At 69.4% G+C, this 57,671-nt stretch carries 53 protein-coding genes, 1 tRNA gene and 1 pseudogene (1 of these 55 running past the window's edge); 28 read left to right on the top strand and 27 right to left on the bottom strand.

Features of this window, described 5'->3' with window-relative positions; genetic code table 11:
- The 13 genes from ABZ818_RS07520 to ABZ818_RS07460 all read right to left on the bottom strand — a co-directional run.
- Positions 1-765 carry the 5' portion of a site-specific integrase gene (locus ABZ818_RS07520; protein WP_361411936.1) on the bottom strand. The gene continues 501 nt to the left of window position 1, outside the view, so 765 of the gene's 1,266 nt are visible here — the first part of the coding sequence; the start codon lies at positions 763-765; the stop codon falls past the left edge of the window.
- Positions 766-846: 81 nt separating this feature from the next.
- Positions 847-1,119 carry a helix-turn-helix domain-containing protein gene (locus ABZ818_RS07515; RefSeq protein WP_361411934.1) on the bottom strand — a complete coding sequence of 91 codons (273 nt, stop codon included), beginning with the start codon at positions 1,117-1,119 and terminating at the stop codon, positions 847-849.
- A 26-nt stretch (positions 1,120-1,145) separates the two neighbouring features.
- Positions 1,146-2,606, bottom strand: coding sequence for a phage/plasmid primase, P4 family (locus tag ABZ818_RS07510; protein ID WP_361411932.1), 1,461 nt, complete (start codon positions 2,604-2,606; stop codon positions 1,146-1,148).
- Positions 2,603-2,881, bottom strand: coding sequence for a hypothetical protein (locus ABZ818_RS07505; RefSeq protein ID WP_361411930.1), 279 nt, complete (start codon positions 2,879-2,881; stop codon positions 2,603-2,605). Before ABZ818_RS07505 ends, ABZ818_RS07510 begins: the two co-directional genes overlap by 4 nt.
- A 74-nt stretch (positions 2,882-2,955) precedes the next feature.
- On the bottom strand, positions 2,956-3,855 hold the full coding sequence (locus tag ABZ818_RS07500) for a bifunctional DNA primase/polymerase (RefSeq protein WP_361411928.1): 900 nt from the start codon (positions 3,853-3,855) through the stop codon (positions 2,956-2,958).
- Positions 3,856-3,938: 83 nt separating this feature from the next.
- Positions 3,939-4,121: a hypothetical protein gene (locus ABZ818_RS07495; RefSeq protein ID WP_361411926.1), complete on the bottom strand. Its 183-nt coding sequence runs from the start codon at positions 4,119-4,121 to the stop codon at positions 3,939-3,941.
- A gap of 8 nt (positions 4,122-4,129) precedes the next feature.
- Entirely contained in the window at positions 4,130-4,591 is a 462-nt protein-coding gene (locus ABZ818_RS07490) for a hypothetical protein (RefSeq protein ID WP_361411924.1), read from the bottom strand.
- A gap of 211 nt (positions 4,592-4,802) precedes the next feature.
- The gene (locus tag ABZ818_RS07485) at positions 4,803-6,911 is read right to left on the bottom strand and encodes a hypothetical protein (RefSeq protein WP_361411922.1); all 2,109 of its coding nucleotides are present in this window, start codon (positions 6,909-6,911) and stop codon (positions 4,803-4,805) included.
- 2 nt (positions 6,912-6,913) lie between these two features.
- A complete protein-coding gene (locus ABZ818_RS07480) occupies positions 6,914-8,467 on the bottom strand; it encodes a hypothetical protein (RefSeq protein ID WP_361411920.1) in 1,554 nt (517 codons plus the stop codon).
- 75 nt (positions 8,468-8,542) lie between these two features.
- Complete coding sequence (locus tag ABZ818_RS07475; protein ID WP_361411918.1) at positions 8,543-8,881, bottom strand: RRQRL motif-containing zinc-binding protein; 339 nt, start codon at positions 8,879-8,881, stop codon at positions 8,543-8,545.
- A complete protein-coding gene (locus ABZ818_RS07470; protein ID WP_361411916.1) occupies positions 8,878-9,882 on the bottom strand; it encodes a DUF2637 domain-containing protein in 1,005 nt (334 codons plus the stop codon). Before ABZ818_RS07470 ends, ABZ818_RS07475 begins: the two co-directional genes overlap by 4 nt.
- Positions 9,879-10,154, bottom strand: coding sequence for a DUF6303 family protein (locus ABZ818_RS07465; protein ID WP_361411914.1), 276 nt, complete (start codon positions 10,152-10,154; stop codon positions 9,879-9,881). Before ABZ818_RS07465 ends, ABZ818_RS07470 begins: the two co-directional genes overlap by 4 nt.
- Positions 10,154-10,417, bottom strand: a complete 264-nt coding sequence (locus ABZ818_RS07460; protein WP_361411912.1) for a DUF6284 family protein — start codon at positions 10,415-10,417, stop codon at positions 10,154-10,156. The genes ABZ818_RS07465 and ABZ818_RS07460 overlap by 1 nt, the downstream gene beginning before the upstream one ends.
- A gap of 475 nt (positions 10,418-10,892) precedes the next feature.
- On the opposite strand from ABZ818_RS07460, the gene ABZ818_RS07455 reads away from it, so the two are divergent.
- The 10 genes from ABZ818_RS07455 (at position 10,893) to ABZ818_RS07410 (ending at position 22,819) form a co-directional block, all read left to right on the top strand.
- Positions 10,893-11,738 (top strand): sigma factor-like helix-turn-helix DNA-binding protein, encoded by an 846-nt coding sequence (locus tag ABZ818_RS07455; protein ID WP_361411910.1) that lies wholly within the window; start codon positions 10,893-10,895, stop codon positions 11,736-11,738.
- A 170-nt stretch (positions 11,739-11,908) separates the two neighbouring features.
- Entirely contained in the window at positions 11,909-12,547 is a 639-nt protein-coding gene (locus ABZ818_RS07450) for a hypothetical protein (protein ID WP_361411908.1), read from the top strand.
- Positions 12,493-12,870 (top strand): GNAT family N-acetyltransferase, encoded by a 378-nt coding sequence (locus ABZ818_RS07445; protein WP_361411906.1) that lies wholly within the window; start codon positions 12,493-12,495, stop codon positions 12,868-12,870. Before ABZ818_RS07450 ends, ABZ818_RS07445 begins: the two co-directional genes overlap by 55 nt.
- A 346-nt stretch (positions 12,871-13,216) precedes the next feature.
- On the top strand, positions 13,217-15,004 hold the full coding sequence (locus ABZ818_RS07440; protein WP_361411904.1) for an N-6 DNA methylase: 1,788 nt from the start codon (positions 13,217-13,219) through the stop codon (positions 15,002-15,004).
- Positions 15,005-15,046: 42 nt separating this feature from the next.
- Positions 15,047-17,413, top strand: a complete 2,367-nt coding sequence (locus tag ABZ818_RS07435; RefSeq protein ID WP_361411902.1) for a sensor histidine kinase — start codon at positions 15,047-15,049, stop codon at positions 17,411-17,413.
- A complete protein-coding gene (locus ABZ818_RS07430) occupies positions 17,410-18,534 on the top strand; it encodes a hypothetical protein (protein WP_361411900.1) in 1,125 nt (374 codons plus the stop codon). Before ABZ818_RS07435 ends, ABZ818_RS07430 begins: the two co-directional genes overlap by 4 nt.
- A gap of 1,612 nt (positions 18,535-20,146) precedes the next feature.
- Complete coding sequence (locus ABZ818_RS07425; RefSeq protein WP_361411898.1) at positions 20,147-20,527, top strand: hypothetical protein; 381 nt, start codon at positions 20,147-20,149, stop codon at positions 20,525-20,527.
- 1,187 nt (positions 20,528-21,714) lie between these two features.
- A complete protein-coding gene (locus ABZ818_RS07420) occupies positions 21,715-22,011 on the top strand; it encodes a LuxR C-terminal-related transcriptional regulator (protein WP_361412080.1) in 297 nt (98 codons plus the stop codon).
- Between the two features lie 89 nt (positions 22,012-22,100).
- Positions 22,101-22,601, top strand: a complete 501-nt coding sequence (locus ABZ818_RS07415; protein ID WP_361411896.1) for a hypothetical protein — start codon at positions 22,101-22,103, stop codon at positions 22,599-22,601.
- A gap of 68 nt (positions 22,602-22,669) precedes the next feature.
- On the top strand, positions 22,670-22,819 hold the full coding sequence (locus ABZ818_RS07410; RefSeq protein WP_361411894.1) for a transposase: 150 nt from the start codon (positions 22,670-22,672) through the stop codon (positions 22,817-22,819).
- A gap of 169 nt (positions 22,820-22,988) precedes the next feature.
- Here ABZ818_RS07410 and ABZ818_RS07405 read toward each other — a convergent pair whose 3' ends face one another.
- Positions 22,989-24,737 carry a phospholipid carrier-dependent glycosyltransferase gene (locus tag ABZ818_RS07405; RefSeq protein ID WP_361411892.1) on the bottom strand — a complete coding sequence of 583 codons (1,749 nt, stop codon included), beginning with the start codon at positions 24,735-24,737 and terminating at the stop codon, positions 22,989-22,991.
- 97 nt (positions 24,738-24,834) lie between these two features.
- Between ABZ818_RS07405 and rsmI the strand changes: the two genes are divergently transcribed.
- The 6 genes from rsmI to ABZ818_RS07375 all read left to right on the top strand — a co-directional run bounded on the left by rsmI (position 24,835) and on the right by ABZ818_RS07375 (position 30,787).
- Positions 24,835-25,683: a 16S rRNA (cytidine(1402)-2'-O)-methyltransferase gene (rsmI, locus tag ABZ818_RS07400; RefSeq protein ID WP_361411890.1), complete on the top strand. Its 849-nt coding sequence runs from the start codon at positions 24,835-24,837 to the stop codon at positions 25,681-25,683.
- 243 nt (positions 25,684-25,926) lie between these two features.
- Complete coding sequence (locus tag ABZ818_RS07395; protein WP_361411888.1) at positions 25,927-26,376, top strand: hypothetical protein; 450 nt, start codon at positions 25,927-25,929, stop codon at positions 26,374-26,376.
- A 58-nt stretch (positions 26,377-26,434) separates the two neighbouring features.
- Positions 26,435-27,313 (top strand): TatD family hydrolase, encoded by an 879-nt coding sequence (locus ABZ818_RS07390; protein WP_361411886.1) that lies wholly within the window; start codon positions 26,435-26,437, stop codon positions 27,311-27,313.
- 53 nt (positions 27,314-27,366) lie between these two features.
- Entirely contained in the window at positions 27,367-28,905 is a 1,539-nt protein-coding gene (locus ABZ818_RS07385) for a ubiquitin-like domain-containing protein (RefSeq protein ID WP_361411884.1), read from the top strand.
- A gap of 122 nt (positions 28,906-29,027) precedes the next feature.
- Complete coding sequence (rsmA, locus tag ABZ818_RS07380) at positions 29,028-29,897, top strand: 16S rRNA (adenine(1518)-N(6)/adenine(1519)-N(6))-dimethyltransferase RsmA (protein WP_361411882.1); 870 nt, start codon at positions 29,028-29,030, stop codon at positions 29,895-29,897.
- On the top strand, positions 29,894-30,787 hold the full coding sequence (locus tag ABZ818_RS07375) for a 4-(cytidine 5'-diphospho)-2-C-methyl-D-erythritol kinase (RefSeq protein WP_361411880.1): 894 nt from the start codon (positions 29,894-29,896) through the stop codon (positions 30,785-30,787). The genes rsmA and ABZ818_RS07375 overlap by 4 nt, the downstream gene beginning before the upstream one ends.
- Before the next feature lie 9 nt (positions 30,788-30,796).
- On the opposite strand, the gene ABZ818_RS07370 is transcribed toward ABZ818_RS07375, so the two are convergent.
- A complete protein-coding gene (locus tag ABZ818_RS07370; protein ID WP_225074778.1) occupies positions 30,797-31,414 on the bottom strand; it encodes a Uma2 family endonuclease in 618 nt (205 codons plus the stop codon).
- A gap of 157 nt (positions 31,415-31,571) precedes the next feature.
- Here ABZ818_RS07370 and ABZ818_RS07365 point away from each other — a divergent pair, with 157 nt between their 5' ends.
- From ABZ818_RS07365 to ABZ818_RS07350, 4 genes are all read left to right on the top strand, one after another.
- Entirely contained in the window at positions 31,572-33,386 is a 1,815-nt protein-coding gene (locus tag ABZ818_RS07365) for an ABC-F family ATP-binding cassette domain-containing protein (RefSeq protein WP_361411878.1), read from the top strand.
- Positions 33,387-33,654: 268 nt separating this feature from the next.
- Complete coding sequence (locus tag ABZ818_RS07360) at positions 33,655-35,559, top strand: PQQ-binding-like beta-propeller repeat protein (protein WP_361411876.1); 1,905 nt, start codon at positions 33,655-33,657, stop codon at positions 35,557-35,559.
- Positions 35,560-35,661: 102 nt separating this feature from the next.
- Positions 35,662-37,476 (top strand): PQQ-binding-like beta-propeller repeat protein, encoded by a 1,815-nt coding sequence (locus ABZ818_RS07355; RefSeq protein WP_361411874.1) that lies wholly within the window; start codon positions 35,662-35,664, stop codon positions 37,474-37,476.
- 258 nt (positions 37,477-37,734) lie between these two features.
- Entirely contained in the window at positions 37,735-38,406 is a 672-nt protein-coding gene (locus ABZ818_RS07350; protein ID WP_361411872.1) for a LuxR C-terminal-related transcriptional regulator, read from the top strand.
- Between the two features lie 304 nt (positions 38,407-38,710).
- Here ABZ818_RS07350 and ABZ818_RS07345 read toward each other — a convergent pair.
- Positions 38,711-38,962: pseudogene (locus ABZ818_RS07345) on the bottom strand (Na+/galactose cotransporter); the annotation flags it as partial.
- Between the two features lie 161 nt (positions 38,963-39,123).
- Here ABZ818_RS07345 and galT point away from each other — a divergent pair.
- The 3 genes from galT to galK are packed head-to-tail and all read left to right on the top strand — an operon-like array spanning position 39,124 to position 42,305.
- Complete coding sequence (galT, locus tag ABZ818_RS07340; RefSeq protein WP_361411870.1) at positions 39,124-40,185, top strand: galactose-1-phosphate uridylyltransferase; 1,062 nt, start codon at positions 39,124-39,126, stop codon at positions 40,183-40,185.
- A complete protein-coding gene (gene galE, locus ABZ818_RS07335) occupies positions 40,182-41,150 on the top strand; it encodes a UDP-glucose 4-epimerase GalE (RefSeq protein ID WP_361411868.1) in 969 nt (322 codons plus the stop codon). The genes galT and galE overlap by 4 nt, the downstream gene beginning before the upstream one ends.
- Positions 41,151-42,305 (top strand): galactokinase, encoded by a 1,155-nt coding sequence (gene galK, locus ABZ818_RS07330; RefSeq protein ID WP_361411866.1) that lies wholly within the window; start codon positions 41,151-41,153, stop codon positions 42,303-42,305.
- 45 nt (positions 42,306-42,350) lie between these two features.
- Here galK and ABZ818_RS07325 read toward each other — a convergent pair whose 3' ends face one another.
- Complete coding sequence (locus tag ABZ818_RS07325) at positions 42,351-42,794, bottom strand: GNAT family N-acetyltransferase (protein WP_361411864.1); 444 nt, start codon at positions 42,792-42,794, stop codon at positions 42,351-42,353.
- 274 nt (positions 42,795-43,068) lie between these two features.
- On the opposite strand from ABZ818_RS07325, the gene ABZ818_RS07320 reads away from it, so the two are divergent.
- Positions 43,069-43,842 carry a response regulator transcription factor gene (locus ABZ818_RS07320; RefSeq protein ID WP_361411862.1) on the top strand — a complete coding sequence of 258 codons (774 nt, stop codon included), beginning with the start codon at positions 43,069-43,071 and terminating at the stop codon, positions 43,840-43,842.
- A 253-nt stretch (positions 43,843-44,095) separates the two neighbouring features.
- Here ABZ818_RS07320 and tamR read toward each other — a convergent pair whose 3' ends face one another.
- Positions 44,096-44,593, bottom strand: a complete 498-nt coding sequence (gene tamR / locus ABZ818_RS07315; protein WP_100571061.1) for a MarR family transcriptional regulator TamR — start codon at positions 44,591-44,593, stop codon at positions 44,096-44,098.
- 128 nt (positions 44,594-44,721) lie between these two features.
- Between tamR and ABZ818_RS07310 the strand changes: the two genes are divergently transcribed.
- Positions 44,722-45,540, top strand: a complete 819-nt coding sequence (locus ABZ818_RS07310) for a trans-aconitate 2-methyltransferase (RefSeq protein ID WP_361412078.1) — start codon at positions 44,722-44,724, stop codon at positions 45,538-45,540.
- 3 nt (positions 45,541-45,543) lie between these two features.
- Positions 45,544-45,906: a VOC family protein gene (locus ABZ818_RS07305; protein ID WP_361411859.1), complete on the top strand. Its 363-nt coding sequence runs from the start codon at positions 45,544-45,546 to the stop codon at positions 45,904-45,906.
- Here ABZ818_RS07305 and ABZ818_RS07300 read toward each other — a convergent pair.
- Both ABZ818_RS07300 and ABZ818_RS07295 read right to left on the bottom strand, forming a co-directional pair.
- A complete protein-coding gene (locus ABZ818_RS07300) occupies positions 45,903-46,577 on the bottom strand; it encodes a TetR/AcrR family transcriptional regulator (protein ID WP_361411857.1) in 675 nt (224 codons plus the stop codon). The two genes, ABZ818_RS07305 and ABZ818_RS07300, sit on opposite strands and share 4 nt — an antisense overlap.
- A complete protein-coding gene (locus ABZ818_RS07295) occupies positions 46,574-47,581 on the bottom strand; it encodes an acyl-CoA desaturase (RefSeq protein ID WP_361411855.1) in 1,008 nt (335 codons plus the stop codon). The genes ABZ818_RS07300 and ABZ818_RS07295 overlap by 4 nt, the downstream gene beginning before the upstream one ends.
- Positions 47,582-47,872: 291 nt before the next feature.
- Between ABZ818_RS07295 and ppc the strand changes: the two genes are divergently transcribed.
- Positions 47,873-50,614: a phosphoenolpyruvate carboxylase gene (ppc, locus tag ABZ818_RS07290; RefSeq protein WP_361411853.1), complete on the top strand. Its 2,742-nt coding sequence runs from the start codon at positions 47,873-47,875 to the stop codon at positions 50,612-50,614.
- Positions 50,615-50,692: 78 nt separating this feature from the next.
- Here the strand turns inward: ppc and ABZ818_RS07285 are convergent, their stop codons facing one another.
- The 6 genes from ABZ818_RS07285 to ABZ818_RS07260 all read right to left on the bottom strand — a co-directional run bounded on the left by ABZ818_RS07285 (position 50,693) and on the right by ABZ818_RS07260 (position 55,431).
- Positions 50,693-51,199 carry a hypothetical protein gene (locus ABZ818_RS07285; RefSeq protein ID WP_361411851.1) on the bottom strand — a complete coding sequence of 169 codons (507 nt, stop codon included), beginning with the start codon at positions 51,197-51,199 and terminating at the stop codon, positions 50,693-50,695.
- Between the two features lie 52 nt (positions 51,200-51,251).
- Positions 51,252-51,854 (bottom strand): aminoacyl-tRNA hydrolase, encoded by a 603-nt coding sequence (pth, locus tag ABZ818_RS07280; RefSeq protein ID WP_361411849.1) that lies wholly within the window; start codon positions 51,852-51,854, stop codon positions 51,252-51,254.
- 88 nt (positions 51,855-51,942) lie between these two features.
- Positions 51,943-52,533, bottom strand: coding sequence for a 50S ribosomal protein L25/general stress protein Ctc (locus ABZ818_RS07275; protein ID WP_361411847.1), 591 nt, complete (start codon positions 52,531-52,533; stop codon positions 51,943-51,945).
- Positions 52,534-52,721: 188 nt separating this feature from the next.
- Entirely contained in the window at positions 52,722-53,696 is a 975-nt protein-coding gene (locus ABZ818_RS07270; RefSeq protein ID WP_361411845.1) for a ribose-phosphate diphosphokinase, read from the bottom strand.
- An 85-nt stretch (positions 53,697-53,781) separates the two neighbouring features.
- Positions 53,782-55,230, bottom strand: a complete 1,449-nt coding sequence (gene glmU / locus ABZ818_RS07265) for a bifunctional UDP-N-acetylglucosamine diphosphorylase/glucosamine-1-phosphate N-acetyltransferase GlmU (protein WP_361411843.1) — start codon at positions 55,228-55,230, stop codon at positions 53,782-53,784.
- Between the two features lie 128 nt (positions 55,231-55,358).
- A tRNA-Gln gene (locus ABZ818_RS07260) sits at positions 55,359-55,431 on the bottom strand.
- A 237-nt stretch (positions 55,432-55,668) separates the two neighbouring features.
- Between ABZ818_RS07260 and ABZ818_RS07255 the strand changes: the two genes are divergently transcribed.
- Positions 55,669-57,042 carry a histidine kinase gene (locus tag ABZ818_RS07255; RefSeq protein ID WP_361411841.1) on the top strand — a complete coding sequence of 458 codons (1,374 nt, stop codon included), beginning with the start codon at positions 55,669-55,671 and terminating at the stop codon, positions 57,040-57,042.
- Between the two features lie 63 nt (positions 57,043-57,105).
- On the opposite strand, the gene ABZ818_RS07250 is transcribed toward ABZ818_RS07255, so the two are convergent.
- Positions 57,106-57,642, bottom strand: coding sequence for an SUKH-3 domain-containing protein (locus ABZ818_RS07250; protein ID WP_361411839.1), 537 nt, complete (start codon positions 57,640-57,642; stop codon positions 57,106-57,108).
- Between the last annotated feature and the right edge of the window lie 29 nt (positions 57,643-57,671).

Below are 57,671 nucleotides of genomic sequence, written 5' to 3'. Positions count from 1 at the left end.
CAGGGCGAACACATACTTACCCCGGATGCGCTTGAGCTGATGTCCTACAGCCAACCAGCCGCCCTCGAAGTCGAATTCCTCCACGGACAGGCCGAAGATTTCTCCCTGGCGCAGTCCGCACCCCGCGCCGACGTCCACGGCGGCCTGATAGCGGTGGGGGAGAGCGGCGCGCACGCCGAAGACCTGAGCGGCCGTCCACGGGTTGACGCGCGGCTTACCCGGCTTCGGCAGCTTCACCGTGCGGGCGCGACACGGGTTCTTGCTCAGTAGCCCGTCCTCGACCGCCGCACTCAGCGCTGCGGAGACGGTGCCGACGATGATGCGGCGGTGAGACTCGGCCGGCACGGTGGCTTCCAAGCTGGAGATCCAGGCACGGATGTGCTCCGGCTTGAACGAGCCGAGCGGACGAGTACCGATGTGGGGATACGCGTGCAGCCGAAGCCGACGCTCCGCGGCCTCCCGGCTGTTGATCTCCCCGGCGTGTGTCTGGACCCAGCGTTCCGCGTACTGCCGGAAGGTGGTTTGTGCAGTACGTGGGTCGACGTACTGTCCGCGCGACATGTCGGCCTCGATGTGCGTCAGCCACTTCTCGGCCAGCCGCTTTTCGCGGTCGCGGAATGACTTGCTCTTCTCGGTTCCATCAGGGCCGACGTAACGGGCGCGGTATCGCAACCCCGTGCCGAAACGTTCGGTTTTGATCTTGACGGACCTTCCGTCGGGGGCGGTTTCTGTCTTGTACCAGCGGTCTTGGATGTGGCCTGCCACGAAGCGGCGGTCCCTTCTGGACATGGACAGGGAGGGCCACGGCGTGGCCCTCCCTGGGTGCTGAGCGGTGTCGGTGCTGTGTCAGGCGGCGATCTGATCGGCGCTCTTGCGCTGGATGACGTAGGCGCGGACGTCGGCGGGGTCGTAGCGGACGTGCTTGCCGATGCGGAATCCGGGCGGGCCGGTGCGCTTCTTGCGCCACTGGTAGACGGTTTCGAGGGGCACCTCGAACATCTCGGCGATGTCGTCGGGGGTGAGGTACCGGTCCGGGAGACCACCCCGGAGGGTGGCGCGGGGGTCGGTCCGGACGGGGGCGGTCGGGCTCACTGGGTCCTCCGCATGTTGGAAATACATTCCTCTGAGTTGCGACTCATCGGCACTCAGCGGCACTCAGAGGGGTCCTGAGACGCGATGAGTCGCGACTCAGGCAAATGTGTTTCGCACTGGGTGAGGGTGATCCCGTTGTAGGTGACCACCTGCCGGCCGTACTCGTCTCGCGGCCGGGTGCGGTTGAGCTGGGGCACGACGGACAGCAGGTTGCGGCCGAACACCTGCTTCGTGCCGGGGCGCACGCCGTTGTCCTCGGCCCATTCCCGCCACACGGTCCACAGGGCGTCCACGGGCACGCTGCACGCCGGGCCGGTGGCGCAGCGCTCGCGGACGAACGCGCTGGTGGGGGAGGCGGTGTCCTGCATGGTGGTGACCGCTTCGCGGCTGGACTTCGGTTCCGTGATCCGGCCCGCCCGCTGGAGACGGGCCAGGCCGTCGAGGGCCCAGTTCAGGATGCCGGGCATCTCCGCGGCGAGCCGGTCGGTGAGGGTGGTGTCTTCCCTGCCGAGCCAGGAGACGCGCATGTTGAGCAGGATGAACCGTTTGGCGATCACGCCGGAGGAGTCGCCGAAGTGCGACAGTTCGTTGGACAGCAGCATCAGCCGGGTGGGCAGCTTGCCGGTCCACTGCTCGCGGTACTTGCGGTCGACGTCGATCGTGTCCTCACCGGAGATGGTCAGCAGCCGTTCCACGACCTGGCTGTTGTCGCTGCCGGACAGCCGGGCATCGGAAATGACCGCCAAAGGCTTGCCGATCAGGGTGGACAGCCCGAAGTTCGTGCCGAGGCCGGCGAGGGTCGGCCCGGCAAGGTTCTCCTTGCCGACCAGCTCTTTCAGCACGCGGGCGATGGTGCCCTTGCCGGAGCGGGACGGACCGACGATGAGCATGACCTTCTGCTGGTCGGTCCGGCCGGACAGGACGTAGCCGAACCACTCCTGAAGCGCGTGAATCGCATCGGGGTCGTCGGGCCAGATCTGCCCCAGGAAGCGTTCCCACGTCGGGGCCGTGGCGTCGGGGTTGTAGGCGAAGGGGACGGAGACGAGGTTGAAGAAGTGGGGGCCGTGTGGGAGGAGCGCGCGGTCCCGGATGCGGAGCAGGCCGTTCTCACAGGCCACGATCGGACCGCCGTCCTGCTCGCTCGCGTCGCCGTTGGCGTCGAGCCAGACCGGTGCGTCGGTGCCGGTGGGCAGCAGGGTGATCGCACCCAGGGCGTCAAGCAGGTTGCTGATCTTCTGCTTCGTGGGCGCCCACTCCCGCGCTTCCGGCTGCCCGTCCTTCCCGGGGGCGTAGAACACGGCGTGCTCCAGGCGTCGGTACATCGTGGCGCGCATCTGCGCCTCGTCCAGCTCCCGCCAACTGGTGCCGGTCCAGCGCATCCACGATGCGCGCCAGCGCCGGCAGACAAGCTGTCCGTCCTCGGTCTGCCAATCGGGCAGCAGACGGCGGGCGACGGCCAACGGGTTCGAGGGCGCGGGCAGTTCCTCGCCCTCGATCGTGCGGGGGTCCATCATGCGGCAGCCCTCCCTTCCTGGGGGATGCGGAGCGGGCAAAGTTCGCGGTGGGCGGTGTGGTCGGCGATCAGGTCGTGCACCTTGCGGTGGCCGACCGCGCTGCGGTCCCGGCCGCACGCGCACGCCGAGGTGGCGGCGGGGATCGCGCCGCGTCCGGGTGCGGTGATGTGCAGCCAGGCGACCGGGTATCGGCCGTCTCCCGGCTGCTGGTCGGGGCGAACAGCAGAAAGGACGCCTTCGGCGACGCCCTTCGGCGCCCCACCGCCGGTCGACAAGGGGGGCGGTGCGGCGGCGGACGGCTGGGAGGGGGTGGGGAGGCTTTTCAGAGCGGGGCAGGGAGGCGGGTTGTTCACACCGTCTCCCGGGGCCGGCAGGTGCGGATCGACCAGTTCAGGGCGGAGCGCAGAGTCGAGCGGCACTCGTAGGGCTTGAGTCCCACCGACTCCCCCGCGCTCTGAAAAGCCTCCTCGACCACGTGACGGGGGATGTCGCCCCATGCCACGAAGCGCCCCATGGACCGTGCGGCCCGAAACAGGGTGTCCTCGCGGTGTGGCTCGCGGGAGGCGAGGATCGCGGCCGTCTCCCGCTCGAACGCCACGTCCGCCACCCGCGAGCCGCGGGTGACCGGCGGCGCGATCTGTACCGGGTGCTCGGGCTTCGGTGCGGGCTGGAGCGTGTCCAGCAGCCACCCGGGCAGCGGCAGGACGGGGCCGTCGTGGATGACCTCGTACGAGCCGGCGGGGGTGGTGCTGCCGGGGGCGACGACGTATCCGCCGTGCGCGCGGGTGTCGACCAGCGGGGCGAGGGTGCCCGCCGTGTTGCCCAGCCGGACACCGGCCGGTGCGGTGAAGTACAGGTGCCGACCACCGCTCGCGGTCCGCACTGTGCGAGTGGTGGGCACGGTCTGCCCGGTGCGCTCGCAGAGCGCCTTGAAGGTCGTCACGCCGCAAGGCGTGTCCGAACTGCTCTTGGGTTTGTCGAGGTCGACCACGATCAGCCCGGCGGGGCCGGTGGCGATACCGACGTTGAATGCACCCGCGGACCAGGCGGCGCGGATGCGGTCCGGGTCGGTGGTGGCGCGCTGCTCCCACTTCAGGTGCCCGTGGGCGCAGGGGCCGGTGCGCGGGCAGGCGTTCTCGCCGTGCAGCGCGGGCCGTTTGCCGCCGGGTTGCAGCGGCAGGACGGGCCAGCCGCGGGCAGCGTGATCGAGCGCTGCGGTGAGCAGCGCGGGCTTGCGGTCATGGGTCATGCTGGATGTCTCCAGTTCTGATGAGTGCTGGCAGACGAGGGCGGCCCGAGGCTTTGGCGAGACGCGGGCCGCCTTCGGCGTTGTCAGGGCTTGGCACCGTGCCGGGTGTGGTCGACGGCCAGCTCGGTGAGCCGGGTGGCTTCGTCGGGGGTGACGGTGCGGAAGCGGATGCGGACGTCGCAGCCGAGGACGGGGCAGCGGACGGTGGGTGTTCCGGTGGGCAGGGCGACGGCGTCGCTGACGCGGTCGCTCAGGGAGTCGTTCACGGGTCTCCTCAGTGGTGGTTGATGGTGCCGGTGGCCTTGCCGAAGAGGCCGGTGGCGGTGATGTTCTGGGTGATCTGCGCCGGACCGGCCGGGCGCCGTGCGGCCCGCAGGACGAGCGGGACGGCGATGGCGCCGGCGGCGATGAGGGCGACGGCGGACCACAGGGCGTGGCTCATGGCGATCAGTCCCGGTGCGGCGTAGGAGAGGCCGACGGACGCGGCGGCGATGCCGCCCCCGACGGTCGGGGCGAGCAGGGCGGTGGTCTTGGCCCAGGTCGGAATCGGGGCCGCGACCGGTGCCGGCTGCGGCGTAGGCGCGGCCGGTGGCTGGGTGTAGGCGAGGGTGCGGATGCCGCCGGGCAGGGTGACGAGTTGGATGCCGGGCGGGATCTCGTGCTGCAGCATCTCGCCGTACGCGGACGATGGTTGGGCGGGCAGGGTGGTGATCTCGTACGGGGTCTGGGAGTGCACAACGGGGTCCCTTCAACGACGGCGGGCAGCACCCTTGGTGCGGGTGCTGCCCGGTGCCTTGCTTGTCGTGTCGCTTGTCGTCTGCCTTGTCGTGCGGCTTGTCGCTTGTCTTGTCTTGTCGCTTGTCGCCTTGCAGGTCACAAGCCGTTTCCGGCCCTCACGGAGCCGCCCGGGGCCCTTCCCGCGGGGATGGGTGACAGGCGACAAGCGCTCACGCCTCGGGGGGCGTTTCGGGGGCGTGGCGCTGGTGAACGTAGCGGGCCTTGGTGCCGGTCCCGACGCGGACGGCGGTGCCGTCGTCGGTCCATGTCTTGAGCCAGCCGACGACGGTCTGCCGGGTGGTGCCGTGCTCGTCGGCGAGCGCGCGGGCGATCGCGGACGCCCCGGTTCCCTCGGGTCCGGCGGCGAGCAGCAGCGCGAGCGCAGCCTCCTTCGCGGCGTTGTCCTCGGCCCGCAGGGCGGACAGGTTCAGCCCGGCCGCCGCGGGCGGCTGCTCCGCCGGGCCCGGCTCGGTGGCTCCGGGTTCGGTGGTGGTGGCGAACTGGGCGTCGATCTGCTCGCGGAACCGGCGCGCGAGCGCGTCCGCCTCGGACTCCGGGGCAGACGGCCGCTCACCGCGGAGCGCGGAGAGGTTCAGCCCGCCCCCGGTGCCTGCCTGCCCCTGCCCGGGGTGGGTGGCGGGGTGGTCGTCGCGCATCCATGCGGTGCGGGCGTGGTCCCAGCGGCGGGCGTAGTCCGGCCCGGCCGCCTTGCTCGAGATGGCGTCCAGGGTGGGGTGCCGGTCGGAGGTGGCGGCGACGATGTCGCGGATCTGGTTGGGCAGGATCCGCCACGACTTGAACAGCGCCGCCGCCGATTCGGGGGTGCCCATGAACCCGGCGCCCTTGTACGGGGCCTGGTCCACGCGCAGCCCGCGGGAGCCGGGGAACTGCTTGCCCAGGTCCATGCCCTCGGTCTCGCCGCCGGTGAGCGCGACGCGGACCTTGGCCTCCCGGCGGATCATCAGGTTCCCGAGCACGGCGCCGGTGGCTCCGAGGGCGGTCAGGACGGTGCGGATGCCCATGGCGCGGGCGATCCGGATCACTTCCAGGATCTTCGCGGCCAGTGCCTTGGACGGGCGGTCGGTGGCGGCGAGGATCTCCGCGCCTTCGTCGATCACCAGCATGATCTGCGGGATGCGGTCGCTGATCGGCAGCAGGTCGGTGTTCGCCCGGGACATGAGGTCCTGGTAGGCCATCTTGCGGTGCTTGGCGATCCGCACCGCCGCATCGAGCATCAGCTCGGCCTCCTCCGGCGAGGCGGCGAGCCAGTCCACACCGGGCCGCAGGCCGTCGGCGGTCTGCCCGCTGCTGTCGAGTGCGGGCCGCACCCAGGGCAGGCCGGCGGATCCGGCGTTCAGGTCGATCACCCAGGTCAGCACGTCGGTGGCGCGGGCGAACCCGGCCAGGATGGTGTGGACCATGTTGGTCTTGCCCGACCCGGTGGGCCCGACCACCAGCGCGCACTGCTCGCGCAGGTAGGCGCGGATCTCGTCCGCGTTGGTCCGCAGCCCCCAGGGGATGCCGGTGTGCAGGGACAGTGGCCCGTAGTCGGTCGGGTAGGTGGCCTCGGCGGCGAGCACGTTGACCGTGGTCACGTCGATGAGGACGCGGCCCTGGTCGACGCCCTGGGAGGCGGTGGCGGTGCAGCCGTGGGGGAGGCGCGCGTCGGCGGACAGCCGGGCGGACTGCTGCGCGATTTTGTCGTAGGTGGTGCCGCCGGGCGGGAGTTCGGCGTCGAGGGTGAACCCGGTGCCGGTGGGCCACTGCTCGACCGCGAGCACGCGCACGGTGAGGCCGCACACCCGCTGGATCCGGTCCACCCATTGGGCGGCGATCGCCCGGCGTTCGGCGGACAGTTCGCGGGCGACCTGCCGCTCGGCGGCGGCGAGCGCCTCCAGCTCGCGGGCCTCCTCGCGCAGCAGGGTGGCGCGGGCGGCGGCGCCCAGGCCGACCCCGAGGGTGGCCAGCGAGCCGAGGGCGGCCCAGGTGAGCGGGCCGCTGGTCATCGCCCACGTGGTCCAGCCCGCGCCGATCAGCCAGGAGGCGGCGCGCATGGTGACGGTGCGGGCGGACAGCCGGTCGCGCAGGCTGGTGACGGTGTGGCCGATCGCTCCGGCGGCGCCGACGGCGAGGGCCCAGCCGGGTGGCATGCCGGCGGCGGCGCCGGTGGTGGCGACGGCGAGGCATCCGGTGGTGGCGGACAGGGCGCCGGTCACGGGTCCGTGACCGGCCGCCCAGTCCCACACCGGCCCGGTGTTGGCCTGTGTGTGGGTGGTCATGGTCAGACGTTCCATCCCTTCTCGGCCTCGGGCCCGTTGCGCGGGTCCTCGTGGCGGGCGATGTCCTGCTCGTGGGCCTGGCGGAACAGCGGGCCCATGTCCTCGGCGACCGCGACGGCGGACATGACGGCGCCGAAGATGTCGTTGAAGCCGTCCGCGACCTCCTTCTCCAGCGGGAACTCGGAGTCGGCGCGCTCGGCGAGGATCCGCATCACGTTCGCCACGCTGGTCAGCGCGGCCGGGAGGCCTTCGACCATGGCGAGGATCTCCATGGCGTTGTCGGGGTCGTAGCTGTTGGCGGCGGCTTCCATCTCCGCCGCGTGCTCCTCGAACCGGAAACCGGACACGCTCTCTCCCTCACTCGTTGTGGTGCTGGGTGTGGCAGGGACGACGCCGGCGGGACGCTCGGCGGTGTCCCCGATCTGCTCGCCGTCGCTGTTCGCTTCGGCGTCGGCGGCGGCCTCGTCGTCCTGGAGGGCAGCGAGGGTGGCCGCGTCGCGCTGCCGGCGCTGCTCGTCGGCGGTGCGCATCATCCGGGCGTACAGGCGGCGGCCGGGGTGGATGAGCCACGGCCAACCGAGCTTCCGGCCGATCGGGGAGGTGAGCACACCGACCAGCCCGAGCGCCCCGGCCAGCAGGGCCGCGAGCAGGCGGCGGCGCTGGAACCGGGCCGCCGACCGCAGCAGCGCCTTCCGCGCCTTCTGGCGGGCCGGCGCCTTGCGCACCTGATCGCGCCCGGCGGCAATCTGCCCGGCCGCCCGCTGGTCACGCGCCTTCCGGGCCCGTTCTATGGCGGCGCCGCGGGCCTTGCCGACGCGGCCGGCCGCCGTGCCCGCGGCCCGCCGGATCGGGCCGCCCTTACCGGCGAGCGAGGCGGACCGCCGGTCGGCCTTCGCCTGCCGACGCGCATCGGCGACCGAACGGCGCGCACCGGTGGTGTCGTTCCGGCGGGCGGCCCGCGACGGCGACGACTGTCGCGCCGTCTCCCGCAACGCCTTGACCTGACCCACCCTGCCGCGCCCCTTGCCCGATACTGCGGATGCCGCCCCGGCGGATCCCTTACGGCCGCCGCGGTTCAGCCCGCCCGACCGACCGGCGGACGAGGTAGCGGAACCGGTCGTGCTGTGCAGCGCCTTGCCCCGACCGCGGCCCGCGGCCTGGGTGGTGCCGGCGCCCCCGGTACGGGACTGCCCCGGCACCCGCCCGGCCCCGCTCCGAGCGGTGCGGCCGGTCGCCGCCGCCCCGGCCGCCCGGCCGGGGGCCTTCCTCTTGGTCTTCTGGTCACGGCGGCTGCTGCGGGCGGCGGCGGTGCCCAGCACGACGGCGCCGGTGGCGGCGACGGCGAGCGCGGCCGGCCCGCCGACCAGCGCGGCAGCGGCCATCAGGGAGGTGGTGGCGTTGGTGCCGGTCACCGCGAGGGGAACGACCGGCCACCCGCCCGGCGTGTGGTCGACCTCGGCGGCGGCCGGGGCGGGCGCGGGTTCGGGTGCAGTGGGCGGGGTGGTGTCCGGCGGGGCCTCGGGGCCTGCTACCGGGGTGATGGTGGTGTCCGTCATGCTGTGTGCACTCCCTTCGGGAGCTGAAGGGGGCCCGGCCGGATCTGTGGTGGAGAGGGCCGGGCCCTGCGGATGTCAGGCAGCGCGCTGTTTCTCGGGATAGGCGCACGGGGCGCACATGCCGAGCGAGGCCGGCACGACGTATCCGGCATCCCGCCGGCACTTCGGGCAGACGCGTCGGGCGGCGTTCGCCTTCGCGAGAGCCGCCCAGCGGGTCGGGGTCATCGGCCGGACCGGCTTGGCGCGGTCGATGCGGTACAGGTAGGCGACCAGCGGGCCGCGGCGGCGGCGCGGGCGCTGCAGCTCGGCGGCGACGCCTTGTCCGCCGGGCCGCAGTCCGAGGGCGCGCAGCTGGCGGCGGGTGGCGTAGCCGTCCGGGGCGAGCCGCCACCGGTAGACCGGCAGCGTGCTCACGGCGTTGCGCCTTCGAGCGTCCGGCCGGCGGCCGTGTCACGCAGTTCCTGGTAGCGGGTGGAGACCCAGCCGACCGACCAGCCGCACAGGTCGGCAGCGGCCCGCACCGGTAGGCCCTCGCCGAAGGCGGCGTGCACGACGGCGCGGGCGCGGTCCTCGGGCAGCTTCTCGTTCACCGGGCTGCCGGACAGCAGCGCGGCGCGTTCACGGCGTTCACGCTCGGCCCGCTCCTGCTGCTGCCGACGCGCTTCCTGCTCGCGCTCCAGCCGCTCCCGCTCCCGGCGCTGCGCGGCCTCTCGTTCGAGGCGTTCACGCTTGCGCTGCTGCTGTTCACGCTCGCGTTCACGGCGTTCACGGGCCTCCCGCTCGGCCCGCTCCCGCTCCTCACGCTCGGCTCGTTCGGCGCGGCGTGCGGCCTCCTCCCGCTCGGCCTGTTCGCGGGCGAGCCGGGCTTCGTGCTCGCGCTGTTCACGGGCGAGCGTCGCGGCGTGCTCGCGTTCCTCGCGGGCCCGCTGCTCGGCCGCCTCGTGCCGTTCGCGGGCGGTCTTCTCCTGCTCGGCGTGCTCGGCCCGCTGCTGTGCCTCGTGGGCGGCCAGGGCGGCGGTGATGGCGCGCCGGTAGGCGAGCCCGGTCTCCGCGGTGACGATGAGCAGCAGCGGGGCGACCGCGTGCACGGCCACGCCGACCAGGTCTTTCCTCAGCGCGGAGTCGGCGACATTGAGCGCGAGGGTCATGCAGCCGGTCATCCACCGCAGCACGATGGGCCACCGGCCGCCGTGCCCGCCCAGGCGGGCCAGGGCGGCGTCGAGGCGGACCACGATGACGACCGCGGCGTCCACCACCAGCGGCAGGATCGGCGCGGTCCAGTCCCACTCATCGGGGGTGTGCGCGGCCATGAGGGGGGTGACGGTGAGGATCGAGTAGAGCATCGCCCCGGCCACGATCAGCCATGTCCCGACCGACAACGCGCGTTCGGCTGAACGGATCTGAACACTGTTCATGCGCCCGCCTCCCGCACCGTGACCGACGCGATCAGCAACACTGCCGAGGTCGGGTCGTCCGGGGTTTCGCTGTCCTCGGTCCACTCCCACCCCGCTCCGTCGGTGAGCGCGTAGCCGAGCGCGTGCAGCGCCCGTGAACGCTGCTGAACGGTCGGCACCGCGGCACCGCCGCCCAGGTCCCGCTCCGGCCACGTTGGGGTGTTGAACAGCACCACGTACAGGCGCCACCGGCCCCGGCGGCGCGCCATCTGCGCCGTGCACACGGCGGCCATCAGGCCACCTCCGGCGAACCCGCGACGCTCCGGTTGGTCAGCTCCCGGCGGGCGGCCAGCACCCGCCGGCGGGCCCGCCGGATCCGGCGCACGTCCAGCGACGACGGGGTGTGGTCCAGGGTGGTGATCTGCGCGTCCAGCAGCTCCAGCTCCGCCAGGACGACGGGCATCTCCAGCTCGATCGCGTCCAGCTCCGCGGCCGTCGGCTCGCGGTCGAACTCGGCGGCGGTAACAACCGCCTGAACAGCACCGATGTGCCTCATGAGTCGTGTTCCTCTCGCGTAGGAACGGCTCAACACAGCGGCCCCGGTGTCCTACCACCGGGGCCGCACGCCGTTGAAGTCGGAAGATCCGGCTCCCCTCAGCGCTGCTCGTACGAGACGAGCAGCGGAGGCAACCGGCCGCCGCGCACATAGCGCCGCGATTGGCAGGGGGTCCTACTGATGTCTCCTTCGGGAACACGGGCTCCCGTTTCAGGCGTATGGAGACGTGACCTTTCGGTCTAAGCCCTCCGGACTGCAAAGGGGTCCGGGTCCCTCGCCCCCGCGAAAGCGGGGCCTCATGACCCCCGAAGGGGCCCTTTACATGCAGGTCAAGCAGCCACAACGACTCAGCCCCGACGTTGCCTAGGGGGGCTTGCCGTCGAGCTTGATAGGTACGGTAGGCAACCGAACGGCTGCGCGCAACCCCCTCTCGCGCTATGCTTCGATAGCCCCCCTAGGCGACGATTGGAGAGTTGTGCACGACGACATGAAGCGGGTCTCTGGAATCGGGGATCCGGTCGACCGAGCAAAGGCAGCAATCGACCTGATGGCGACCTATCAGGGGTGGGTGCTGGAGCTGTCCCGCGTTCGCCGCGAGGCCATCGAGGAAGCGCAGGCGTCCGGCATGACCCAAGCTGAAATCGCTACGCGGCTCGGGGTGAGTCGCGGTCGAGTGGGTCAGCTTGCGTCTGCTGGCCCGCCGCCGGAGCGAGCGTTCTTCGGCACCGACCTTGTGACCGTCTCCCTCGGTGGCAAGTACGAGGGTGGAAAGACGCCGGAGCAGAACCCCGGCGAAGTCGTCGCCAGGGAAGACCTCGACAACTTCGAGCACCTGCGCAAGCTGCTGAGCGGCATGAAGCTCGATGCCCAGTACGAGGTGATCCCACCTTCCGGCATCATCAACCTGAACCGTGACAACCACGTGGTCGTCTGCGGTCCGCGCCTGTCGCCCATCATTGCCCAGGTACTGGAAGGAGACGACAACCTACGGTTTGAGAAGGACCATGCCTGGCACCTGGTCGACCAGAAAGCGGAGAAGCGGCACCGATCCCCGATGGACGAGGACGGGTCCGCGGGTGACGTCGGCTACCTCGGCCGGCTCCCTCGACTCAATGGGCGTGGAACCTTCCTCTACATCGCGGGTATCCACGCCATCGGCGCGAACGGAGTGGTCCATTACTTGGAGCACAACCTGGCTGAGCTGTACCGAGAGGTTCGAACGAAGCGCTTCTCCACGCTGATCTCGTGCCGCTACAACCCCGAGACCCTGGAGGTACTGGAGAGCCGCAGGGTCACCCCGCTGTACCGACACGAAAGCTGATCATGCGCGTTTGCTTCGACTCACAGCCGGGGAGTGCCAACCCCAACGAGGACTGGGTGGCTGGTTCGCCGGAACTAGCCGTGGTGCTAGACGGGCTAAGCACAGCCGGGCTACCCACAGGCTGCAACCACGGCGTGCCCTGGTTCGTGGCCCACCTGGGAGGGCACCTCATGGCCGCCCTGGCAGAACCGAACGTGTCGTTGCCGGATGGGCTGGCGATCGCACTCGAACGCGTTGCCGCGGTGCACCCGGAGTGCGACCTTGCCAATCCTGGGACGCCTTCCGCCACAGTCGCGGTGCTGCGGCAGAAGCACGGAGTGCTTGACCACCTCGTTCTTGCTGATTCACCCGTGGTGTTCGAGGGTCCCGAAGGCCACACAGTGGTCACTGACCTGCGTGTGGACGATGTCCTGCCAGACCTGCGGGCGGAAGTGGAGAGCCACGAAACCCACACGCAGGGGCACCGAGAAGCCCTACAGCGGCTCGTGCTCGCTCAGCGGGAGGTGCGGAACACACCAGACGGCTACTGGGTGGCCGGCGCCAATCCAGAGGCAGCACGGCACGGTCTCACCGGTTCGACCAAGCTCCAGGAGGTACGTTCCGCCGCCGTGATGTCCGACGGTGTGTCAAGGCTGGTTACCGAGTACGGGATGGCCACCTGGGAAGAGGTCTTCACCGCTCTTCGGACGGACGGCCCCCGTGGGTTGATCGAGACCGTGCGCAAGACTGAGGCGACGGACCCAACCGGCCGCCGGTGGCCTCGCTACAAGTCCGGGGACGATGCGACTGTGGCGTACTGCCGGTGGTGACCAGCGGGAACGTGGCCTTCCTCGCCTTCATGGGCGGCGTGCCGGTCGCGACAGTCCAAGTGGACGACTTCGCCGACTCGGAGTTTTGGACTGCTACCGATCACCCAGACGCCGCGCTCTACGTTCATCGCATGGCGGTGGCCCGCAGCTATGCCGGAAGCGGTGTCGGTTCGCAACTGCTTGAGCGCTCCCAGCGCGGTACAACTTTCTCTACTTCATCAAGGCCCGCGCACGGCGCAGGCGCGCGCCGCCGGGCGCGGCCTGCCTCCTGTCTTCGCCCCGGCTGGCCACGCCCGGCGACGCGCTCGCGGCTGCGAGCATGAAGGGGAGACACCCTCTGTGGCTGGGGCGGTCGGCTCCACGGCTTTAGGCAGCCACTTTGGGGCGAGCCTCGAAGATCATGGCCCCAACGTCGTGCTTTACCGGGCAGGTCCACAGACTGCCCGACTCGCCATCAGCTTACGGGGCCATGATCACTCGCCCCAAAGCAGCTCCAGCCCAAAGCCGTTCCACCGACCGCTCGTCTGAGGCTGCACCACCCGCTCCAGGATGCGCAACGTCAACGTCACGGCGTCGCCCAGGTGTTCAGACACCTCCAACTGGGAATGGTGAGCCTGACACCCGGTACTCTCAGCTTGTCGTCGTCATCGCAGGGTTAGGAGTGGATGGGTGATCACTCAGCCCAACGCACAACACGATGTAGCAGAGCCACTGCATCCAGACGACCCCGGTTTGTCGCGAGACATCGTTAGCTGGTGTCATCGCGTCGCCGGTGAACCGTTGCCGCCATCGGCCGTACCCGGAGCAACCCTTCGTCAGCGACGCGCCCTTGCCTCCCTTGGAGGGCTTGCAGCCGCTCTCGCAGAGGCTGCAACCCTGGACACAAACACTTGGGATCGATGGCCCAACGCTGTGGCCTCATGGGCCAAGTGCGCACCGAGGCCGCCATTGGTCCTGGTCGAGCGTGCTCGGACGGCTATCGAAGCTAGAGGCCAGACCGACATCTTGGCCCATCTGTATGAACGCATCGTAGCCGGCCCTAATCGGCGCCACCTTGGTACCTTCTTCACTCCACCCCCCGTACTTGACTACATGATTAGCCGTACGAAGCAACTACTAAGCGCTGGGCCTGACATAGTCATCGACCCTGGGGCCGGCGTTGGAGCCTTTACAGAGGGGGCCTTGCACCATTGGCCTGACTCTCAAATTCACGCTGTGGATGTAAACATCGTGACTCTAGGTCTCCTGGCTGCAAGGTGCGCTGTATTGAATTCTCCCAATCAGCCCATCTTCGTACACGGGGACTATCTTGAGTGGGTTACGAGAATCGAGTCAGACTCACTCAAGTCGAGACTCATCATTGGAAACCCTCCTTACACCCGACACCAACTACTCGACCGTAAAACAAAAGAAGCGGCGCACGCTGCTTCCGGCCCGCTCTGCCCTAATGGGCAAGCCGGCCTTTCGACTCACTTCCTTGCGGCAACGCTTCGAGCGCTCGGACCGCGGGACAGTATCTGTTTCCTCCTCCCTGCTAACTGGCTAGAGACGCGCTATGCGCGCGAAGTCAGAAAGTATCTCTGGGAATTGCGCAACAGAACAGTTCAGATTCACGCATTCCCTCACGAGGCGGTAATATTCCCGTCGGCTCAAGTTTCGGCCATGATTGTTATCGTGGGGCCGGAGACAGATAGAACGCAAAGTATGAGCTACTACTCGGTCACCCAGGGAATGGACTTCAATTTCCAGGCTACCTGCCTAGCAAATACTCAGCGCAAAACGCTATGCCCGCCCTCCTTCACAGTTCAGGCATTTTCAGGAACCTCGACGAAATCCGAAGAAACCGGTGCACCTCAGACCGTCCTCTCCTCCATCGCCGTAGTAAGGCGGGGCGTTGCTACGGGGGATAACGAGTTCTTCCTAAGGCGAGACTCGGAGGTAGCCGGCCTCCCCGAAGGGGCATATGTGCCTGCGCTACCGACCCTGCGAAAAGTGCCGGAACAAGATTTGACACCGACAGCCCATCAGATTCTTGGCGCTAGCGGAGTTCGAAGATGGCTCCTTAGGCTCGATAACGTTCCCTTGGATAACGAGGCAGTGCGAGCCCTAATCGGCGATGGCGAAAGCAGAGGTACACCTGGCAGATACCTCTGCCGAGTGCGCAACCCTTGGTATGCCGTAGAGCGGATGCCGATTCCGGATATCTTGATCGCACCGATGACGAAAAGTCGATTTCGAGTGGTCCAGAATTTGGCGGGTGCCACACCTACCAACTCCATATACGGCATCAGATTGATCCGTCGAACAGATGCAGTCGAGTCAGCACGAGAACTAGTTGCATGGCTTCGTAGTGACGTCGGCCAGCAAGCACTGATTTCAATCGCCCGGCGCCACGGTGATGGACTATTCAAGCTTGAGCCTCGCGCCCTATCGAACCTTAACGTGCCGATCCAGTGAGAGCCCATCTGTGACTGAAGCAACTACAACAAAGGGGGAAGTGTGGAGAAGTTCCGATTCAGCGTAGACACTCACCTTTTCCGTGAACTCGGAGAGCTTCTCGTAGGTCGGGACAGTACTGCCCTAATCGAGTTGATCAAGAACTCATACGATGCCGATGCTACATTCGTACGCGTCCGGGGAAACAACCTGAAGAACTCCGGAACTATCGTCATTTCGGACGACGGCGTGGGAATGACAGACGAAATCTTCCGCACGGCCTTTCTTCGAATCGCTGGGCGCTACAAGGAAGGTCGCGACAGAAGAAGCCCCGTTTACAAGCGCCGCTACACCGGAGCTAAAGGCGTAGGGCGGTTGAGCGCCCACAAACTCGCTCGCGAACTGCATGTTGAATCGATTCCCGACGCCAGCGTCCATTCCGTGAAGTCCTTGAAGACTCCTATTGCAGGAGTTTCTGCCAACATCAACTGGGATGAGCTTGAGAACCAGGAAAAGAGCCTAGAAAGTGTTGACAGTGGTCTGAGCGTTCGGACTATAACTGAGCTTCGCGACAAAACGCCGGGAACAACTCTGAGGTTGAAAAACCTCAAGACTCCTTGGACTTCAGCACAGCTAACCCGCTTCCTGGAAGAACTCCACTCTGCACGACCAGCCGAAGAACTGCTAAAACAACCGCAGAATGTCCGGGAAACGGGCATTATTGGGGACATTCGTCCAGCGTCTACCAGTTCTGACGACCCAGGGTTCAAAATCATCACTGAGGGTGATTTCCGAACCGGTGAATCATTGTGGGAGAATCTGGTAAATAGGGCGCACTGGCTATTGGAGATCGACGCTTCCGGATCGACGGTAAAGTATTCGATTCAGCCTACTGAAGGCAACATCCAGCGGGGTGGCGCCCCAGACTCGTACTACTTCGAGAAGCAGCACCCGAACCCCGATACCGGCCCTTTCTTTACTGCCAGGATTTATGCACGCGAGGGTGCCTGGGCAGAGTCTCGTGCCTCCGAACTGACGAGGTTCAACCAGCGCCGCGGGGGCATCCGCGTCTACCTTGAAGGCTTCCGTGTTCTCCCCTACGGGGGCCGGCGAGACGATTGGCTGGCACTCGACAGGGACTATGCACGTAAGCCGCGCAGCTTCGATCTTGACCTCGATAGCTCGACTTCGTCCTACCTACCGCAGCAAGAGAACGAGGGATTTCTAAGTCAGGGTAACGAGCAGTACGTAGGAGCTGTCTTCTTGACAGCGGACGGCGCTCAAATGCTCCGCCCAGTCGTAAATAGAGAAGGCTTCGTTGAAGATGAATCTTTCGAAGTGCTGCGAAACCTCGTGCGAGGCGGAATCGACCTAGTCACACGTGCTCGTGCATCTCGTAAGCGCGAGCAGCAGGCCAAAGAGCGTCGAGCTGAGGAGAGGGATCTAGAGTCACGACTCGCTCGGAAGCCGGAAATTGCAACTGGTGCAACTGGTGCAACTGACGACCCACGACCGGACCCTGCGGAGCCTCAAACAACGGAAGGGCGCCTAAAGCATCCCTTGGTGACAGCACGGCAGGAACTTGTCATCTTGGGTGAGTCGCCGTCTATCCCACCTGACGCCAAGTCCCAAATTCAGCGTGCGCAGATTGCCGTGGAGTTGGCGGAGAATCACCAGCGATCTTGGGATGAAGAACGCATCATGCTCCGCGTTCTCGCCGGAGTTGGCCTTCAGTTCTCCGCTTTTGTTCATGAGATCAACGGTATTTTGGGTCAGGCGAATGCCGTACGAGAGCTAACCACCTTTGTTGCGGAAGCAGCTGACTTCCATGTGAGGAAGCGCATGCTTGCAGAACTCGGCGAGGCGGTCGAGCAATTGGTGCAGTCGCTAACGCGACAAAGTAGTTACTTGACTGATGTGGTGGGACCTGACGCCCGTCGACGTCGAAGGAGGATGCGTCTTCCCGATACGGTACAAGCTTCTGTCCAACTGCTGTCTAAGACTCTCGCCGAGAGATCTATCCGCCTAGAAACGCAGCTCGATCCTTATGTGAAGACTCCTCCCATCTTCCCCGCAGAGATGGCTGTCATCATGACGAATCTACTAACCAACGCTATCAAGGCTGCGGATGCTGGGGGAACCGTATCGGTCTCTGGCAGGAGTGAGCCTGATGGTGGTATCTCTCTGCGTGTAGAGAACACCGGTACCCCTATCAACCTGTCCGACTCGGAGAAGTGGTTCCGTCCCTTCGAGTCGACGACGTTGGACGTCGACGTCGTGCTAGGCCAGGGCCTTGGACTCGGACTTCCGATTACTCGGCGCATTGTGGAGGAGTATCGCGGTAAGGTGAGATTCGTAGAACCGTCCAATGGCTTCGCAACAGCTGTAGAGTTCTTCCTACCGCTACCGTCCCGAGGAGCAGGCGCGTGACAGACAACTATGGACAGCCTTGCGTATTACTTATCGACGATAAGCCGGACGAGGAGCGAGGCCGGGCCTCGGCCATCTCCGCAAGGGGTCTTAAGACCATAGTTCGGACACCTCAGAATGTCACTCTTGAGGATGTCGCACAGGCTTCTGTCATAGCCGTCGACGAGTATCTTGAGTGGGGAGCAGATTCCCACCCAGAAGTGCCCGCGTTCTATCCAGTCGATGGCTTGGCCCTAATTCGCGTCTTCCAGCGCCATGCGTGGAAAATGGAGACAAGCCCTGCCTTCGTGCTACGCAGTGGAGAACTTGCAGAACTCGGCAAGTCCCTGCCAGCCACCATCCGAGAGTCCGCCCTTGCTGCACAGCACGACTTGGATTGGGCATTTAATAAACAGGATGCCAGAGAGGGGCATCGCATCGCGGCTCTGGCTGCTGCCACGCACGAACTTCGCCAAACATTCCCAGCTGGCAACGGTTGGGAAGGCGGACTCGGTTGGTTGGGCCTTGGGGACAATGAGTGGTGCGACATTGCCGCCACTCAAGTGGACGCCTGTCGCCCGCCCGATCATTCCGTGGCTGACTACACGTCGGGGTCTTCGTGGTTGCGATGGTTTGCGCAGAGAATTTTGCCATACCCGACGTTCCTGCTATCTGACTTGCATGCTTCAGTACGCCTTCGGTTGCCTTTGGCGGATTTCCAGAGTGTGCTGGCCTCAGGCTCTCCACTGTCGCAGAAAATCAACGAGTTTCTTTACTCCGGGCATCTGCACGATTTCTATGGTCGCCGATGGTGGCGCGCTGGAATTGACCACTTCGTAGACTCCTTGCTCGCTGAAGGCGACTGGGACGTCAGCGAGAGTGAGCTTCTGGCTGAGAAGCTGGCTGAACTTCACGGGGGCAACTTGGGTTCGCTTCCTCACAAACACCCAGTAGTGGTAATCGATGCTAACTACACCGAAAGTGAATGGGTGGTTGATTCGTCGGAGGCCGTGCGACTGAGCCCTGATCTCTGGCCCGTATTTGCAGACGAGCCTTGGGCGAGCATCGACGACGCTGAGGAAGATCCTTATATTCGTTCGCTAGTGGCACGAGAAGATCAGAATCGCATTTTTGGGGGATGAGTTGGAAACTGCCAAAGACAGAGCGGCCGAAGTGGCTTCGACTCTGCCCACGCAGCGAGCGCAAAAGCCGGCGTCCACACCAGCAGTGCAGTGTGAGGTAGTCACTGATACCGGACCTTTGCTCTCCTTCGGCCACATCCCCACTGGAGTGAAGCTCTTCCGTAGCAGGTACTACGGGCGGATTTGTTGGACTGCCGCTGTGTCGTCAGAGCTTGAGAATCACAGCCGCAAGACCAATGCCATCGGTAAGGCGGCTAACAGATGGGACACTCGCGCAAAGGCCTTCCTAGGCGAGCCACGAGTAGTGGCGGACAAGCGAGCCGTATTGGCGATGCACACCCGAGTGCAAGCCACGCTGCCCCCACAACGACGAGTTGGTAGGGGTAATTCTGTCGACCAGGGTGAGTCGGAGTCTCTCGTCGTTGCCCAGGCAGAAGGACTGGCCATGCTCTGCAATGAGGACGCGGCTACGAAAGTCGCCGAAGAGTTGAGGATTAGTTCCTACTGTGCAGCAGATATCCTCGCCTCCGAAGTGCGCGATGGCAGGATAACTCGCGCAGACGCCCTCAAGCACATTCGCGATATGCAGAGTGTGGGGATCGATGCTGGAAAAGTGGTTCGCGGCGTCCTGGACTTCACAAGGTGGCGAACTTTCGCGCCGTGACGCACACATAATCCAGCATCCGCGCCAAAGATTCTAAGCGGCGATACGAAGAGAAGTATCACTGAGGGTATCACTCGAATACCCGGGGATCCTCTATGGCGGCTCCGCTCTCGAAAATGAACGCCGCTTCGCAGCGAGGTAGGGAGAGAAGCCCAGGGCTTGTACGGACTCTCTCCCTAGGCTTCCAAGGTCTGCGTACCTACACCTCGATGCCCATCCCGCGCGCGCTCGTGTGCTCTACCGATACACTCTGGGATACGACTAGCCAGCGGTATAGCCAGCTCGCCGAAGACACTCTGTGACCACGGTGTGTTGGCACCCAGATCCCCCATGTTGTTCCCCCTCGTACTCACAGCACTGTCAGAGGCAACTGCCAACTCTGACGGTGACGTGCAGTCACGTTTGTCGCAAGGGCGCATAGCCGGCGCCCCCGAGGAAGGCCCGCAGCGGAGCCGATGTTGCGCCATCAACTTGAGCTCGCTCGGATGCCAGTCGAGGCTGCTTCAAGGCTGGTAGGCGCCACGATGGCGGGTACTGGCGTCTGGACCATCTGTGGACAGAGGCCCGGGAATTTGGCCTGATCAAGCTGCTGACCTGCACGTTATCCGCGAGTCGAAAGGGCCTCCGGAGCCGTGGGCGATTGCCGTATAAGCAGGCCGCTGGCACCCAACCTGACATCAACGAGGGCGGACACGTGCGGATCGCAGCGGTGCCCTACGGAGTGGGTGCGCCAGTCATGACGCGGCGGTCCAGTGGCGGGCCGGTGTCTCGATCGAACTCCTATTAGCGGGTGGGCTGGCTCGTGTCGTCATCGCACGTGTCGTTGACAGGTCAGACTGACGGCTCTTCAGGCGCTCTAGACGCGGGTTGACCCAGCTCGGCATTCGCCGTGCGCCCGCGCCAGCCGCGCCGTAGGCTGCCCCTTGCCGCCACGCCCAAGGGGGAACGATGTCGACCGCAGTTGAACGTCTGCTCGCTGATTCCAAGAGCTTCCGCATCACCCACACGTTCGCAGGCCGCGACGATATCGGGCTGTTCTCGATGCGAGAACTACGCAACATCGGGAAGCACCGGAGCCTGCGCGGGGAGGCCTTCACGGACATCACGGAGACTCTGCGTGCTCGAAAGCTGGAGCACCTGCCTGTCCAACTGCCCCGCAACCAGGATCGCCACATTGTGGCCTGGCGGCGGGGCACACCCGGCACCGAGCTGCTGGACAGAGTCCTATGGCTCAGCCGCGAAGCGGGAATTCGCGGGGCCGCCGCGCAACTATCGGACAATGAGATCGTCCATCTGTACCGTGCCGCACTAAAGGTTGTCCCGCAATGATCACGGAACCGAGCGGACCGCCTTGCGAGTGTTCCATGAATACCCGTCACTGAATCTGGACACGGTGCGCGGGTGGTCGTTGGTGCAGCAGTGGCGCTGGGCGTCTTGGTTGGCCGTTCTGAGCACTGCAGTGGCCACGAGACGGCAACTCGCCGCCCTTGTCAGTGGTCTTCGGCATGATTCTCAGTGTGACAAGACGACCTAAGATCGCTCACATCGAGGCAACTGCAGAACTCAATGAAGCCGGCTGCGAGCCAGCGGAGCCCTACCCAGGCCGTACGTCCATTCCATGGCTGGTCACGTGCCGTGACCAGCGTTGCCCCGGCAATGAGAAGCCGTTCAAGGTGTATCTCAGCTACATCCGCAACCCGGTCTATGGCGGCGCTGGCTGTGGCGAGTGCCGCAAGAGGCGGCGGGCAGAAGAACGTCGTGCAGACATGATCACTCGTGGACGCGTCCTACCGATGGAGATCATCCACGACGTTAGGCAGCCAACTCGCGCGTGGTGTCTTCGGTGCTGGAAGGTCGTCAGTCCCCGATTGGACAACATTCGCTCAGGTCAAGGAAGTTGCGAGCACTGCGGCGGCAAGGCTCGGTTTCCCGATGAGAAGGCACGGCGGCTCGCCCGCGCATGGGGCTATGAGCCCGACCCTGCGATTCCCTACAGGAACGACACCACCAGGTGGCCGGGCCGTTGCCTGGCCCACGGGCACTTCTGTGATCCGTCCCTGAACGCCCGCTTCAGCGGTGGGCCCTGCGCTGGGTGCGCTGAGCATGGATTCAAACCCGACCGACCAGCGCTGCTATACCTGGTTATCAAGTCGACCCTCGCCGCCGCCAAGATCGGAATCTGCGAGAACACGCCGAAAAATAGCAGGTTGTACGAACACGGCCGTAACGGGTGGACTGTCCTGAAGAAGCTGAACTTTCCGCTTGGGCGTGACGCTCGAGCCGTCGAGAGAGCCACGGTCGAGTCGTGGCGAGTTCGCGGCTGGCCGCCTGTCTTGGACAACAATCTTGCGTACGACGGCTACACGGAAACGGTGTCTCTGCGGTCAATCTCAGCTGCGGAAATATGGGCTGAGGTGTGCGCAGCATTGGAGCCTGCTGGCAGCTCATCTTCCGGAGGAGAAGACCCTGTGACCGCAACAGATCCCACCTGAGGGAACCCGACGAGCCCCGCTCGTATCCAGCGCAGCCACGCCAAGGGTTGGTGTGCCCCTGCCGAGCCGAATCGTTGGCAGCGGCAGATTCTCGCACCGGCGGCGAATGGCCGCGCTGACGACCAGATTGCGGAGCACCTGTCCATCAAGCCTGCCACGGTGCACTCGGCGCTGCGGGCGGTGTGCTGGGCGCTGGGTGCCCGCGATCCGGCGCACGCGGTGGCGATCGCCCTGGCGCGCGGAGTGATGCCTCTTGACAAGACCGCTGTACCCAAACACGGTTTCACCAGCGTCCATCTGAACCTGGGCATCGATTCCTGAACGTACCTAACAACACAGAAGCATGACCTTGACCGGCCGGTACCCGGCAGACACGCCTGAACCGGCTCCTTGTCGAGCAGGGAGAATTCTTGCAGCCGCCCGTGATTGCTGCTCTCATCGCCTCAGGCTTCGCTATAGCCACCAATGCAGTCGGATGGGGCGTCGCCATCCGACTCAACAGCCGCACCGCGAACACCAGCCGTAAACAATGGCGACGTGAGACCCGGAGGGATGCGTACGCCGACCTGGTCACCTCGTTTCAGAAGCTCTGCGAGATCTTTGGGCGCACCCCGCGGGCCAAGGGCTTGGCGGAAGGTACAGATGAGTACGTCACCGGTGAGATGGACGATGCGCTCATGGACCTGTACGCGAAGGCCACGGTTGTCCGTTTCGAAGGACCCGACCCCATGCGTGGTCTCGCCGTGGACTCTGTCGAGTGCAGCGACCGCCTGGTGCTGGCGTGGCAGGAGAGCTTCTTGGAAGACGATTCGAAGATCACTATGTCGCTGGAGGCCGAACTGGTACGTGCCCGGGATCACCTAAAGCTGATCATTGCCGAAGCGGAAAGCATCCTCCAGATCAGGGACTGACTGATGCTTCCCCTTGATCGTGGACACCTGGAGACTGGGACATGAGGTTCCGGAGGAAGTAGTGCCAGGTGGGAAGTAAGAGCAACCGCAGCAGACGGTATACGGAGGATTTCAAGCGGGACGCGGTCGCTCTCGTCCGCTCCTCCAGCAGAACCGTCACCGAGGTGGCCCGGGAGCTCGGGGACTTTCCCCAGGTGTGCCCCAGCGGCCTCAAGTGATGGAGAAGCCACAGGTGAGCGAGGTTGAGGGGAGCCCGCTGTAAATCTGCCGGGGCCGGAGCTGGGCCGTCCTGGGGCCGTCCGAGGGGGGCCAATGACAACCGCTAACGGCCAACAACGACCGAGAGGGCACGGCAGTCTGCCGTGCCCTCTCAGTACGTCTGCCCAGCTAGACCCACGTGTCGAGCCACATCCGGGAGCGCCAGTCGTCGATGGGGATGGAGGTGCCGGTGTAGATGGGCCAGAAGTAGATGAAGTTCCAGGCGATCAGCAGGAACAGGACGCCCGCGCCGGTCGCGCCCGCGACGCGGCGGGTTTCCGAGGAGCCGGGCGGCCCCACGAGCGCGCCGATCAGCATCGCCACCGCCAGGCACAGGAAGGGGAGGAAGACGATGGCGTAGAAGAAGAAGATCGTGCGCTCCTGGTACATGAACCAGGGCAGGTAGCCGGCCGCGGCGCCGCAGGCGATGGCGCCCGCGCGCCAGTCGCGGCGGAAGAACCAGCGCCACAGGACGTACACCAGCGCGGCGCAGGCCGCCCACCACAGCATTGGCGTGCCGATGGCGAGGACCTCGCGGGCGCACTTGCCGGCGGCGTCCGTGGGACAGCCCGCCGTGCCGGGGGAGGGCGACTCGTAGAAGTACGACACCGGGCGGCCGTCGACGATCCAGCTCCACGGGTTGGACTGGTAGTTGTGCGGCGAGGACAGGCCGACGTGGAACTTGTAGACCTCGTGCTCGTAGTGCCACAGGCTGCGCAGCCAGTCCGGCAGGAAGGTGAAGTAGCCGCCCTTGCCGTCGGTCGCGGCCCAGTCGCGGAAGTAGCCGCCGCTGCCGTCGGCGGGGGAGCGGATCCAGCCGATCCAGGAGACCAGGTAGACGGCGATCGCGACCGGGACCGTGGCCAGGAACGTGATGCCGGTGTCCCGCTTCAGCACGGCCGTGTACGGGTGCCAGGCTCCGGCCACCTTGCGGGCGCCCACGTCCCACAGCACGGCCATCACGCAGAACGCGGCCAGGACGTACAGGCCGTTCCACTTCGTGCCGAACGCCAGGCCCAGCATGAGGCCCGCCGCCCAGCGCCACGGGCGCAGGCCGAGGGGGGTCGTCTCGGCCGTGTGTGCGTCGGGCCGCACCCGTCCGTCGGCGTCGGCCGGGAGCGCGGCGGCGAGTTTCTCCCGGGTCCGGTCGCGGTCGATCAGCAGGCAGCCGAAGGCGGCCAGCACGAAGAACATCAGCACGCCGTCCAGCAGCGCGGTCCGGCTCATCACGAAGTGCAGGCCGTCCACCGCCATCAGCGCGCCCGCCAGGCAGCCGAGGAAGGTGGAGCGGAACAGCCGTCGGCCGATCCGGCACAGCATCAGCACCGACAGCGTGCCGAGCAGGGCCGTCATGAAGCGCCAGCCGAACGGGTTGAACCCGAAGAGCAGCTCGCCGAGGCCGATCACGTACTTGCCGACCGGCGGATGCACGACATAGGCGGCGTCCGAGGGGATGGGGATGTGCCCGCCGGTCTTGAGGATCAGGTCGTTGGCGTTCTTGTCCCAGTTGACCTCGAAGCCGCGGTGGACGAGCGCCCACGCGTCCTTGGCGTAGTACGTCTCGTCGAATATCACCGCCTTCGGGCTGCCCAGGTTCCAGAACCGCAGCACGCCCGCCACCAGCGTGACCAGCAGCGGGCCGCCCCAGCCCGACCAGCGGACGATCCGGTCGGCGAGGGTCCGCGGGATGCCGAGGGCCGCCCACAGGCGCCCCCCGGGCCGCGCATACGGCGGCACCAGACGGTCGACGACGCCACTGCCGCCGCTCGCGGGCCCCGCGAAGTGGCCGAAGCGCCGCAGGCGCTGCTGCCACGTCGGCCGCTGGTCGTGCGGGGCCGGGCCCTGCCGGGTGTCCGTGTGGGACGCGGTACTGGTCACCGCGCCATCGTAGGGAACCGTTCTGTGTGAGTCCCGCGCATGGCCGGTACCGGCCGGGACGCGTTCGCTCGCGACGGCACTTGAGAGGATGGGGTGCGTGACTGGAACCCTTGTATTGGCGGGCACTCCCATCGGCGACGTCCAGGACGCGCCGCCCCGGCTCGCGGAGGAACTGGCGGGCGCGGACGTGGTCGCCGCCGAGGACACCCGGCGGCTGCGCCGGCTCACCCAGGCGCTCGGCGTCACCCCCAAGGGGCGCGTCGTGTCGTACTTCGAGGGCAACGAGTCCGCCCGCACACCGGAACTGGTCGAGGAACTGCTCGGCGGGGCGCGCGTGCTGCTGGTGACGGACGCGGGCATGCCGTCCGTCTCCGACCCGGGTTACCGGCTGGTCGCGGCCGCCGTGGAGCGGGACGTCCGGGTGACGGCCGTACCGGGCCCGTCCGCCGTGCTCACCGCGCTCGCGCTGTCAGGGCTGCCGGTCGACCGGTTCTGTTTCGAGGGGTTCCTGCCGCGCAAGGCGGGCGAGCGGCTGACCCGGCTGCGGGAGGTCGCGGACGAGCGGCGCACGCTGGTCTACTTCGAGGCCCCGCACCGGCTCGACGACACGCTCGCGGCGATGGCCGAGGTGTTCGGCGCCGAGCGGCGGGCCGCCGTGTGCCGGGAGCTGACCAAGACCTATGAGGAGGTGCGCCGCGGCGGGCTCGGGGAGCTGGCCGCGTGGGCCGCCGAGGGCGTGCGCGGCGAGATCACCGTCGTGGTCGAGGGGGCGCCCGAGAAGGGGACCGAGGAGCTCGGCCCCGAGGAACTGGTGCGGCGGGTGCGGGTACGCGAGGAGGCCGGGGAACGCCGCAAGGAGGCCATCGCGGCGGTCGCGGTCGAGGCCGGGGTGCCCAAGCGGGAGGTGTTCGACGCGGTGGTCGCCGCCAAGCGCGCGGGGGCGTGAGACCTCGCTCACACCCGCTCTGAGCAGGGCGCGTCGCTCATGAGCGGCCGCCCCATGGGGCGGCAAAGAGCCGTCCGGGAAGGCAAAGGGACTTCGGCTGCCGGAGGGACCCTTTGGCAACCGGGGCCCAAAACGCCTCCAACACTCCCCTGCCCTCGCGCGTCGCCGACGGCGTAGGAGTTCACTGGACGACGGGACGGCAAGGCAGCCGTCCCCTTTGTCCAGCGGACACGAGGAGCTGGCATGAGCGACATCACAGGGCGGCGGTACGACCACCGCGGTACGGCCACGGCCGTCGTCAACGAGTCCTACTCCTTCGCCTGCATGAGGTGCGGGCACGGGTGGGAGCAGTCGTACGAGATCGAGCACTACACGGATGGCGACGGCGTCGAGTGCGTGCGGTACGTGGCGGACGGCCGCGTCGTGCCGTCCCCGCTGAGCCGGCCGCGCTGCCAGAACTGCGACGGGCACGTCGTCCGGATCATGATGGCGGGCCGGGTGTCGTCCGCGCAGAGCCATCTGCACCGGCACGAGGAGCGCCACCATCCGGCCGCGCCCGTGGCGAACCGGGTCGAGGCGTCCCCGCCGGGGGAGGAGGCGGTGGACCGCGCGCAGGACACCCGCACCGGCCACGACGACCACCACTGGCATCTGTCGGATCTGCTGCACCCCTTCCACCGCAAGGCGGGCTGAGCGCAGCCGGACGAGAGCGGTGGGCGATGAGGACCCGCCCCTTCCGTAGGATCGGGGCATGCCTTCGAACGCCGACAAGAACGCGGCGCCCCCGCTTCCGGAGCCGCTCCGGATACCGGTCGCCGACTCCCACACCCACCTCGACATGCAGTCCGGCACGGTCGAGGAAGGCCTGGCCAAGGCCGCGTCGGTGGGCGTGACGACGGTCGTCCAGGTCGGCTGCGACCTCAACGGCTCGCGGTGGGCCGCCGCGACGGCCGCGGCGTACGACAGCGTCCACGCGACGGTCGCCCTGCACCCGAACGAGGCTCCGCGCATCGTCCACGGCGACCCCGACGGCTGGTCGCGGCAGGGCGCGCGCGAGCCGGGCGGGGACGCCGGGCTCGACGAGGCCCTGGCCGAGATCGACCGGCTGGCCGCGCTGCCCCAGGTCAAGGGCGTCGGCGAGACCGGCCTTGACTACTTCCGCACCGGCCCCGAGGGCAAGGCGGCGCAGGAGCGGTCCTTCCGCGCCCATATCGAGATCGCCAAGCGGCACGGCAAGGCCCTCGTCATCCATGACCGGGACGCGCACGCCGACGTCCTGCGCGTCCTCAAGGAGGAGGGCGCCCCCGAGCGGACGGTGTTCCACTGCTACTCGGGCGACGCGGAGATGGCCGAGGTGTGCGCCCGCGCCGGCTACTACATGTCCTTCGCCGGCAACGTCACCTTCAAGAACGCCCAGAACCTGCGGGACGCCCTCGCCGTCGCCCCGGTGGAGCTGGTCCTGGTGGAGACCGACGCGCCCTTCCTGACCCCGGCGCCGTACCGCGGACGGCCCAACGCCCCGTACCTCGTTCCGGTCACGGTGCGTGCGATGGCCGCCGTGCGCGGTATCGACGAGGACGCCCTGGCGACGGCACTGGCGGTCAACACGGCCCGCGCCTTCGGCTACTGAGCGCATCCGGAGCGCTTTGGAGAGTGACGGGCGCTCCGCTAGGTTCTGGCCGCGTGAGCGATCTGCGGTACGAGACGTACGAGACGTACGGCGCATACGAGACCTACGAGACGTATGAGCCCTACGGGCCGTACAAGCAGTGCGAGCAGCACGGCGGCGCGTACGAGCAGGACAACCCGTACCAGCAGCGCAACCCGTACCAGCATTACGGCAGCCCGTACGAGCAGTACAACCCGTACCAGCGGTACGGCTCGCACGAGGACTACGAGCCCACTGTTGTCCACCACGACGTGCACACCGCGCAGACACTGCCGTACGGGCCCCACGGGTCGCCCTACGCGGACACGTACCGGCCCGCCCACGAGACCCTCCGCCGGTCCGCCGCTTACGAGCCCACCCAGCCGGTACTGCCCCGCCAGGCCCGTCCGGCCGGAAGCGGCACGGGGAGCGGCACGCACCGGGGCGCGCGGCGGCGCAGGGCGTGGTCCACGGAGCGGCCGGAGGCGTGCGTGCGCCGGCTGCTGCCCCGCGCGCTGGTCGTCGCGTTCCTGGCGGGCGGGACCACCGCGTTCGTCGCCGAGGACAAGGCGATCGAGCTCAGCGTCGACGGCAGCGAGCGCACCCTGCACACCTTCGCGGACGACGTCTCAGGACTGCTGGCCGACGAGGGCGTGCGGCTCGGGCCCCACGACGTGGTGCTGCCCGCCCCCGAGGCCGCGCTCACCAGCGGCGACGAGATCACCGTCCGCCACGGGCGGCCGGTCCGGCTCACGCTCGACGGACACCGCCGCGAGGTGTGGACGACGGCGCGCACGGTCGAGGAGGCGCTCAGGGAGCTGGGCGTGCGCGCGGAGGGGGCGTATCTCTCGGCCGCGCGCTCGAAGCCCATCGGACGCGCCGGACTCGCGCTCGACGTGCGCACCGAGCGTTCGGTGACCGTCATGGCGGACGGCCGCGCCCGCACCGTCCGCACCAACGCGGCGACCGTGCGGGACGTGGTGGAGCAGGCCGGGATCACCCTGCGGGGGCAGGACACCACCTCCGTGGCGCCGGGCAGCTTCCCTCGCGACGGGCAGACGGTCACCGTGCTGCGGATCACCGGGAGCCGGGAGGTGCGCGAGGAGCTCATCCCGTTCGCCGTGCGGCGCACCGCCGATCCGACCCTGCTCAGGGGAACGGAGGTCGTCGAGCGGGCCGGACAGCCGGGAGTGCGCCGGGTCGTGCACTCCGTGCGCACGGTCAACGGCGTGCGGCAGCGGCCGTGGCGCGTGGAGTCGGAGGTGGTGCGCGCGCCGCGGAAGCAGATCGTGAACGTCGGCACCAAGGCGCACCCGCGGTCGGTACGGGGCGCCGACCACCTCGACTGGCGGGGGCTGGCGCGGTGCGAGTCCCGCGGCCGGGTGGACGCCGTGGATCCCTCGGGCACGCACGGCGGCCTGTACCAGTTCGACGAAGACACCTGGCACAGCCTCGGCGGCCGTGGCCGCCCCCAGGACGCGCCGGCGGAGGAGCAGACCTACCGCGCGAAGAAGCTGTACGTGAGCCGGGGGGCGAGCCCCTGGCCCCACTGCGGCGACCGGTTGCGGGGGTAGGCGGGCGGGGGCGCGGGCGGACCGTCCCCCGGGTGCCGGCCTCCGCTTCGGGCGGCCGCGGGCCGGACCCGGCTCCGGCGGCCGTGGCAATCACGCCACCCGCGCCCCCGTACCCTTGTGCCGTGAGCAGCCCCGTCCCCGACGCCCTCCTGGGCCCCGCCGACGTCCGCGAACTGGCGGCAGCGCTCGGCGTACGCCCCACCAAGCAACGCGGCCAGAACTTCGTGATCGACGCGAACACCGTCCGCCGCATCGTCCGCACCGCCGACGTCCACCCCGAGGACGTGGTCGTCGAGGTCGGCCCGGGGCTCGGCTCCCTCACTCTCGCCCTGCTGGAGGCCGCCGACCGGGTCACCGCCGTCGAGATCGACGACGTACTCGCCGCCGCGCTGCCCGCGACCGTCGCCGCCCGCATGCCGGAGCGCGCCGGCCGTTTCGCGCTGGTCCACTCCGACGCGATGCACGTCACCGAGCTGCCGGGCCCCGCGCCCACCGCCCTGGTCGCGAACCTCCCCTACAACGTGGCCGTGCCCGTCCTGCTGCACATGCTCGACACCTTCCCGAGCATCGAGCGCACCCTCGTGATGGTGCAGGCGGAGGTCGCCGACCGGCTCGCCGCGGCGCCCGGCTCGAAGGTGTACGGCGTGCCGTCCGTGAAGGCCAACTGGTACGCCGAGGTCAAGCGGGCCGGGGCCATCGGCCGCAATGTCTTCTGGCCCGCGCCGAACGTCGACAGCGGACTGGTGTCCCTGGTCCGGCGCACGGAACCGATCGCGACCACCGCCACCAAGCGCGAGGTCTTCGCCGTCGTCGACGCGGCCTTCGCCCAGCGCCGCAAGACCCTGCGGGCCGCGCTCGCCGGGTGGGCCGGGTCGGCCGCGGCGGCGGAGGCGGCCCTGGTCGCCGCCGGGGTCTCCCCGCAGGCGCGGGGCGAGTCGCTGACGGTGGAGGAGTTCGCGCGGATCGCCGAGCACAAGGAGACCGGTAAGTGAGCGTCACCGTACGCGTTCCGGCCAAGGTCAACGTCCAGCTCGCCGTCGGCGCCGCCCGCCCCGACGGCTTCCACGACCTGGCGAACGTCTTCCTCGCGGTCGGCCTGTACGACGAGGTCACGGTCACCGAGGCCGACGAGCTGCGCGTGACCTGCGCGGGCCACGACGCCGACCAGGTCCCCCTGGACCGTACGAACCTCGCCGCCCGCGCCGCCCTCGTCCTCGCCGAACGCCACGGCCGCCGCCCCGACGTGCACATCCACATCGCCAAGGACATCCCGGTCGCCGGCGGCATGGCCGGCGGCAGCGCGGACGGCGCGGGCGCGCTGGCGGCCTGTGACGCACTGTGGGGCACGAACGCCTCCCGTGGCGAACTCCTCGACATCTGCGCCGAGTTGGGCAGTGACGTGCCGTTCAGTCTGGTCGGCGGGGCGGCGCTGGGCACCGGGCGCGGCGAGAAGCTGCGTCCGCTGGAGGTCGGCGGCACCTTCCACTGGGTGTTCGCGATGGCCGACGGCGGGCTGTCCACCCCGGCGGTGTTCCGCGAGTTCGACCGGCTCGGCGAGGGCACGGACATTCCCGAACCGGTCGCCTCCGAGGACCTGCTGGCCGCGCTGGAGAAGGGGGACACCGCCGCCCTCGCCGCCGCGCTCACCAACGACCTCCAGCCCGCCGCGCTCTCTCTGCGCCCGTCCCTCGCGGACACCCTCGCGGCGGGCCGCGCGGCGGGGGCCCTGGCGGGCCTGGTGTCGGGATCGGGGCCGACGACGGCGTTCCTCACGGCGGACGCCGAGTCGGCGGGGACGGTGGCGCGAGCCCTGCGGGAGTCCGGCACGTGCTGCGCGGTACGCGTGGCGGCGGGGCCCGCGCCGGGGGCCACGGTGCTCTGAGCGGCCCGGTCAGAGGGTGTCGATCTCCGTCAGGTCGATGTCGATGTCGAAGGGGACGGAGAGCTTCAGACGGTCGTGGTGGATTCCGGTGACGATGTAGGTCTTGGTGACCGGATCGCGTTCGTACACGTAGACGACCGGCCGTTCCTCCTCGCCCACCATCTCCACCAGCCAGAAGTGGTCGATGCCCGCGGCGGCGTACTTGCGCGGCTTGGTGTCGCGATCGCGGGACTCGGAGTCGGGCGAGACCACTTCCACGGCGAGGACGACGTCGGAGGCCCGGAAGGACGTCTGGCTGCGGCTGGTCACCGCCTCAGCGCGGATCACGGAGACATCCGGTTCCGGCCCGTTCTTGCGGTCGATGACGACGGTCATCTCCCGGGTGACTTTCAGCCTCGGTGGAGTCGTCCGGCGCAGGCCGCTCACCAGCAGGTCGATGACAATGCTGTGGAAATAGCGCTGCGGACTCACGAAAACCAGGCTCCCGTCGATCATCTCGGTGTGCGGCGGGAGGCCGGGCAGCGTGTGCAGGTCGTCCACGGTCCAGCCGTCCTGAGGCGGCATCGGCCACCGGGACGCAGGCTCGGGCTCGGGCACGGTCACCTCGGGAATGGGCTCGGCAGTCATGGTTCCTCCCATGGCGGGATCCTGGGACCTGCCTTCCCACGGTAGCGGCCGGTTCCCGATCACGTCATCACAAAGAGTGACCGTCCTCTCGCGCACCGTCCCCTGCCCGCGAGGCCCTACGCTAGAAGGCTGACCGACCCCCGCGCACAGGAGTGAAATGGCCGTCAACCTGGTCAATGTCGAGAACGTCAGCAAGGTGTACGGAACGCGCGCCCTGCTCGACGGTGTCTCGCTCGGTGTGTCCGAAGGGGATCGGATCGGGGTCGTCGGGCGCAACGGCGACGGCAAGACCACACTGATCCGGATGCTGGCCAGGCTGGAGGGAGCCGACACCGGACGGGTCACGCACTCCGGCGGACTGCGGCTCGGGGTGCTCACGCAGCACGACTCCCTCGACCCGGAGGCCACCGTCCGCCATGAGGTCATCGGGGACATGGCCGACCACGAGTGGGCGGGCAACGCCAAGGTCAGGGACGTCCTGACCGGACTGTTCGGCGGGCTCGACCTGCCGGGCTTCCCCAAGGGCCTCGACACCGTCATCGGGCCGCTGTCCGGCGGCGAGCGGCGGCGGATCGCGCTGGCCAAGCTGCTCATCGAGGAGCAGGACCTGCTCGTCCTGGACGAGCCCACCAACCACCTCGACGTCGAGGGCATCTCCTGGCTGGCCCGGCACCTGCGCGAGCGCCGCTCCGCGCTGGTGTGCGTCACCCACGACCGGTGGTTCCTCGACCAGGTCTGCACCCGCATGTGGGACGTGCAGCGCGGGGCGGTGCACGAGTACGAGGGCGGCTACTCCGACTACGTCTTCGCCCGCGCCGAACGCGAACGCATCGCCGCCTCCGAGGAGGCCAAACGGCAGAACCTGATCCGCAAGGAGCTGGCCTGGCTGCGGCGCGGCGCCCCCGCCCGCACCTCCAAGCCGCGCTTCCGCGTGGAGGCGGCCAACGAGCTGATCGCCGACGTGCCGCCGCCCCGCGACAGCAGCGAGCTGATGAAGTTCGCCTCCTCGCGGCTGGGCAGGACGGTCTTCGACCTCGAGGACGTCACCGTGCAAGCCGGGCCCAAGGTGCTGCTCAAGCACGTCACCTGGCACCTCGGGCCGGGCGACCGGATCGGTCTCGTCGGCGTCAACGGCGCCGGGAAGACCTCCTTGCTGCGGGCCATGGCGGACGCCGCCCGCACCGAGGGCGAGGCACAGCCCGCCGGCGGGCGGATCGCCGTCGGAAAGACCGTGAAGATCGCCTACCTCTCCCAGGAGGTCGCCGAACTCGACCCGGACTGGCGGGTCCTCGAAGCCGTGCAGCAGGTGCGCGAGCGCGTCGACCTCGGCAAGGGGCGGGAGATGACCGCCGGGCAGCTGTGCGAGACGTTCGGCTTCGGCAAGGAGAAGCAGTGGACGCCGGTGGGCGATCTGTCCGGCGGTGAGCGGCGGCGGCTGCAACTCCTGCGCCTGCTCATGGCCGAGCCCAACGTGCTCTTCCTCGACGAGCCCACCAACGACCTCGACATCGAGACCCTCACCCAGCTCGAGGACGTCCTCGACGGCTGGCCCGGCTCGATGATCGTCATCTCCCACGACCGCTTCTTCGTCGAGCGCACCACCGACACGGTGTACGCGCTCCTCGGCGACGGCGCGCTGCGGATGCTGCCGCGCGGCATCGACGAGTACCTGGAGCGGCGGCAGCGGATGGAGCAGCAGGCCGCGGCCGCCGCCCCGGTCCCGTCGCCCGCCGCCGAGCAGGCCGCGCCCGAGCGGAGCGCCGCCGAACTGCGCGCGGCGAAGAAGGAACTGCAGAAGATCGAGCGGCAGTTGGACCGGATCTCCGAGAAGGAGTCCACGCTGCACACGCGGATCGCCGAGCACGCCACCGACTTCGCGAAGGTCGCCGAACTCGACGCCGAGCTGCGCGCGTTGGCGGGGGAGCGGGAGGAACTGGAAATGCGCTGGCTCGAACTCGCCGAGGACGCGTAGCGCTGCGGGCGGGCCCGCCGCGGTCGGGCGCACGCGCCGTGTGAACGGCGCGTGGTGGTTTTCTGGAGGGAAATCCCCCGGGCCCGCCACGCATAACGGGCGCGTCACAGGCCGGTCCTCCCTTGGGAACAGGGGCCGACTCGGGCCGGTGGCGGGCAGGTTGCGAGTGATAAGAATGAGCCGTCCGGGGACTTTCCCGGGCGGCTCTGGGTTCTTCGAGTACCTCAGGGCGTGGCTAAAAAGCAGTAATTGAGGGGGAAGCGCGCTGATGTCTCAGCCGCCCAGCCAGCCGCCCCAGGGCGGCTTCGGAGCACCGCAGGATCAGCCGCAGCAACCGCAGGACCAGCCGCCGCAGTCCGGCGGCTTCGGGCCGCCGCAGCCCCCACCGGCCCAGGGTGGTTTCGGAGCCCCCCAGGACCCACCGGCCCAGGGTGGTTTCGGAGCCCCCCAGGACCCACCGGCCCAGGGTGGTTTCGGTGCCCCCCAGGACCCGCGCCAGGCCACGCCCCCGCCCCCGGCCCAGCCGCCGCAGACCCCGCCCGCCGGACCGCCGCAGCCCGGCTACGGCTACCCGCAGCAGCCCGGGCCCTACGCCCAGCCCGGCCCCTACGGCGCGCCCGCCGCGCCCGGCCCGTACGGGCAGCCGCAGCAGCCGGGTCCGTACGGGCAGCAGCCCGGCTACGGCTACCCGCAGCAGCCGCACTTCGCGGGCGCGCCCGGCACCCCGCCCCCCGGCGGCTCCGGCAGCCCGTTCAAGGGCAAAACCGCGGCCATCATCGGCGCCGCGGTGGCCGCCGTACTCGTCGCCGGTGTCACCGTCTGGGCCGTCAGCGGCGACGACGGCGGCAAGAAGCCGGTCGCCGACGCGAGCGACGACGCGAAGCCCTCGAAGTCGGCCGCCTCCGACGCCCCGGTCAACCCCGGTGACGGCAGCGGCGACGGCAAGGAGGAGGCGGAGGACCTCAACGCGGGCCGCAAGTCCGGCGAGGCCAAGGTGCTCTGGTACAAGGAGGCGCCCGCCGCGCCCGGTGGCGGCGCCGAGGCCCCCGGTATGTGGATCACCGGCAAGACGGCGGTGAAGGCGGCGTACAAGCAGGTCTTCGCCTACAACGTCGGTGACGGCAGGCCCACCTGGGAACCGATCACGTTCCCGGAGAAGATCTGCGCGGTGACACCGCAGAAGACGGCCGACGACAAGGTGGTCGTGGCCTACATGAGCGGCAGCAGCGACCGCGCCAAGTGCAACCAGCTCCAGCAGATCGACCTGAACACCGGGGCGAAGGGCTGGACCATCAAGGTCGAGGACGGCGAGCTGTTCGACAGCACGCTCACCATCGAGATGACCGTGGCCGGCAAGACGCTGATGGTGGGCCGCTCGCAGTCGGGCACGGCGTACGACATCGACAGCGGCAAGAAGCTCTTCGACAAGCGGCGCTACGGCCAGGCCTGCTTCCCCGGCGCCTTCGCGGGCGGTGCCCGGCTGCTCGCGGTGGCGTCCTGCGGGGCCGGCGGTTCGAACGAGCACGACGAGGTGCAGGAGCTCGACCCCGCGACCGGCGCGGTCAGGTGGACCAAGAAGATCCCCAAGAACTGGTCGGTCGAGCGTGTCTACTCCGTCGACCCGGTGGTCCTGTACTCGGTGGACAAGGACAAGAAGCACTGGAACATCTCGACGCTGACCGGCGGCGCCATCCGTTCCCAGGTGGACACCAAGTCGAATTTCAACGCCGACTGCGGCTGGGCCATCCTCGCCCGTAACCTCCAGGGCTGCCAGGCCGTCGCCTCCGACGCCGACACCCTCTACCTGCCCACCGACGTCACCACCGGCGCCAACGAGATCGTCGCCCTCGACCTCGCCACCGGCAAGGAGAAGTGGCGCGTGAAGTCCCCGACGGACACCTCGATGATGCCGCTCAAGGTGGAGAACGGGCAGCTCATCGTGTACGTCGAGCCGTCGTACGACGCGGGCGGCCAGATCGTGTCCGTGGCGACGGCGGGCTCGGCCCACACTCCGGTGAAGCTGCTCCAGAACCCGGAGGGCGCCGCGTCGATCGAGAACGGCTTCTACTCGCGAGCCGTCGACTGGGTCGACGGACGCTTCTACCTCTCCACCACCCGGCTGCGCGGAAAGGCCGACACGAAGGAGAAGCTGATGCTCGCCTACGGCAAGTGAGCCCGGCCGGCCGCACCACGCGCGGCCGGCGCCGCACGCCGTTCCGGCCACCCTGCTTCCCCGTCGTCCCGTCCCCTCCGCTTCCTCCGAGGTGCACCCGCCATGTCCCAGCCGCCCCCGCCGCCCAACCAGCCGCCGCAGCCCGGCGGCTTCGGCCAGCCACAGGGCCAGCAGCCGCAGCAGCCCGCACAGTCCCCGCAGACGCCGCCCGCGGGCGGCCCGGACTTCGCCAAGTCCCCCCAGCCGGCGCCGGGTTACGGCTACCCGCAGCCGCCGCAGGGCGCCCCGCAGACGCCGCCCCCGGCCGGACCGCCGCAGCCCCAGCCCGGCTACGGCTACCCGGGCGGGCAGCCGAACCCCTACGCCCAGTCGCCCGCCGCGCAGCCGGACCCGTACGGCGCCCAGCAGTCCGGGTACGGCTATCCCGGCCAGCAGCCGACCGTGCCGACGCAGCCGCAGACCGGAGCGCCGGGCGGCGGTCGGAAGGTCAACGCCCAGGTGGCGATGATCGTCTCGACCGTCGTCGTGATCGCGCTCATCATCGGCACCGGCATCTGGTACTCGAACAGGTCCGACGGCGGCAAGCAGGACACCGCCAGTTCCAGCGGCGGCACCGGCGGCAAGGAAGGCGACGGGAAATCCGGCTCCGGCGGCACGGAGAAGGCGCCGTCCGACCCGGCCGCCAAGGTCCTCTACCAGGTGCCGATGCCCGAGGTGAGCGACCTGGTCACCACCACCGGCTCCTGGCTCACCGGCAAGGCGTACGTCAAGAGCGGCGTCGCCGAGGTCGTCGGCTACGACCGGGACAAGGGCACCAAGCTGTGGACGATCGAGCTGCCCGGCCCGGTGTGCGAGGCCAGCAAGCACACCACCTCGGACGGCAAGTCGGCGATCGTCTACGAGCCGGCCATGCCGACCAAGGACAAGCCCACGCACGGCTGCAGCCAGGTCGCGGCGATCGACCTCGACGCGGGCAAGAAACTGTGGACGCAGACCGTCAAGTCCGGTGACCAGCCCATCAGGCTCGACAACGTCACCGTCAGCGGCGGCACGGTCGCCGTGGGCGGCACCAGCGGCGGCGCTGCCTTCGACATCGCGGACGGCAAGGTCCTGTGGGCCCCGAAGGCGGCCGACACCTGCTACGACTCCGGGTACGGCGGCGGCGCCAAGCTGGTCGCGGTGCGCAAGTGCGGCCAGTACGGGCAGCGCCAATTGCACATCCAGACGATCGACCCGAAGTCCGGCAAGGTGATCTCGGAGTACAAGATGTCGCAGGGCATCGAGTACGCCGCGATCGTCTCGACCGATCCGCTCGTCGTCGCCGCCGACGTCGGCCAGAGCGCGGGCGACGGCAGCGGCATCTCGGACTTCTTCTCCATCGACAACGGGACCGGCAAGCTGCGCGCCCACATCTCGGCGCCCGGCGACACCTACGCGGCCCGCTGCGACGGCATCAGCAGGGTCGAGGACTGCCGGGGCCTCGCGGTCGGCGGCGACCGGCTGTACGTGCCCACCGAGGACCACGACGGCAGCGAGGAGTTCCGCAAGACCAACGAGATCGTCGCGTTCGACCTGGGCACCGGCAAGCAGACCGGCCAGCGCGCCGACGCGGGCGACGGCTACCACATCTACCCGCTGCGCATGGACGGCGCCGACCTCATCGCGTACAAGAGCCCGCCCTACGACAAGGGCGGCCAGATCGTCAGCATCGACGGCGGCAGCTTCAAGCAGACCAAGCTGCTGGAGAACCCGGCCTCGCGGGACGTGCGCGACGCGGAGACCTCCATGTCCCCGGACCGCGCGGAGTTCCTCTACTCCCAGGGCCACCTCTACATGTCGTCGATCTACGCCCGCAAGGCGTCGTCCTCGTCCCTCGGCAAGGACTACCTGGCGCTGGCCTTCGGAGCGGGCGGCTGATCCGCCGCACGACCGGAACGAGACGGCCCCGCCCCTGACCGGGGGCGGGGCCGTGCGCTTACCACTCGGCGCCCTCGCATGACCCTCGAAATGAGTTTTGAATGCGAGGAATGCGAAAAGTCCGCCGATCCGGGGGTACTTCTCGCCGGTAGGGGCAGCGCGACGTCGAACAAGCGTGTAGCTTCCGGGGGCATGACGGGCGGCGTGCCGGGGGGCCGCCGCCCGGGGTTGGACATCCTTGGGGGGACTGGGGGCTCGATGGGAGTGCGGCTCATGGTGGTCGACGACCACCGGCTACTGGCCGAGGCGCTGGCCTCGGCGCTGAAGCTGCGCGGACACCGCGTGCTCGCCGCCGCGGCGCCGGCCGCGGGCGCGGCGGACCTGGTGATCAGCCGCGCTCCGGAGGTGTGCCTGCTGGGCACGGCGGCACCGGCCGAGCCCGGCACCTTCGACCCGGTGGTGAAGATCAAGCGGGAGCGTCCGCAGGTCGTGGTGGTCGTGCTCGGCCCGGTTCCGTCCCCGCGCGGCATCGCGGCCGCCTTCGCGGCGGGGGCCTCGGGATACGTACGCCATGACGAGCGCATCGAGGGCGTCGAGCGGGCGATCAACAAAGCGAGGGCGGGCGAGGCCGCCGTCGCTCCCCAGCTCCTCCAGGGCGCCTTCGGCGAGTTGCTGAACCCCGCCGCCCCACCGGACGACGAGGGCCAGCGTCTGCTGCGGATGCTCACCCCGCGCGAGGTGGAGGTCCTGGTCCGGGTCGCCGAGGGCGAGGACACCCGCCTGATCGCGGCCGGCATGGGCATCGCCCCCAGCACGGCCCGGACCCATGTCCAGCGCGTCCTGATGAAGCTCGGGGTGGGCTCGCGGCTGGAGGCGGCGGCCCTGGCGGCCCGCACCGGCCTGCTGGACCGCGCGGGCCCGCTGACGTGACCCCGTCGTCCGGCCCGGCTCTCCCGCGCCGGACGGGGGGCGCCCGGTTCACCTGCTCTCTTGCGAGGGGGCCCGCCGTTCAGACCGGGTAGGAATCGCATCGTGTGACAGCGGCGCGGAGTGCCGCCGCATCCGGATTCCAGGGCGCGGAGCGCCCTGACGGCCTGCCCGTTGGAGCCGGTCGAACTCGAACGCGTGTGCCTGGCGTTCGCTGATCGGGGTGATCGCATCGGAAGAGGGTGCGGCTGTTCGGGTGTCGCGCGTACGGTCGCATGGTGGGTGCCGGGTGAAAGGCCGCCGAGGAGCCCAGCAGCGCCTCGACGACGATCGCGAGGGCGTAGAGGTTCACTCCGGCGATCAGGATGGCCGCGAAGGCGAACAGGATCGAACTGAGTAGATGCGCCGGCCGGTCGAAGCGCAGCAGCAGGAACTCGGGTACGGACCGCACCTTGGAGCCGTAGTAGAAGGGCATCATCACCGGGCCGAGGAAGACCATGGCCGGGATGGCGCCGATCCAGTACCAGTGCACGGTGTACGCGCCGTACTGGGCGCTGTTGTTCCGCCATGCCGAGGTTGTTGATGGGCTTTGTTCGATCGTGACCTGAAAGGGGTGGTGGGTTGTGGCGTGTTATGTTTGATTGTGTTGGGGGTGGTGGGGTGCCGACGGGGTGCGGACTCGCGGACCGGTGGCCCGGGGACCAGTAGGGAGTTCCAACAGTGAAGAAGACCTCGACCCGGCTGGCCGACGGTCGTGAGCTCGTCTACTACGACCTGCGGGACGACACCGTGCGCGACGCGGTGGACCGGCGACCGCTGGAGCCGACGGTCACCACCTCGGAGGTGCGCCGGGACGCGCTGCTCGGCGACGCGGTCGCCGTCGCCTCCCACCGCCAGGGCCGCACCTACCACCCGCCGGCCGACGAGTGCCCCCTGTGCCCCTCCACGGGCGACCGCCTGAGCGAGATCCCCGACTCCTCCTACGACGTGGTGGTCTTCGAGAACCGCTTCCCCTCGCTGACCGGCGACCTCGGCCGCTGCGAGGTCGTCTGCTTCACCTCCGACCACGACGCCTCGTTCGCCGGCCTGAGCGAGCGGCAGGCCCGGCTGGTCCTGGACGCGTGGACGGACCGCACCGCGGAGCTGTCCCAACTGCCCTCCGTGGAGCAGGTGTTCTGCTTCGAGAACCGCGGATCCGAGATCGGCGTGACGCTGGGGCACCCGCACGGCCAGATCTACGCCTACCCCTTCACCACCCCGCGCACCGCGCTGATGCTGCGCTCACTGGCGGCCCACCGGGAGGCCACCGGTGGGGAGAACCTCTTCGACGCGGTCCTGGAGCGGGAACTGGCCGGCGAGCGGGTCGTCGTCGAGGGCGACCACTGGGTGGCCTTCGTCCCGTACGCGGCGCACTGGCCCTACGAGGTCCACCTGTACCCCCGGCGCCGGGTCCCCGACCTGCTCGGTCTCGACGAGGCGGCGCGCGCCGAGTTCCCCGGGATCTATCTGGACCTGTTGCGGCGCTTCGACCGGCTCTTCGGCGAGGGCGCCCCGCCGACTCCGTACATCGCCGCCTGGCACCAGGCCCCGTTCGGCATGCCGGCCGGCTCCGACGGTGTCACGCGCGACGACTTCGCGCTCCACCTCGAGCTTTTCACCATCCGCCGCACTTCCGGCAAGCTGAAGTTCCTCGCGGGTTCCGAGTCCGGCATGAACGTGTTCATCAACGACGTGCCGCCGGAGCGTGCGGCCGAGCGACTGCGGGAGGTAGCGGGTTCATGAGCGGGAAGTACCTGGTGACGGGTGGCGCGGGCTACGTCGGCAGTGTGGTCGCCCAGCACCTGCTGGAGGCCGGTCACGAGGTCGTCGTACTCGACAACCTGTCCACCGGCTTCCGTGAGGGCGTGCCCGCGGGCGCCTCCTTCGTCGAGGGCGACATCCGGGACGCCGCCAAGTGGCTGGACCCCTCCTTCGCCGCGGTGCTGCACTTCGCCGCCTTCTCGCAGGTGGGCGAGTCGGTGGTGAAGCCGGAGAAGTACTGGGAGAACAACGTCGGCGGCACGATGGCCCTGCTCACCGCGATGCGCGAGGCCGGCGTGCGCACGCTGGTCTTCTCCTCCACGGCGGCGACCTACGGCGAACCGGAGCGGGTCCCGATCGTCGAGACGGCCCCGACCCGGCCCACCAACCCCTACGGCGCCTCCAAGCTCGCCGTCGATCACATGATCGCCGGCGAGGCGGCGGCCCACGGCCTGGGCGCGGTCTCGCTGCGCTACTTCAACGTGGCCGGCGCCCACGGCGCGTACGGCGAACGCCACGATCCCGAGTCGCACCTGATCCCGCTGGTCCTCCGGGTCGCCCAGGGCAGGCGGGAGGCGATCTCCGTCTACGGCGACGACTACCCGACCCCGGACGGCACCTGCGTACGCGACTACATCCACGTGGCGGACCTCGCCGAGGCCCATCTGCTGGCCCTGGACGCGGCCCGGCCCGGCGAGCACCTGGTGTGCAACCTCGGCAACGGCAACGGCTTCTCCGTCCGCGAGGTCGTCGAGACCGTCCGGCGGGTCACCGGCCACCCCGTCCCGGAGGTCGTGGCCCCGCGCCGGGCCGGCGACCCGGCGGTCCTGGTCGCCTCGGCCGCGGCCGCCCGCGAAAAGCTCGGCTGGAACCCGACCCGCGCGGATCTCGCGGGTATCGTCGCGGATGCCTGGGAGTTCGCGCAGTACATCGCAAGGGAGCGGTAAGTGGGGGCACTTGAGGTCCGGGAAGGCTTCACCGAGCTGTACGGCGCCGAGCCGGAGGGGGTCTGGGCGGCGCCGGGCCGCGTCAACCTGATCGGCGAGCACACCGACTACAACGACGGCTTCGTGATGCCCTTCGCGCTGCCGCACGTCACGACCGCCGCGGTCGCGCGCCGCGACGACGGCGTACTGCGGCTGCACTCGGCCGATGTGCCGGGAGCGCCCGTGGAACTGCGGGTCGACGACCTCGCCCCGGAGTCCGACCGGAACTGGACCGGCTACCCCGCGGGCGTGGTCTGGGCCCTGCGCGAGGCGGGTCACGAGGTGACCGGCGCGGACGTCCACCTGGCGTCGACGGTCCCCACGGGCGCCGGCCTGTCCTCCTCCGCGGCCCTGGAGGTCGTGGTCGCCCTGGCCCTGAACGACCTCTACGCCCTCGGCCTGAAGGGCTGGCAACTGGCCCGCCTGTGCCAGCGCGCCGAGAACGTCTACGTCGGCGCCCCCACCGGCATCATGGACCAGACCGCCTCGGCCTGCTGCGAGTCGGGCCACGCCCTGTTCCTGGACACCCGCGACCTGTCCCAGCGTCAGATCCCCTTCGACCTGGCCGCCGAGGGCCTGCGCCTACTGGTCGTCGACACCCGGGTCCAGCACGCCCACAGCGGCGGCGAGTACGGCAGGCGCCGCGCGGGCTGCGAGAAGGGCGCGGCCCTGCTGGGCGTGGACGCCCTGCGCGACATCCCCTACGGAGGTCTGGACGCGGCGCTGGCCGACCTGGCCGGCGAGGAGGAGGTGGCCCGGCTGGTCCGCCACGTCGTCACCGAGAACGGGCGGGCGGAACGGGTGGTGTCCCTTCTGGAGTCGGGCGACATCAGGTCGATCGGCCCGATCCTGACCGAGGGCCATGCCTCCCTGCGCGACGACTTCCGCGTCTCCTGCCCCGAACTGGACCTGGTCGTCGACACGGCCCTCGCCTCCGGCGCCCTCGGCGCCCGGATGACCGGCGGCGGCTTCGGCGGCTCGGCGATCGTCCTGGCCGAGTCCTCCGACGTCCCCGCCCTCACCAAGGCGATCGAGCAGTCCTTCACGGACGCGGGCCACGGGACCCCGCGTGTCTTCGAGGCGGTTCCCTCGGCGGGCGCGAGGCGGCTGGCCTGACGGAACGGGAGCGGACGCGAGTCCCTTCGCCGGGAGCCGGTTCGGTCAGGGCAGGCGTTTGATCATGGTGTATTCGGTGATCCCCGGCGGGTAGTCGGGGATCGCGCAGACCACCTTGTAGTCGTGCCTGCGGTAGAAATCCGGGGCCTGGAAGTCCCAGGTCTCCAGGCGGGCGGCGACGCAGGCGCGTTCGCGGTGGGCGATGCGCTCGGCGCGGGTCAGCAGGCGGGAGCCGAGGCCCGTGCCGCGGTGGGGGTCGTCGACCCAGAGGTGGGTCACATGCAGCCAGGTCGCCCAGGTGTGGCCCACCAGCCCGCCCGCCAGATCGCCGGCGTCGTCCAACGCCCAGAGATGGATGGGGACTTCTCGGACGGCGGGGGTTCTGCGCAGGGCGTCGATGAGCGGGGAGGCCGCCGTGTTCGTGTCGCGGAGGCGGGAGCGGAGCAGATCGTGGCGCGCTTTGTCGACTTCTGCCTCAATACGAAACATGCGGCACACCCTAAACGCGTCGGCCGGTCAGTTCTGCGAATTGCCTTCCCCTCCCGGCTGCCGGCCGTACCCTGATGAGCGGCACCGGTGGGGGCCGGTGCTGGTCAGGGGGGCGAGAGGGCTCGGGCAGGACACCGGAGGCGGATGGCGGTCCGGTACGGCGAGGGCCGTGCGACCGCGCTCGGCTCCGGACGTCGGGTCCGTGCCGCTCGGCGTTCTCCGACGATGGGAGACTCCCCTGCTCTGACCAGGAGCGTGGGGAAGGGGGTTATCAGTGGTTCGTGTCCGAGTCCTGGTCGTCGACGACCACCGCATCTTCGCCGAGTCGCTCGCCGCCGCCCTGGCCGCCGAGCCCGACGTCGAGGTGTCCGCGGCCGGCTCCGGCCCGGCGGCACTGCGCTGCCTGGAGCGGGCGGCCGCCGACGGCCGCCGCTTCGACGTCGTGCTCGTCGACGCCGACCTCGGCGGCACCGTCCCCGGGGTCCGGCCCGCCGTCCCCGTGCGGGAGGGCGACGCGGACGGACTGGTGGACGGGATCTCGCTGGTCGCGGGGGTGCGGGGGGCCCAGCCGGGGGTGCGGACCGTCGTACTCGCCGAGAAGGACGACCCGCGGCGCGCCGCGCTCGCCCTCCAGGCCGGTGCCTGCGGCTGGGTCGCCAAGGACTGCTCGCTGTCCCGGCTGCTCACCGTCATCCGCGGAGTCCTGCGCGACGAGACCCATCTGCCGCCCGCCCTGCTCACCGGTGTACTGCGGGAGTTGACCGCCGCCCGCAAGCATCGCACCGAGAGCGAGCGCCTCGTGGAGTCGCTGACGCCGCGCGAGCGGGAGGTGCTGCGCTGCATGGTCGCGGGGCTGGGCCGCAAGGCCGTCGCCGAGCGGCTGTACCTGTCCCCGCACACTGTGCGCACCCATATGCAGAACGTTCTGGGCAAGCTCGGCGTGCACTCCACGCTGGCCGCCGTGGCACTGGCCCGCCGGGCCGGGGTGGGGCCGGCCGATCTGGGGCCCGCCGGGCGGATCGGGGTGGAGGAGAGCAGCAGCGCCTGAGCCCGCGCCGGTCCGCCCGGCAGGTCCTCTAGTGCTGCGACCGGAAAGGTTCACCGGCTCGCGACGCCCGGCACGGCTCCCCCAAGCTCTTCGAGCAGGGGGGACCCGCAGCCGCGTTGTCGCATCGCCCGAGTACATCCAGTACGAGGGTGATGCTCCGCCTTACGATGCTCCCCCACAGCCTGAACGGCGTGGGAGGTACCCCCAGCACCGGACGCCGCGAGCTTCCCGGCAAACCTTTCCGGCCGCAGCACTAGCCGGGGATGTTGTCGAACGGGGCGGTCAACTGGCGTAGCAGGCCGGCCAGTTCGCCGCGCTGCGCGGTCGACAGCTCGGCCAGCAGCGCGCGCTCCTGGTCCAGGAGCCCGGCCAGGGACCGGTCGGCGCGGTCCCGGCCCTCGTCCGTCAGGCGGACCAGCACCCCGCGCCGGTCGCTGGGGTCGGGGAGTCGCTCCACCAGGCCCTTCTTGGCCAGCCGGTCGATGCGGTTCGTCATCGTGCCCGAAGTGACCAGCGTCTGGGTCAGCAGTTGCCCGGGGGAGAGCTGGTAGGGCGAGCCCGCGCGCCTGAGCGCCGTCAGGACGTCGAACTCCCAGGGCTCCAGACTGTGCTCGGAGAAGGCGAGACGGCGTGCGCGGTCCAGGTGCCGGGCCAGCCTGCTCACCCGGCTGAGCACCTCGAGCGGTTCCACGTCGAGGTCCGGGCGCTCCCGGCGCCATGCTGCGACCAGCCGATCGACCTCGTCCTCCATGGCGATCAGTGTAGTGGTTGTGTCGACATGAAGTCTCTTGGCATCGAGTTTCTTGACGTCGAGATAACTACCGGGGGAGAGTGGTGAACGCAGCCGTCGACGACTCCCCGCACCTTCAGGAGGCCGCCATGTCCGCCCACAGCCCTGCCTGGGATCCCGCCCAGTACCTGCGCCACGCCGGCCACCGGGCCCGCCCCTTCGCCGACCTCCTCGCCCGCGTCCCCGCTCTGCCCGGCGACCGGCCCCGCATCGCCGACCTCGGCTGCGGCCCCGGCAACGTGACCGCTCTGCTCGCCGACCGCTGGCCCACCGCGCACATCACCGGCTACGACAACTCCCCGGCGATGCTCGACAAGGCCGTGGTCGACCACCAGGGCCCCACCCCCGGCGGCGGCCGCCTCGACTTCACTCCCGCTGACGCCCGCACCTGGACCCCCGGCGAGCCGTACGACCTGATCGTCAGCAACGCCACGCTCCAGTGGGTGCCCGGGCACGCGGACCGCTTCGCCGACTGGGTGGCGGGGCTGCGCCCCGGCGGCACCTTCGCCTTCCAGGTCCCCGGCAACTTCTCCGCCCCCAGTCACCGGCTCATGCGCGAACTCGCCGGCTCCGCCCGCAGGCGCGACCGGCTCGCGGATGTCCTGCGCCACGAGGACGCGGTGCTCGCCCCCGAGGCCTATCTGGAGCGGCTGACCGGCCTCGGCTGCGCCGCCGACGTCTGGGAGACCACGTACATCCACCTGCTGACCGGTGAGGACCCGGTGCTGGACTGGGTGAAGGGCACCGGTCTGCGACCCGTGCTCACCGCCCTCGCCGACGACCCGGCGGCCCGCGAGGAGTTCCTGGCCGAGTACCGCGCCGCCCTGCGGGTGGCCTACCCGGCCGGACCGCACGGCACCCCGTTCCCCTTCCGCCGCATCTTCGCGGTCGCCACCAAGGAGGCGTGAGGCATGCTCGCCGCCGTCGACCACGTCCAGCTCGCCGCACCGCCCGGCTCCGAGGACGACCTGCGGGCGTACTACGCCGGTGTCCTCGGCATGACGGAGGTCCCCAAGCCGCCGTCTCTGGCCGCGCGCGGCGGCTGCTGGTTCCAGGCCGGGGCCGTCCGGCTCCACCTGGGCATCGAGCGGGACTTCCGCCCCGCGGGGAAGGCCCACCCGGGGCTCCGGGTGACGGCCGTCGAGGCCTTCGCCGCCCGGCTCGCGGCGCACGGCGCGAAGGTCGTCTGGGACGACGGCCTGCCGGGCCACAGACGCTTCTACTCCGAGGACCCCGTCGGCAACCGCCTGGAGTTCCTGGAGCCGCTCGCCTAGGACTTGCGGTGCCCGATCAGCCGGGGCCGCGGCTCCAGTCCGTCCAGCCCGTGCCAGGCCAGGTTCACCAGGTGGGCGGCGACCTCCGCCTTCTTCGGGCGGCGGACGTCCAGCCACCACTGGCCGGTCAGGGCGACCATGCCGACCAGCGCCTGGGCGTACAGCGGGGCCAGCTTCGGGTCGAAGCCGCGCGACTTGAACTCGCGGCCCAGGATGTCCTCCACCTGCGTGGCGATGTCGGAGATCAGGGAGGCGAAGGAACCCGTCGACTGGGGGATGGGGGAGTCGCGGACCAGGATGCGGAAGCCGTCCGTGCACTCCTCGATGTAGTCCAGCAGCGCGAACGCCGCCTGCTCGCACAGTTCGCGGGGGTGGCCCGCCGTCAGCGAGCTGGTGACCATGTCCAGCAGCCGCCGCATCTCGCGGTCCACCACGACGGCGTACAGGCCCTCCTTGCCGCCGAAGTGCTCGTACACCACCGGCTTGGACACCCCGGCCTTGGCCGCGATCTCCTCCACCGAGGTGCCCTCGAAGCCCTTCGCCGCGAACAGCGTGCGACCGATCTCCAGCAGTTGCTGGCGGCGCTCGGCACCGGTCATACGGGTACGGCGCGTGCGCCGCGGCTTGTCATTGCTGGGGGTGCTGGAGTCGGTCGCCACGCCGTCAATCATGCCGCCTCGGCGGTCTTCCTCCGGCGGCGGGAGTCGCCCTCCCCGTCGTTGCGGCGGGAATCGATACGCGAGCGTGACGGCCAGCGCACGTCATAGGCCCAGCCGAACCGCTCGCACCAGCGGATGATCCGGGCCGAGGAGTCCAGCTGGCCGCGCTCCACCCCGTGCCGGGCCGAGGTCGGGTCGGCATGGTGCAGGTTGTGCCAGGACTCGCCGCAGGACAGGACCGCCAGCCACCACACGTTGCCCGAGCGGTCCCGCGACTTGAACGGGCGCTTGCCGACCGCGTGGCAGATGGAGTTGATCGACCAGGTCACGTGGTGCAGCAGCGCCACCCGGACCAGCGAGCCCCAGAAGAACGCGGTGAACGCGCCCCACCACGACATCGTGACCAGGCCGCCGATCAGCGCCGGCAGCAGCAGCGACACCACGGTCCACAGGATGAACTGACGGGAGATCGTCCGCAGGGTCCGGTCCTTGATCAGGTCCGGGGCGTACTTGTCCTGCGGCGTCTGCTCCTCGTCGAACATCCAGCCGACATGGGCCCACCACAGGCCCTTCAGCAGCGCCGGAACCGTCTCGCCGTACCGCCACGGGGAGTGCGGATCACCCTCGTGGTCGGAGAACTTGTGATGCCTGCGGTGGTCGGCGACCCAGCGGACCAGGGGTCCCTCGACCGCCATCGACCCCGCGATCGCCAGCGCGATCCTCAGCGGCCGCTTCGCCTTGAACGAGCCATGTGTGAAATGCCGGTGGAAACCGATCGTGATGCCGTGACAGCCGAGGAAGTAGAAGAAGACCAGCAGGCCGAGGTCCAGCCAGCTCACCCCCCAGCCCCACGCCAGCGGCACCGCCGCGAGCAGTGCGAGGAACGGAACGGTGATGAAGAGCAGCAGCGTGATCTGCTCGATCGAACGCTTCTGCTCACCTCCCAGGGTGGCGGAGGGAAGAGAGGTGTCGGTCGCCTTCGGGGCGTCGTCGATCACATCGGAGCTTGTGGTCATGGGCGTCCCCTGTGGGGTCGAGGGTCGAGAGGGGTCATCGGGGGTCAGGGAACCGGTCAGCTCCCTACGGTTCCGTAACCTACGGCGTCGTAAGTATGGCAGCGTGTCGCGCCGCGGCAAGAGCCCCTAGCCTGCGCGTCCCCCTCGACACCTAGACTTGGAGGCGGTCGGACAGCGCGGTCCGCTCTGAAGAATTCCTTCCCGGACACCTGGCCCGTAAGCGGCAGCCGCCGCGCGGCACTCGTCCGGGTCCCCTCCCAGACGTGCTTCAACCCGCAAGGAGCCGCACCTGTGAGCAGTGCCGACGACCAGACGACGACCAGCGCCGAGCTGCGTGCCGACATCCGCCGACTGGGTGACCTCCTCGGGGAGGCCCTGGTACGGCAGGAAGGCCCCGAGCTCCTCGACCTGGTCGAGAAGGTCCGCCGCCTCACCCGAGAGGACGGTGAGGCCGCCGCCGAACTGCTGCGCGGAACCGAACTCGACACCGCGGCCAAGCTGGTCCGCGCCTTCTCCACCTACTTCCATCTGGCGAACGTCACCGAGCAGGTGCACCGCGGACGCGAACTGCGTGCCCGGCGCGCCGCCGAGGGCGGCCTGCTCGCCCGCACCGCCGACCGTCTCAAGGACGCCGACCCCGAACACCTGCGCGAGACCGTCCGGCACCTGAACGTTCGCCCGGTCTTCACCGCCCACCCCACCGAGGCCGCCCGCCGCTCGGTCCTCAACAAGCTCCGGCGCATCGCCGCGCTCCTGGAGGCCCCGGTCGCCGAGTCCGACCGCCGCCGCCTGGACACCCGGCTGGCAGAGAACATCGACCTCGTCTGGCAGACCGACGAGCTCCGCGTCGTCCGTCCCGAGCCCGCCGACGAGTCCCGCAACGCCATCTACTACCTCGACGAACTCCACGCCGGCGCCGTCGGCGACGTCCTGGAGGACCTCACCGCGGAACTGGAGCGCGTCGGCGTCAAGCTGCCCGACGACACCCGCCCCCTCACCTTCGGCACCTGGATCGGCGGCGACCGTGACGGCAACCCCAACGTGACCCCCGAGGTCACCTGGGACGTGCTGATCCTCCAGCACGAGCACGGCATCAACGACGCCCTCGACATGATCGACGAGCTGCGCGGCTTCCTGTCCAACTCGATCCGCTACACCGGCGCCACCGACGCACTGCTCCAGTCCCTCGGGACCGACCTGGAGAACCTGCCGGAGATCAGCCCCCGCTACAAGCGGCTCAACGCCGAGGAGCCCTACCGGCTCAAGGCCACCTGCATCCGCCAGAAGCTTGTCAACACCAAGCAGCGCCTGGCCACCGGCACCGCGCACGAGGCAGGCCGCGACTACCTCGGCACCGCCGAACTCCTGCGCGACCTGCGGATCATCCAGGACTCCCTGCGGGAGAACCGCGGCGGCCTGTTCGCCGACGGCCGCCTGGGCCGCACCATCCGCACCCTGGCCGCCTTCGGCCTCCAGCTGGCCACCATGGACGTCCGCGAGCACGCCGACGCCCACCACCACGCCCTCGGCCAGCTCTTCGACCGGCTCGGCGAGGAGTCCTGGCGCTACGCCGACATGCCCCGCGAGTACCGCGCCAAGCTGCTCGCCAAGGAGCTGAGGTCCAGGAGGCCGCTCGCCCCCACCCCGGCCCCCGTCGACGCGGCCGGCGCCAAGACCCTCGGCGTCTTCGAGACGGTCAAGCGGGCCCTGAGCGTCTTCGGGCCCGAGGTCATCGAGTCGTACATCATCTCCATGTGCCAGGGCGCCGACGACGTCTTCGCCGCCGCCGTGCTGGCCCGCGAGGCCGGACTCGTCGACCTGCACGCCGGCTGGGCCAGGATCGGCATCGTGCCGCTGCTGGAGACCACCGACGAGCTGAGGGCCGCCGACACGATCCTGGAGGACATGCTCTCCGACCCGTCCTACCGGCGCCTGGTCGCGCTCAGGGGCGAAGTGCAGGAGGTCATGCTCGGGTACTCCGACTCCTCCAAGTTCGGCGGCATCACCACCAGCCAGTGGGAGATCCACCGCGCCCAGCGGCGCCTGCGCGACGTCGCCCACCGCTACGGCGTACGGCTGCGGCTCTTCCACGGCCGCGGCGGCACCGTCGGCCGCGGCGGCGGCCCCACCCACGACGCCATCCTCGCCCAGCCCTGGGGCACTCTGGAGGGCGAGATCAAGGTGACCGAGCAGGGCGAGGTCATCTCCGACAAGTACCTCATCCCGTCCCTGGCCAGGGAGAACCTGGAACTGACGGTCGCGGCGACCCTTCAGGCCTCCGCCCTGCACACCGCCCCGCGCCAGTCGGGGGAGGCGCTGGCCCGCTGGGACGCCGCGATGGACGTGGTGTCCAACGCCGCCCACGCCGCCTACCGCAGGCTCGTCGAGGACCCCGATCTGCCGGCGTACTTCTTCGCCTCCACCCCGGTGGACCAGCTCGCCGACCTGCACCTGGGCTCGCGTCCCTCGCGCCGCCCCGACTCCGGTGCCGGACTCGACGGACTGCGCGCCATCCCCTGGGTGTTCGGCTGGACCCAGTCCCGGCAGATCGTGCCCGGCTGGTTCGGCGTCGGCTCCGGGCTGAAGGCGCTGCGCGAGGCGGGCCTGCGGCTGGAAGGGGACACCGTGCTCGACGAGATGCACGGACAGTGGCACTTCTTCCGCAACTTCATCTCCAACGTCGAGATGACCCTCGCCAAGACCGACCTGCGCATCGCGCAGCACTACGTCGACACCCTCGTCCCCGACGAGCTCAAGCACATCTTCGACACCATCCGGGCCGAGCACGAACTCACCGTGCGCGAGGTGCTGCGCGTCACCGGCGAGAGCGAACTCCTCGACGCACAGCCCGTGCTCAGGCAGACCTTCGCCATCCGCGACGCCTACCTCGACCCGATCTCCTACCTCCAGGTCACCCTGCTCAAGCGGCAGCGCGACGCGGCGGCGGCCGGCCGGGAACCCGACCCGCTGCTCTCCCGGGCCCTGCTGCTCACGGTCAACGGCGTGGCGGCCGGCCTGCGCAACACCGGCTGACCACCCGGGAACGGCGAAGGGTGCCCCCGGGGTTCGTACCGACCGACGAACCTCGGGGGCACCCTCATGCCCTACGGCTCACAACGCCACGAAGACCACCGTCAGCAGCGCGAAGCCCGACCCCGCCAGCACCCACGCCGCCCGGGTCCGCCGCAGCCCGCCCGCCACGACCACCGAGGCCAGCAGCAGCGCACCGCCCAGTGGGGCCCACGCGTACAGGATCCCGGCCGGGCCCGAGCGGACCACCTCGTCCGACCCCGGCTTCACGACGACGCTGTAGGTCTGCCCCTTGCGCACCGCCACGGTGTGGTCGATCACCACCTGGTCGCGGGCCTTCGACCCCGTCGAGACCGGTGTGTACGGCCCGGTGCACGTGCCGCCGTCGCACCGCGTCACCGCGATCGTGCCCTGCTCACGTCCCTTGGTGAGCATCACGTACGGCGCGGTGTGCCAGGACGCCCACACCCCCGCGATGAGGATCAGCACCGTGACGGTGCCCATGGCCGCGACCCGACCGAACCGGAGCGCGGCGTCGGAGGCCTGACGGGAACGAGTGGCGATGGCGGCAGGCATGGCCGGGATCATTGGCCATGTCGCTACGACCGGTCAACTCCAGGGGGCGCGGTGGGGGGACAAGTCAGGAGTTGTACGCGCTTTGCGCCCGCTCCAGACCCTCCGCCAGCAGACACTCCACCGAGTCCGCCGCCCGGTCCACGAAGTAGTCCAGTTCCTTGCGCTCCGCGGAGGAGAAGTCCTTCAGTACGAAGTCCGCCACCTGCATACGGCCCGGCGGACGTCCGATCCCGAACCGCACCCGGTGATAGTCCGGCCCCATCGCCTTCGTCATCGACTTCAGCCCGTTGTGGCCGTTGTCGCCGCCGCCCAGCTTCAGCCGCAGCACGCCGTAGTCGATGTCCAGTTCGTCGTGCACCGCCACGATGTTCGCCAGCGGCACCTTGTAGAAGTCGCGCAGCGCGTTCACCGGCCCGCCGGACAGGTTCATGAACGACATCGGCTTCACCAGCACCACTCGGCGGCTCTCCGGCCCGGGAGGCCCGATCCGCCCCTCCACCACCTGCGCCTGCGCCTTGCCCGCCCGCTTGAACCGGCCCCCGATCCGGTCGGCCAGCAGATCCACCGTCATGAACCCGACGTTGTGCCGGTTCATGGCGTACTCCGGTCCGGGATTGCCGAGGCCGACGATCAGCCAGGGGGCGTTCGCGGAGGTCGTCACGTCCATGTCTCCTCAATACGCGTCGTACGCGTCATACGCGCCAGCCGCCGCCCCCCGAGGGAAGCGGCGGCCGGCGAGACGGCGACGGTCGGGCTCAGGCCTGCGCGGCCTCTTCGCCTTCCTCGCCCGCCGGGGCCTCCTCGGCCTGCGCGGCCAGCACCTGGAGCACCGCGGTGTCCTCCTCGACGGCCAGCTTCACGCCGTTGGGCAGGTTGATGTCCTTGGCGAGGATCGCGTCACCAGCGGCCAGACCGGCCACGGACACCGGCAGGGCGTCCGGGATGTGCGTGGCCTCGGCCTCGACCGGCAGCGCGGTCAGGACGTGCTCGAGCAGGTTGCCGCCCGGGGCCAGCTCGCCCTCGGCGACGACCGGGATCTCGACGACGACGCGCTCGCCGCGCTTGACCATCAGCAGGTCCACGTGGACCAGGAAGCCCTTCAGCGGGTCGCGCTGCACGGCCTTCGGAATCGCCAGCTCGTTGCTCTTGCCGTCGATGTCCAGCGAGAGCAGGACGTTCGGCGTACGCAGCGCCATCAGCAGCTCGTGACCCGGCAGCGTCAGGTGGATCGGCACCATGCCGTGCTCGTACAGCACACCGGGAACCTTGTTCTCACGGCGGACACGGCGGGCGGCACCCTTGCCGAACTCGGTGCGCGTCTCGGCGGCGAGCTTCACCTCGGACATGCTCTTCACTCCTCGTAGAGGTACACGGAAAACGGTCGGGGTCACCCGGCCACGAACGGCCTGCTACGAAGAGCGCGTCGATAACGGATCGCCGTACCACGAGAACGAGTACGGCCTCCCTCGCCGAGCAACTGAAGCAGTCTACTCGGAGCGGGAGGCCGGACCCAAAACGATCTAGAGCGTGATCCTCACTGCTCGTCGAACAGGCTCGTCACCGAACCGTCCTCGAACACCTCGCGCACCGCGCGCGCGATCGTCGGCGCGATGGACAGCACCGTGACCTTGTCCAGTTCCAGCTCGTTCGGCGTCGGCAGCGTGTTGGTGAACACGAACTCGCCCACCTTGGAGTTCTTCAGCCGGTCCGCCGCGGGACCCGACAGCACACCGTGCGTCGCCGTCACGATCACGTCCTCCGCGCCGTGCGCGAACAGGGCGTCCGCCGCGGCGCAGATGGTGCCACCGGTGTCGATCATGTCGTCCACCAGGACGCAGATGCGGCCCCTCACATCACCGACGACCTCGTGGACGGTGACCTGGTTCGCCACGTCCTTGTCACGCCGCTTGTGCACGATCGCCAGCGGCGCGCCCAGCCGGTCGCACCAGCGGTCCGCCACCCGCACCCGGCCGGCGTCCGGGGACACCACCGTCAGCTTCGAACGGTCGACCTTGTTGCCCACGTAGTCCGCCAGCAGCGGCAGCGCGAACAGGTGGTCCACCGGCCCGTCGAAGAAGCCCTGGATCTGGTCCGTGTGCAGATCCACGGTCAGGATGCGGTCGGCACCCGCGGTCTTCATCAGATCCGCGATCAGACGCGCCGAGATCGGTTCACGTCCGCGGTGCTTCTTGTCCTGCCGCGCGTAACCGTAGAACGGCACGATGACCGTGATGGAGCGGGCCGACGCGCGCTTCAGCGCGTCGATCATGATGAGCTGCTCCATGATCCACTTGTTGATCGGAGCGGTGTGGCTCTGGATCAGGAAGCAGTCCGCGCCGCGGGCCGACTCCTGATAACGCACGTAGATCTCGCCGTTCGCGAAGTCGAACGCCTTCGTCGGGACGACCCCGACACCCAGCTCGTGGGCGATTTCCTCGGCAAGCTCGGGGTGGGCGCGGCCGGAGAAGAACATCATCTTCTTCTCGCCGGTCGTCTTGATCCCGGTCACAGCAGTGTCTCCTCAGCGGGTTTTCGCAGCGTGGTGGGGGCGTGCGCTTATCACGGTACGCCGTCTTTGGTGTGCCGGTTTCCGGTCAGGCTTCGCTCTCCGGCTGTCCGGAAACCGCCTCGGCCGCCTTCGCCGCCGCGCTTCCCGGGCGCTTACGGGCCACCCAGCCCTCGATATTCCGCTGCTGACCACGGGCCACGGCCAGCGAACCGGGCGGCACGTTCTTCGTGATCACGGACCCGGCGGCGGTGTAGGCGCCGTCCCCGATCGTGACGGGAGCCACAAACATGTTGTCCGAACCGGTCTTGCAGTGCGAGCCGACCGTCGTGTGGTGCTTGCTCTCCCCGTCGTAGTTCACGAACACGCTTGCCGCGCCGATGTTCGTGTACTCGCCGATGGTGGCGTCACCGACGTACGACAGGTGGGGCACCTTGGTCCCCTCGCCGATCGAGGCGTTCTTCGTCTCGACGTACGTACCCACCTTGGACTTGACTCCGAGCCGCGTGCCCGGCCGCAGGTACGCGTACGGCCCCACGGAGGCCTGCGGGCCCACCACGGCGCTGTCGGACACCGTGTTGTCCACCCGTGCCCCCGCGCCGACCCGGGTGTCCGTCAGGCGGCTGTTGGGGCCCACCTCGCAGCCCTCGCCGAGCCGGGTCGTCCCGTGCAGCTGCGTGCCCGGGTGCACGACGACGTCCTGCTCGAAGGTCACCGTCACGTCGATCCAGGTGGTCGCCGGGTCGACGACCGTGACACCCGAGAGCATCGCGTTCGTCAGGAGGCGGTCGTTGAGGGTCCGCCGCGCCTCGGCCAGCTGCACCCGGTTGTTGATCCCCGCGATCTCCCGGTGGTCGCCGGCCACGGAGGCACCGACCCGGTGCCCGGCCTCGCGCAGGATCCCGAGGACGTCGGTGAGGTACTCCTCGTGCTGACTGTTGTTCGTCCGGACCTTGCCCAGCGCGTCGGCGAGCAGCCGCCCGTCGAACGCGAACACCCCGGAGTTGATCTCCCGGATCGCCCGCTGGGCCTCGGTGGCGTCCTTGTGCTCGACGATCGCGGTCACCGCGCCCGTGCCGGCGTCGCGGACGATCCGGCCGTAGCCGGTCGCGTCCGGCACCTCCGCGCTGAGCACGGTGACGGCGTTGCCGTCCTCCTGGTGCGTGGTGGCGAGCCGCTGGAGGGTCTCACCGGTGAGGAGGGGGGTGTCGCCGCAGACGACGATCACGGTCCCCTCGACGGGCCCGCTGAGTTCCTCGAGGCCCATCCGGACCGCGTGCCCGGTGCCCTTCTGCTTCTCCTGCACGGCGGTGCGGACCCCGGAGTCGACCGCGGCCAGGTGCTCGGTCACCCGCTCCCGCGCGTGCCCGACCACGACGACGAGGTTCTCCGGCTTCAACTCACGTGCGGCGGCGAGCACATGGCCCACCAGTGACCGGCCGCAGATCTCATGCAGGACCTTCGGTGTGGCCGACTTCATACGGGTGCCCTCACCCGCTGCGAGAACGACGACGGCTGCCGGGCGAATGGCGCTCACGGGATGCCCTTCGGCTGTGGATGGGTGGGGGTGGACATCCGCAGGATACCGGGGTGGTTGTGAGGAGATATGAGAGCGGGTCCCGACCCGTGGGGGCGGGACCCGGACCGGGACCGTGTGCGCCGCAGCTCCCCCGCAAGGATTCGAACCTTGTCCTGCTGGTACCAAAAACCAGTGTGCTGCCAGTTACACCACGGGGGACAGCGCTTCAGACCTTACCGGAGACGTGCCCGGGTCCGGGCCACGATTCCGTCCCGCCGGTGCTCGGAACGGGCCCGCGAGCCGGAGGGAATGTCTGCTTCCGTTCTCGAACGAGGCATGGTTCAGCAGTTCGAGGGATACCAGCCGGTTTCGTTGATATTCGATTACGGAGTGTGCTGGGGTCCAGTACCCGGAACTCACCGGAAATGCCCCGTCCGGCGCCCGTAGGCTGGAGCCATGACCACGACGGGGGAAGACCACGAGGCGGTCCCGACCGGGCCGTGGTGGTGGGCGCGCCGGCGCAGCGCCGCGCTCGACGGGGGGCTGGCGCTGGTGTCCGCGCTGGAGTGCGGGGCCGAGGGCGTGCCGTTCGCCCGGGACGCGGGGATTCCGGCGTCCCTGGGGATCGTCTTCGGAGTGCTGGCGGGGTCCGTTCTGCTCATCCGGCGGCGGTGGCCGATCGCCGTGGTGCTGGTGGCGATCGCCATCACGCCGGCCCAGATGGGCTTCCTGATGGGCATCGTCGGGCTGTACACCCTGGCCTCGTGCGAGTTGCCACGCAGGGTGATCGCCGCGTTGGCCGGGATGTCCCTGGTCGGGACGATGATCGTGACCTTCGTGCGGGTGCGCCAGGACATGGCGCGCGGGGATCTGACCCTCGGCAACTGGTTCGTGCCGTTCGCCGCGGTGACCACCTCGCTCGGGCTGACGGCCCCTCCCCTTCTTCTCGGCCTGTACGTCGGGGCCCGGCGGCGGCTGATGGAGAGCCTGCGGGAACGGGCGGACAGTCTCGAACGGGAGCTGCAGCTGCTCGCGGAGCGGGCGGAGGAGCGGGCCGAGTGGGCCCGCAACGAGGAGCGGACCCGGATCGCGCGGGAGATGCACGACGTGGTCGCGCACCGGGTGAGTCTGATGGTGGTCCATGCCGCCGCGTTGCAGGCCGTGGCCCGCAAGGATCCGGAGAAGGCGGTGAAGAACGCGGCCCTGGTGGGGGACATGGGGCGGCAGGCGCTGACCGAGTTGCGCGAGATGCTCGGGGTGCTGCGCAGCACGGAGGGACCCGCCCAGCCCCAAGCTCAGCCCCTGTCCCAGCCCCGGATCCGGACCCAGGCGCAGACGGAGGCGTCGGGGCAGGGTGCGCCGGACGCCGTGCCGCTCGCCGCGGTGGGGGCCGCCGCGGCGGCCGCGGCCTCCCGGGCCGCCGGCGGCGCGCCCGAGGGGCCGTGCCTGTCGGAGCTGGACGAGCTGGTCGGGCAGTCGGCGGCCGCCGGAATGGCCGTGGACCTGTCGGTGCAGGGCGCGGTCCGTCCGTACGCGGCGGAGGTCGAGCAGACGGCGTACCGCGTGGTGCAGGAGGCGCTGACGAACGTCCACAAGCACGCGGCGGGGGCGAGGACGTACGTGCGGCTGGCGCACCGGTCGGCGGAGATCGCGATGCAGGTGGAGAACGAGCCGCCGCCCGAGCCCGCGTCGGCCTCGGCGGCGGGGCTGCCGTCGGGCGGGAACGGACTGCTCGGGATGCGGGAGCGGGTCGTCGCGCTGGGCGGTGTCTTCGTGTCGGGACCGACGGACGCGGGAGGCTTCCGCGTGTCGGCGGTGATCCCGGCGTAGCGGCGCTTCCGCCCGGTGCGCGGTGGGTCCCGCCCACGGCGGGCCGGTGAGTCGTACGGGTGTTCAGCCCGTGGTGAGCCGTACGGGTTCCGTGCCGGAGATGAGCGCCGACAGGGCCTGGTCGACGTCGGGCCCGAGATACCAGTCGCCGGTGTGGTCGAGGGCGTAGACGCGGCCCTCGGTGTCGATGGCGAGCAGGGACCGGCTGTCGGTCTCGGCGCCCAGCGGGCAGACCTCGGTGTCCAGGGCGCGGCCGAGGTCGCCGAGGGTGCGGGCCATGTGGAGACCGTGCAGCGGGTCCAGGTCGAGGGCGGCGGGGGCGATCCGGCGGCCGGGCCCGGTGGGCGAGACGCACAGGCCGCCGAATTCCGCCCAGGCCTCGACGGCGGCGGGGAACACGGCGTGGTGGTGGCCGGCGGGCGAGAGGTGCTCGCGCAGGGCGTCGGCCCATCCCTCGGCCTGCTTTATGTCCCACCGTCCCGGTTGCCAGCCGGCGGCGCGCAGCGCGGCGTCCACGGGTGCGGCGAAGCGAGCTGGGGTTCCCCCCTGCCCAGGTGGAGGAGCCGAGGGCTTGGGGAAGGAGACGTGGTCGGCGTGCATCTGCCCTTCGTTCGTGGATCGTGCCGCGG

Origin of the sequence: Streptomyces sp. NPDC047453, from assembly GCF_040643155.1 — a bacterium.
Lineage (GTDB): Bacteria > Actinomycetota > Actinomycetes > Streptomycetales > Streptomycetaceae > Streptomyces.
The sequence above is the reverse complement of the archived record's forward strand: the minus strand, read 5'-3'. Positions and strand labels throughout refer to the sequence as shown.

Coding starts and splice junctions, on each gene's coding strand:
- ABZ818_RS07515 (WP_361411934.1), bottom strand. CDS start 1,119: ATGTATTTCCAACATGCGGAGGACCCAGTGAGCCCGACCGCCCCCGTC.
- ABZ818_RS07510 (WP_361411932.1), bottom strand. CDS start 2,606: ATGATGGACCCCCGCACGATCGAGGGCGAGGAACTGCCCGCGCCCTCG.
- ABZ818_RS07500 (WP_361411928.1), bottom strand. CDS start 3,855: ATGACCCATGACCGCAAGCCCGCGCTGCTCACCGCAGCGCTCGATCAC.
- ABZ818_RS07485 (WP_361411922.1), bottom strand. CDS start 6,911: ATGACCACCCACACACAGGCCAACACCGGGCCGGTGTGGGACTGGGCG.
- ABZ818_RS07480 (WP_361411920.1), bottom strand. CDS start 8,467: ATGACGGACACCACCATCACCCCGGTAGCAGGCCCCGAGGCCCCGCCG.
- ABZ818_RS07470 (WP_361411916.1), bottom strand. CDS start 9,882: ATGAACAGTGTTCAGATCCGTTCAGCCGAACGCGCGTTGTCGGTCGGG.
- ABZ818_RS07465 (WP_361411914.1), bottom strand. CDS start 10,154: ATGGCCGCCGTGTGCACGGCGCAGATGGCGCGCCGCCGGGGCCGGTGG.
- ABZ818_RS07460 (WP_361411912.1), bottom strand. CDS start 10,417: ATGAGGCACATCGGTGCTGTTCAGGCGGTTGTTACCGCCGCCGAGTTC.
- ABZ818_RS07450 (WP_361411908.1), top strand. CDS start 11,909: ATGGCCGCCCTGGCAGAACCGAACGTGTCGTTGCCGGATGGGCTGGCG.
- ABZ818_RS07425 (WP_361411898.1), top strand. CDS start 20,147: ATGTCGACCGCAGTTGAACGTCTGCTCGCTGATTCCAAGAGCTTCCGC.
- ABZ818_RS07395 (WP_361411888.1), top strand. CDS start 25,927: ATGAGCGACATCACAGGGCGGCGGTACGACCACCGCGGTACGGCCACG.
- ABZ818_RS07390 (WP_361411886.1), top strand. CDS start 26,435: ATGCCTTCGAACGCCGACAAGAACGCGGCGCCCCCGCTTCCGGAGCCG.
- ABZ818_RS07370 (WP_225074778.1), bottom strand. CDS start 31,414: ATGACTGCCGAGCCCATTCCCGAGGTGACCGTGCCCGAGCCCGAGCCT.
- ABZ818_RS07365 (WP_361411878.1), top strand. CDS start 31,572: ATGGCCGTCAACCTGGTCAATGTCGAGAACGTCAGCAAGGTGTACGGA.
- ABZ818_RS07360 (WP_361411876.1), top strand. CDS start 33,655: ATGTCTCAGCCGCCCAGCCAGCCGCCCCAGGGCGGCTTCGGAGCACCG.
- ABZ818_RS07355 (WP_361411874.1), top strand. CDS start 35,662: ATGTCCCAGCCGCCCCCGCCGCCCAACCAGCCGCCGCAGCCCGGCGGC.
- ABZ818_RS07350 (WP_361411872.1), top strand. CDS start 37,735: ATGGGAGTGCGGCTCATGGTGGTCGACGACCACCGGCTACTGGCCGAG.
- galE (WP_361411868.1), top strand. CDS start 40,182: ATGAGCGGGAAGTACCTGGTGACGGGTGGCGCGGGCTACGTCGGCAGT.
- ABZ818_RS07325 (WP_361411864.1), bottom strand. CDS start 42,794: ATGTTTCGTATTGAGGCAGAAGTCGACAAAGCGCGCCACGATCTGCTC.
- tamR (WP_100571061.1), bottom strand. CDS start 44,593: ATGGAGGACGAGGTCGATCGGCTGGTCGCAGCATGGCGCCGGGAGCGC.
- ABZ818_RS07310 (WP_361412078.1), top strand. CDS start 44,722: ATGTCCGCCCACAGCCCTGCCTGGGATCCCGCCCAGTACCTGCGCCAC.
- ABZ818_RS07305 (WP_361411859.1), top strand. CDS start 45,544: ATGCTCGCCGCCGTCGACCACGTCCAGCTCGCCGCACCGCCCGGCTCC.
- ABZ818_RS07300 (WP_361411857.1), bottom strand. CDS start 46,577: ATGATTGACGGCGTGGCGACCGACTCCAGCACCCCCAGCAATGACAAG.
- ABZ818_RS07295 (WP_361411855.1), bottom strand. CDS start 47,581: ATGACCACAAGCTCCGATGTGATCGACGACGCCCCGAAGGCGACCGAC.
- ABZ818_RS07285 (WP_361411851.1), bottom strand. CDS start 51,199: ATGATCCCGGCCATGCCTGCCGCCATCGCCACTCGTTCCCGTCAGGCC.
- pth (WP_361411849.1), bottom strand. CDS start 51,854: ATGGACGTGACGACCTCCGCGAACGCCCCCTGGCTGATCGTCGGCCTC.
- ABZ818_RS07275 (WP_361411847.1), bottom strand. CDS start 52,533: ATGTCCGAGGTGAAGCTCGCCGCCGAGACGCGCACCGAGTTCGGCAAG.
- ABZ818_RS07255 (WP_361411841.1), top strand. CDS start 55,669: ATGACCACGACGGGGGAAGACCACGAGGCGGTCCCGACCGGGCCGTGG.
- ABZ818_RS07250 (WP_361411839.1), bottom strand. CDS start 57,642: ATGCACGCCGACCACGTCTCCTTCCCCAAGCCCTCGGCTCCTCCACCT.